The organism is Roseomonas sp. GC11 (assembly GCF_024437745.1).
Taxonomy (GTDB): Bacteria; Pseudomonadota; Alphaproteobacteria; order Acetobacterales; family Acetobacteraceae; genus Pseudoroseomonas.
On the sequence record NZ_JANFNY010000014.1, the window covers coordinates 37582 to 78336 of the forward strand.

Annotated in this window: 36 protein-coding genes; 18 read left to right on the forward strand and 18 right to left on the reverse strand. The window is 71.3% G+C overall.

The window, feature by feature from the left end:
* Positions 1-104 precede the first annotated feature (104 nt).
* Positions 105-833: a bifunctional 2-polyprenyl-6-hydroxyphenol methylase/3-demethylubiquinol 3-O-methyltransferase UbiG gene (gene ubiG / locus NON00_RS06370; protein ID WP_256018674.1), complete on the reverse strand. Its 729-nt coding sequence runs from the start codon at positions 831-833 to the stop codon at positions 105-107.
* Positions 834-966: 133 nt separating this feature from the next.
* On the opposite strand from ubiG, the gene NON00_RS06375 reads away from it, so the two are divergent.
* The 6 genes from NON00_RS06375 (at position 967) to argC (ending at position 7238) form a co-directional block, all read left to right on the forward strand.
* The gene (locus NON00_RS06375) at positions 967-2187 is read left to right on the forward strand and encodes an aspartate kinase (protein WP_256018677.1); all 1221 of its coding nucleotides are present in this window, start codon (positions 967-969) and stop codon (positions 2185-2187) included.
* Positions 2188-2190: 3 nt separating this feature from the next.
* A complete protein-coding gene (locus NON00_RS06380; protein WP_370688681.1) occupies positions 2191-3246 on the forward strand; it encodes an NAD(P)H-dependent flavin oxidoreductase in 1056 nt (351 codons plus the stop codon).
* Positions 3247-3371: 125 nt separating this feature from the next.
* Positions 3372-4004, forward strand: coding sequence for a helix-turn-helix domain-containing protein (locus NON00_RS06385; RefSeq protein WP_256018678.1), 633 nt, complete (start codon positions 3372-3374; stop codon positions 4002-4004).
* 236 nt (positions 4005-4240) lie between these two features.
* The gene (locus NON00_RS06390; protein WP_256018679.1) at positions 4241-4711 is read left to right on the forward strand and encodes a PRC-barrel domain-containing protein; all 471 of its coding nucleotides are present in this window, start codon (positions 4241-4243) and stop codon (positions 4709-4711) included.
* A 4-nt stretch (positions 4712-4715) separates the two neighbouring features.
* Complete coding sequence (locus tag NON00_RS06395) at positions 4716-5945, forward strand: MFS transporter (RefSeq protein ID WP_256018680.1); 1230 nt, start codon at positions 4716-4718, stop codon at positions 5943-5945.
* A 315-nt stretch (positions 5946-6260) separates the two neighbouring features.
* Positions 6261-7238 (forward strand): N-acetyl-gamma-glutamyl-phosphate reductase, encoded by a 978-nt coding sequence (gene argC / locus NON00_RS06400; RefSeq protein ID WP_256018683.1) that lies wholly within the window; start codon positions 6261-6263, stop codon positions 7236-7238.
* Between the two features lie 98 nt (positions 7239-7336).
* On the opposite strand, the gene NON00_RS06405 is transcribed toward argC, so the two are convergent.
* Positions 7337-8272, reverse strand: coding sequence for a ring-cleaving dioxygenase (locus NON00_RS06405; RefSeq protein WP_256018685.1), 936 nt, complete (start codon positions 8270-8272; stop codon positions 7337-7339).
* Positions 8273-8334: 62 nt separating this feature from the next.
* Complete coding sequence (gene wrbA / locus NON00_RS06410; protein WP_256018687.1) at positions 8335-8946, reverse strand: NAD(P)H:quinone oxidoreductase; 612 nt, start codon at positions 8944-8946, stop codon at positions 8335-8337.
* Between the two features lie 105 nt (positions 8947-9051).
* On the opposite strand from wrbA, the gene NON00_RS06415 reads away from it, so the two are divergent.
* Together NON00_RS06415 and NON00_RS06420 are read left to right on the forward strand one after the other, a co-directional pair.
* Positions 9052-9981, forward strand: coding sequence for a LysR family transcriptional regulator (locus NON00_RS06415; RefSeq protein ID WP_256018688.1), 930 nt, complete (start codon positions 9052-9054; stop codon positions 9979-9981).
* Positions 9982-10022: 41 nt separating this feature from the next.
* Positions 10023-10988, forward strand: coding sequence for an alpha/beta hydrolase fold domain-containing protein (locus tag NON00_RS06420; RefSeq protein WP_256018689.1), 966 nt, complete (start codon positions 10023-10025; stop codon positions 10986-10988).
* A 137-nt stretch (positions 10989-11125) separates the two neighbouring features.
* On the opposite strand, the gene NON00_RS06425 is transcribed toward NON00_RS06420, so the two are convergent.
* The 3 genes from NON00_RS06425 to NON00_RS06435 form a co-directional block, all read right to left on the reverse strand.
* The gene (locus NON00_RS06425) at positions 11126-11593 is read right to left on the reverse strand and encodes a nuclear transport factor 2 family protein (protein ID WP_256018690.1); all 468 of its coding nucleotides are present in this window, start codon (positions 11591-11593) and stop codon (positions 11126-11128) included.
* A gap of 29 nt (positions 11594-11622) precedes the next feature.
* Positions 11623-12603, reverse strand: coding sequence for a tripartite tricarboxylate transporter substrate binding protein (locus NON00_RS06430; protein WP_256018691.1), 981 nt, complete (start codon positions 12601-12603; stop codon positions 11623-11625).
* Positions 12604-12707: 104 nt separating this feature from the next.
* Positions 12708-12911 (reverse strand): hypothetical protein, encoded by a 204-nt coding sequence (locus tag NON00_RS06435; RefSeq protein ID WP_256018692.1) that lies wholly within the window; start codon positions 12909-12911, stop codon positions 12708-12710.
* A 364-nt stretch (positions 12912-13275) separates the two neighbouring features.
* Between NON00_RS06435 and NON00_RS06440 the strand changes: the two genes are divergently transcribed.
* On the forward strand, positions 13276-14274 hold the full coding sequence (locus NON00_RS06440) for a P1 family peptidase (RefSeq protein ID WP_256018693.1): 999 nt from the start codon (positions 13276-13278) through the stop codon (positions 14272-14274).
* Positions 14275-14365: 91 nt separating this feature from the next.
* Here NON00_RS06440 and glpD read toward each other — a convergent pair whose 3' ends face one another.
* From glpD to NON00_RS06475, 7 genes are all read right to left on the reverse strand, one after another.
* Positions 14366-15862, reverse strand: coding sequence for a glycerol-3-phosphate dehydrogenase (glpD, locus tag NON00_RS06445; protein ID WP_256018694.1), 1497 nt, complete (start codon positions 15860-15862; stop codon positions 14366-14368).
* Positions 15863-16675, reverse strand: a complete 813-nt coding sequence (phnE, locus tag NON00_RS06450; RefSeq protein WP_256018696.1) for a phosphonate ABC transporter, permease protein PhnE — start codon at positions 16673-16675, stop codon at positions 15863-15865.
* Between the two features lie 5 nt (positions 16676-16680).
* Positions 16681-17475: a phosphonate ABC transporter, permease protein PhnE gene (gene phnE, locus NON00_RS06455; RefSeq protein ID WP_256018698.1), complete on the reverse strand. Its 795-nt coding sequence runs from the start codon at positions 17473-17475 to the stop codon at positions 16681-16683.
* Positions 17472-18281: a phosphonate ABC transporter ATP-binding protein gene (phnC, locus tag NON00_RS06460; protein WP_256018701.1), complete on the reverse strand. Its 810-nt coding sequence runs from the start codon at positions 18279-18281 to the stop codon at positions 17472-17474. Before phnC ends, phnE (NON00_RS06455) begins: the two co-directional genes overlap by 4 nt.
* A 22-nt stretch (positions 18282-18303) precedes the next feature.
* Complete coding sequence (phnD, locus tag NON00_RS06465) at positions 18304-19398, reverse strand: phosphate/phosphite/phosphonate ABC transporter substrate-binding protein (RefSeq protein ID WP_256018704.1); 1095 nt, start codon at positions 19396-19398, stop codon at positions 18304-18306.
* Between the two features lie 8 nt (positions 19399-19406).
* A complete protein-coding gene (locus tag NON00_RS06470) occupies positions 19407-20225 on the reverse strand; it encodes an HAD family hydrolase (RefSeq protein ID WP_256018706.1) in 819 nt (272 codons plus the stop codon).
* A gap of 68 nt (positions 20226-20293) precedes the next feature.
* Entirely contained in the window at positions 20294-21085 is a 792-nt protein-coding gene (locus tag NON00_RS06475) for a DeoR/GlpR family DNA-binding transcription regulator (protein ID WP_256018708.1), read from the reverse strand.
* A 128-nt stretch (positions 21086-21213) separates the two neighbouring features.
* Here NON00_RS06475 and NON00_RS06480 point away from each other — a divergent pair, with 128 nt between their 5' ends.
* Positions 21214-22152, forward strand: a complete 939-nt coding sequence (locus tag NON00_RS06480) for a dihydrodipicolinate synthase family protein (RefSeq protein WP_256018711.1) — start codon at positions 21214-21216, stop codon at positions 22150-22152.
* Between the two features lie 139 nt (positions 22153-22291).
* Here the strand turns inward: NON00_RS06480 and NON00_RS06485 are convergent, their stop codons facing one another.
* The 4 genes from NON00_RS06485 to NON00_RS06500 form a co-directional block, all read right to left on the reverse strand.
* The gene (locus tag NON00_RS06485) at positions 22292-24367 is read right to left on the reverse strand and encodes an HWE histidine kinase domain-containing protein (protein ID WP_256018713.1); all 2076 of its coding nucleotides are present in this window, start codon (positions 24365-24367) and stop codon (positions 22292-22294) included.
* Positions 24368-24549: 182 nt separating this feature from the next.
* Positions 24550-25284, reverse strand: coding sequence for a pyridoxine 5'-phosphate synthase (locus NON00_RS06490; RefSeq protein WP_256018716.1), 735 nt, complete (start codon positions 25282-25284; stop codon positions 24550-24552).
* Positions 25281-26273, reverse strand: coding sequence for a 4-hydroxythreonine-4-phosphate dehydrogenase PdxA (gene pdxA / locus NON00_RS06495; protein WP_256018719.1), 993 nt, complete (start codon positions 26271-26273; stop codon positions 25281-25283). The genes NON00_RS06490 and pdxA overlap by 4 nt, the downstream gene beginning before the upstream one ends.
* A 107-nt stretch (positions 26274-26380) precedes the next feature.
* Complete coding sequence (locus tag NON00_RS06500; RefSeq protein WP_256018721.1) at positions 26381-27205, reverse strand: neutral zinc metallopeptidase; 825 nt, start codon at positions 27203-27205, stop codon at positions 26381-26383.
* Positions 27206-27489: 284 nt separating this feature from the next.
* Between NON00_RS06500 and NON00_RS06505 the strand changes: the two genes are divergently transcribed.
* The 8 genes from NON00_RS06505 to NON00_RS06540 all read left to right on the forward strand — a co-directional run bounded on the left by NON00_RS06505 (position 27490) and on the right by NON00_RS06540 (position 38584).
* On the forward strand, positions 27490-28260 hold the full coding sequence (locus tag NON00_RS06505) for an IclR family transcriptional regulator (RefSeq protein ID WP_256018724.1): 771 nt from the start codon (positions 27490-27492) through the stop codon (positions 28258-28260).
* 17 nt (positions 28261-28277) lie between these two features.
* Positions 28278-32117, forward strand: coding sequence for a hydantoinase B/oxoprolinase family protein (locus tag NON00_RS06510; protein WP_256018726.1), 3840 nt, complete (start codon positions 28278-28280; stop codon positions 32115-32117).
* Positions 32118-32145: 28 nt separating this feature from the next.
* Positions 32146-33708, forward strand: a complete 1563-nt coding sequence (locus NON00_RS06515) for an ABC transporter substrate-binding protein (protein ID WP_256018729.1) — start codon at positions 32146-32148, stop codon at positions 33706-33708.
* A 13-nt stretch (positions 33709-33721) separates the two neighbouring features.
* Positions 33722-34729, forward strand: coding sequence for an ABC transporter permease (locus NON00_RS06520; protein WP_256018732.1), 1008 nt, complete (start codon positions 33722-33724; stop codon positions 34727-34729).
* Entirely contained in the window at positions 34726-35580 is an 855-nt protein-coding gene (locus tag NON00_RS06525) for an ABC transporter permease (protein ID WP_256018735.1), read from the forward strand. The genes NON00_RS06520 and NON00_RS06525 overlap by 4 nt, the downstream gene beginning before the upstream one ends.
* Entirely contained in the window at positions 35580-36599 is a 1020-nt protein-coding gene (locus tag NON00_RS06530) for an ABC transporter ATP-binding protein (RefSeq protein ID WP_256018737.1), read from the forward strand. The genes NON00_RS06525 and NON00_RS06530 overlap by 1 nt, the downstream gene beginning before the upstream one ends.
* Positions 36599-37408: an ATP-binding cassette domain-containing protein gene (locus NON00_RS06535; protein WP_256018740.1), complete on the forward strand. Its 810-nt coding sequence runs from the start codon at positions 36599-36601 to the stop codon at positions 37406-37408. The genes NON00_RS06530 and NON00_RS06535 overlap by 1 nt, the downstream gene beginning before the upstream one ends.
* A 132-nt stretch (positions 37409-37540) precedes the next feature.
* Positions 37541-38584 (forward strand): helix-turn-helix domain-containing protein, encoded by a 1044-nt coding sequence (locus tag NON00_RS06540; RefSeq protein WP_256018743.1) that lies wholly within the window; start codon positions 37541-37543, stop codon positions 38582-38584.
* Between the two features lie 147 nt (positions 38585-38731).
* Here NON00_RS06540 and NON00_RS06545 read toward each other — a convergent pair.
* Positions 38732-40755, reverse strand: a 2024-nt coding sequence (locus NON00_RS06545; RefSeq protein ID WP_256018745.1) for an NHLP bacteriocin export ABC transporter permease/ATPase subunit, incomplete at its 5' end; no start/stop codon positions are given.

Here is a 40755-nt window from a genome sequence, read left to right on the forward strand (position 1 = left end):
GGGGGTCCAGTGTGTGTTTTGGGGGGGCCCCCCCCCCCCCCGGGGGGGGGCGGGCCCCCCCCCCCGGACTTTTTATTGTTTTGGCTTGTTGTTCTGACGGCGCCTCAGTCCCGCCGCGCCGCGACGATATAGTTCACGGCGACATCGCGGCTTTCCCGCCATTCCCGCCCGCCCGCGCGGGCGCTCATCCCGGCGATGTCGGTGACGCGCAGCCCGGCGCGCCGGGCCTCCGCCCCCAGCTCGGCCGGGGTGACGAACATCTTCCAGTCATGCGTCCCGCGCGGCAGCAGCCGCAGCAGGTATTCGGCCCCGAGCTTGGCGAAGAGGAAGGAGCGCGCCGTCCGGTTGAGGGTGGAGAGGAACACCATCCCCCCCGGCTTCACCACGGCGGCGAGGGCGGCGAGGAAGGCGGCGCGGTCGGTGACGTGCTCGATCACCTCCAGCGCCACCACGGCGTCGAAGCGCTCCCCGGCGGCGGCGAGGTCCTCCGGCGTGCCCTGGCGGTAATCGATCTCCAGCCCGCCGGCGGCGGCATGGGCGCGGGCGGCCTCCAGCGCGGTGCCGGCGGCGTCGAGGCCGGTGACGCGGGCGCCGAGGCGGGCCAGGCCCTCGCTCGCCAGCCCGGCGCCGCAGCCCACATCCAGCACGCGCAGCCCCTGGAGGGACTGGCCCATGCGCCCCTCGGCGGCGGCGAGGCGGCTGGCGATCCAGCCGCAGCGCAGCGGGTTCATGCGGTGCAGCGGGGCCATGGGCCCCTGCGGGTCCCACCACTGCGCCGCCAGGGCGTCGAACTTGGCGATCTCGCCGGGCAGGGCGGTGGTCTCGGCGGTCATGCGGGCCTCTCTGGTCTGGCGGCAGCGTGAAGCCGGTTGCGGCGCCGCGCGCTCGCCGTTATCTGTCCCACCCCCGCGCCGGCCGCAACCGCGGACCGGCTTATTCCTCGGACCCCGATCCTTCAGAGCCCGCATGGCACGCATCGTGATGAAGTTCGGCGGCACGTCCGTCGCCGATCTGGACCGTATCCGCAACGTCGCCAACCGGGTGAAACGGGAAGTCGATGCGGGGCATGAGGTGGCCGTGGTGGTCTCCGCCATGTCCGGCGTCACCAACCAGCTGGTGAAGTGGTGCCAGGACCTTTCGCCGCTGCATGACGCGCGCGAATACGATACCGTGGTGGCAACCGGCGAGCAGGTGACGATCGGCCTGCTGGCCATCGCGCTGCAGACCATCGGCGTCGAGGCACGGTCCTGGCAGGGCTGGCAGGTGCCCATCCTCACCGATGGCGCGCATGGCAAGGCCCGTGTCGAGGAGATCCGGGGCGAGGCGCTGATCGAGCGCATGAAGGCCGGCCAGGTGCCGGTGGTGGCGGGCTTCCAGGGCATCGGCCCGGACAACCGCGTCACCACGCTGGGCCGGGGCGGCTCCGACCTCTCGGCGGTGGCGCTGGCCGCCGCGGTGAAGGCGGACCGTTGCGATATTTATACGGATGTGGACGGCATCTACACCACCGACCCGCGCATTGTGCCCAAGGCGCGCAAGCTGCAGGCGGTGGCCTTCGAGGAGATGCTGGAACTGGCCTCGGTCGGCGCCAAGGTGCTGCAGACCCGGTCGGTGGAACTCGCGATGAAGCAGCGTGTGCGGGTCCAGGTGCTGTCGTCCTTCGAGGACAAGCCGGGCTCGATGGTCGTGGATGAGGATGAGATCGTGGAACAGCCGCTGGTGACGGGCGTCGCCTATTCCCGCGACGAGGCGAAGGTGACGCTGCGCCGGGTGCCGGACAAGCCCGGCATCGCCGCCGAGGTGTTCGGGCCGCTTTCGGCCGCGAATGTCAATGTGGACATGATCGTCCAGAACCTGGGCGCCGACGGCACCACGGACATGACCTTCACCGTGGGCAAGACCGACCTGCCGCGCGCCCGCGACGTGCTGGAGAAGGCCCGCCCCACCATCGGCTTCGAGACCCTGCTGGCCGACCCCGAGGTGGCGAAGATCTCCATCGTCGGCATTGGCATGCGCAGCCATGCCGGTGTCGCCGCCACCATGTTCAAGACCCTGGCGGAGAAGGGCATCAACATCCAGGTCATCTCCACCTCGGAGATCAAGACCTCGGTGCTGGTCGGCGCCGAATATACCGAGCTGGCGGTGCGTGCCCTGCACACCGCCTACGGCCTGGACGCGGAAGGCTGAGCCATGGACGCGCCCGTTGACCTGACCATGCCCCCCGGCCTCGACCCCGCCGCCGCGCTGGATGCGCTGATGGCCAGGGGTGCCGCCTTCCTGGGCACGCGCCACGCCATCCTCGGCGGCGCCATGAGCTGGGTCAGCGAGCGCAACCTGGTGGCGGCCCTGTCCAATGCCGGCGCCTTCGGCGTCATCGCCTGCGGGGCGATGATGCCGGAGCGGCTGGCCGAGGAGATCGCCGCCACCCAGGCGCTGACGCAGAAGCCCTTCGGCGTGAACCTGATCACCATGCATCCCCGGCTGATGGAGCTGGTGCAGGTCTGCCTGGAGGCCAAGGTCGGCCATATCGTCTTCGCCGGCGGCATCCCGCCCGGCCCCGCCATCAAGGCGGCCAAGGAAGGCGGGGCGAAGGTGATCTGCTTCGCCCCTGCTTTGGCGCTGGCGAAGAAGCTGGTGCGCTCCGGCGCCGATGCGCTGGTGATCGAGGGCAGCGAGGCCGGCGGCCATATCGGCCCCGTCAGCCTGACCGTGCTCGCCCAGGAAATCCTGCCGCATATCCGGGATGTGCCGGTTTTCGTGGCGGGCGGCATCGGGCGTGGCGAGGCCATCCTCTCCTATCTGGAGATGGGCGCGGCCGGCGTGCAGCTCGGCACCCGCTTCGTCTGCGCCACCGAATGCGTGGCGCACCCCAACTTCAAGCGGGCCTTCATCCGCGGCGCGGCGCGCGACGCCCTGCCCACGGTGCAGCTCGACGAGAATTTCCCGGTCATCCCGGTGCGCGCCCTGCAGAATGAGGGCACCCGCCGCTTCCTGGAGCATCAGGCGGAGATCATCCGCCGCTTCAAGTCGGGCGAGCTGGCCAAGGACGCCGCGCAGCTGGAGATCGAGCATTTCTGGGCCGGCGCCCTGCGCCGCGCCGTGGTCGATGGCGATGTCGAGCAGGGCAGCCTCATGGCCGGGCAGAGCGTCGGCATGGTGACGAAGGAGCAGCCGGCGGCCGAGATCATCGCCGAGCTGCTGGACCAGGCCCGGGCGGCCCTGCTGGCCCGCCGCGCGGGCGCCTGACGCGGGGCCCGGCGGCCTGTGCTTCCGCCGGGCGGCCCGCCCGGAGGGGGCGCCCGCCCGGCGCCGCGCCCCATCACCGTAATTCGGTTTGCCGCGCGCGGCGCGGCGCGATAGGTGTTTCCCGCGTGCCCTACGACCTCAAACGCCTTCCCCGGACCGATAGCCAGCCCGCCGAGGCCGCGCGGGTGGGCGAGGAACTGCGCGAAGCCCGCCTTTCCCTCGGCGTGAGCCTGGAGGATCTGGCGGACCAGCTGCGCATCAACCGCCGCTACCTCGCCGCGCTGGAGGAAGGCCGGGTGCGCGACCTGCCCGGCGTCGCCTATGGCACCGGCTTTGTCCGCAGCTATGCCCAGTCCATGGGGCTGGACGCGCCCGACCTCGTCCGCCGCTTCCGCGAGGGCGCCGGCGCCGCCGCGCGCGGCAAGGACCTCGTCTTCCCCGAGCCGGTGCCGGACCGTGGCGTGCCCGCCGGGGCGGTGATCCTGCTCGGTGCCGTGCTGGCCGTCGGCGCCTATGCCGCGTGGTACCAGTGGAGCGGCTCGGGCGAGCGCAGCGTGGATGCCGTGCCGCCCCTGCCGCCCCGGCTGGAGCAGACGGCGCGCGAAGCCGGCATGCCGCCGCTGCCCGGCGTGCCGCCCCGGGCCGAGTCGCCCGCCGCGGCCCCGGCGCAGCCCGGCGCCGCCCCCGCCACGCCGCCCGCCGCGGGGGGAGAAGGGTTCTTTTTTGTAAAAAAGAACCAAAAAACTTTTTTCAGTTGAGCGTCCCGCCGTGCCGGGAGACGGCGGCAGCCTGGAAAAAGTCTTTTTGCTTCTTTTTCTTCAGAAAAAGAAGGAATTGCAGCGAAGGGCGTTTCTGCGGCCAGGGTGCCCTTCCATCTTTCCTTCACCTTTGCCGTATTCCCTGAGCCAACCCAGGCTGTTCCGTGCCGTTAGAGCCGTGAACCGGCAGCCTGGGGCGTCCGGTGTCTCCGGCCGGCCGTAGGGAAGGAAACGCGATGTTACGACTGCTCTGCCTGCTGCTGGCCCTGGCGCCGGCGGCCCTGGCCCAGGCGCCTCAGACCCCCGAGGCGGCTTCCCCGGTGCCCTCTCCGGTGCCCTCCCTGGCGGCCGAGGCCGACCCCACCCCGCCCCCGGCGGGGCGGGAGATCCTCCCCCGCGCCGGCCTGTTCCGCGTGCTGGGGCAGGATGTGAAGAACGCCGCCGGCATCGTCGTGGCGCAGGTGGTGAATCTGCTGGTGGACGAAGCCGGCCAGCCACGCGCGGCGGTGCTCGACTATGGCGGTTTCCTCGGTGTCGGGCGGCGGCGCATCGCCGTGGCCTGGCCGGCGCTGACCTTCTCGGGCGAGGGCATCCGCCTCGGCCTCACCCGCGACCAGCTGAAGAATTTCCCCGAATACCGCGAGGGGGAGGACATCATCCTCGCCCTGCCTCCCTCCGCCCGGCCGGTGGCCGGGGCGGCGGATTGACGGCATGGCCTCGCGGCGCAGCCATCGCGGCCTCGATGCCCTGAATTTCTTCGTCGCCGATGTGCAGACGGGGTTCGGGCCTTTCGTGGCCGTCTATCTCACCACCCAGGCCTGGACGGAGGTGCAGATCGGCTTCGCCCTCAGCCTGGGCACGCTGACGGCGATGATCAGCCAGGTGCCGGCGGGCGCGCTGGTCGATGCGCTGCGGCACAAGCGGCGGGCGGCCTTCGTGGCGCTGCTGGCCATTGCGCTCTCGGCCCTCTTGCTGGCGCTGTTTCCCTACCCCCTGCCGGTGCTGCTGGCGGAGGTGCTGCATGGCTTCGCCAGCTGCGTGCTGACGCCCTGCATCGCCGCCCTCAGCCTGGCGCTGGTCGGGCGCGTGGCGCTGGGGGAGCGGCTCGGGCGCAATGCGCGCTTCGCCGCGCTGGGGGGGGCCATCGCCGCCGGGGTGATGGGGCTGGTGGGCACCTATGTGGCGCCGGCCGCCGTCTTCTGGCTCACCGCGCTGCTGGCGGTGCCGAGCCTGCTCGCCCTCGCCGCCATCCGGCCGGAGGATCTGACGGCGCGCACCGGCGCCAGCGGCGCCCCGCGCCAGGAGGGGGGCGGGCTGCGGCGCCTGCTGCGCAGCCGGGGCATTCTGGTTTTCGCCGCCTGCTGCTTCCTCTTCACCCTCTCCAACGCGGCGATGCTGCCGCTGGCCGCCGCCGCCGTCACCCGCGTGGCGGGGGAGGAGGCGAATCTCATCATCGCCGCCTGCCTCGTGCTGCCGCAGCTGGTGGTGGCCGGGATCTCGCCCTGGGTGGGGCGCATGGCGGAGCGGCATGGCCGCCGCGCGGTGCTGGTGCTGGGGTTCCTGGCCCTGCCGCTGCGCGGGCTGCTGCTGGCCCTGGTGAACCAGCAGGTGAACCAGCCCTGGGCCCTGGTGCTGGTGCAGGCGCTGGACGGGCTTTCCGCCGCCACGCTCGGGGTCATGCTGCCGCTGATGGCGGCGGATCTGACGCGCGGCAGCAACCGCTTCAATCTCTGCCTGGGGGTGTTCGGGCTGGCGGTGGGGCTGGGCGGGACGCTCAGCACGACGCTGGCCGGGCTGGTCACCGGCTGGATGGGCAGCGCGGTGGCCTTCGCCCTGCTCGGGGTGATCGGGCTGGGCTGCAGCCTGCTGGCCTGGCTGGCCCTGCCGGAGACGCGGCCCAGCGCCCCGCCCCCCGCCGGGGCGCTGAAGGCGGCGCTGTAGGGCCGGGAGGCGCCCGGGATGCGGGCATGACCTCCGCGGTGTGGGAAGGCCGCGGAAAACCCGGGTTGACGCAGGCTCCGGCGGATCCCTAGCATCATGGCGATGTCTGCTTTCCGCCTCCGCACCGCGAACCGACGCCGTCGCTGCTTCTCAGCGGCGGCTTGCGCGGCTGCGTGCAGACAGGCCCCTCCCAGGTGAGAGCCGCCCCCTAGGCGGCGATCCCCGAGGCGGCCCCGGCCCGCTTTCCCCAACCCCCGCAGCCCCTGGCTCCGGGGGTTTTTCTTTGCCCGTCTTCCAAGCATCAGGGACACACCCATGACCATCCGCGTCGGCATTGTCGGTATCAGTGGTTTTGGCGGCGGCGAGGCGATGCGCCTGATCGCCGGCCATCCGTCTTTCGAACTCATCTATGCCGCGGGCGAGGGCAGCGCCGGCAGCCGGCTGGAGGAGCGCTTCCCCGGCGTGCCGGCCAAGCTGGCCGGGCTGGTGATCGAGAAGTGGGATCCCGCCGCCCTGCCCAAGCTCGACGTGCTCTTCGCATCGCTGCCCACGGGCGCCTCGGCCGGGGCGCTGGCGCGCATCCCCCAGGACATCAGGATCGTCGATATCGGCGGCGACCACCGCTACGCTGAGGGGTGGGCCTATGGCCTCGCCGATATCTGGCCGGCCCGGATCAGCGGCCAGACGCGCGTGGCCAATCCCGGCTGCTTCCCGGCGGCGGCGCTGACCGCGCTGGCGCCGCTGCTGGCCAACGGGCTGATCGAACCCGGCGGCATCGTGATCGATGCCAAGACCGGCATTTCCGGCGCCGGCCGGGGTGGCGCCGACAGCCGGTTTGGCTATGCGGAGAGCAACGAGAATCTGGTGCCCTATAGCCCGCTCCAGCACGTCCACATGCCCGAGATGGCGCGGACGATCGAGCAGTTGAGTGGCGGCAGCGCGGCCGGCCTTGTCTTCACGCCGCATCTGGTGCCGATGACCCGCGGTATCCTCACCACGATCTATGCGCGTGGCCGCGCGACCACGGGCGCCTGCCTGGACGCGGCGCGGCGCTTCTATGCCGGGCGGGCCTTCGTCCGGGTGACCGAGAAACCGCCCCAGACCAAATGGGCCACCGGCTCGAACCTCGCCTTTGTCAGCTACGCCGCCGACCCGGAGCGCGATCTGGTGATCGCGATGGGCGTGGTCGATAATCTGGGGAAGGGGGCGGCCGGCCAGGCGGTGCAGAATGCGAACCTGCTCTGTGGCCTGCCGGAGACCGCCGGGCTGGAGGGCGCCCCGGTCTGGCCATGAGCGCGTTCAGCGGCGTTGAGAGGGGCTTCGCCCCTCTCAAACTCTCCCCACCAAAGGCCTGAGGCCTTTGGAAACCCATGTGTGGGTCTCCCCTGGCCTCAGAGCGGCTTCAGCCCGCGCTCGATGGCGGCCCGCTGCGGCTCCAGGAAGGGCGGCAGGGCGAGGCGCTCGCCCAGCGCCTCCTTCGGCTCATCGGCATCGAAGCCCGGGCCGTCGGTCGCGATCTCGCAGAGAATGCCGCCCGGTTCACGCACATAGAGGCTGCGGAAATAGAAGCGGTCCACCGGCCCGCTGGAATGCAGGCCGAGTTCCTGGAAGCGCTCCACCCAATAGGCATATTCCTCATCGCGCACGCGGAAGGCGACGTGGTGGACGCCACCGGCACCGGGGCGCGCGGGGGGCAGGTGCGGCTCGACGCGGACATGCAGCTCCGCCGCCGGCCCGCCCTCGCCCATGGCGAAAACCTGCACCGCCGCCCCGCCGCTCTCGTAGCGCCGCGCCGGGCGCATGTGGAAGACGCGGGTGAGGAAGGCCTCCGTCCGCCGCAGATCCGGCACGCTGATGGTGATGGGGCCAAGGCCGCGGATCTGCATCGCCGCCGGAATGGGGCTGCGCGGCCAGGGATGCGCCTCCCCCGCCCCGCCATCATCGACCAGGGCGAGGCGCTGGCCCTCCGGGTCCTCGAAGGGCAGTTCCAGCCGGCCATCCACCTCGGCGATGGCGCCGGGGGTGACGCCGTGGCGCGGCAGGTGCTCCGCCCACCAGCGCAGCGCCGCCTCCCCGGCCACGCGCAGCGCCGTGCGGGTGATGCTGTGCGTGCCGCGCCGCTCGCGCTCCACCGGCCAGTCGAAGAAGGTGAGGTCGCTGCCCGGGCTCGCCTCGCCATCGGCATAGAAGAGGTGGTAGGCGCTGGTATCGTCCTGGTTGACCGTCTTCTTCACCAGCCGCATGCCGAGCACGCGGGTGTAGAAGTCATGATTGCCGCGCGCATCGGCCGAGACCGCGGTCAGGTGGTGGATGCCGTGCAACTGCATGGGAAGGCCCTGCCAGGAAAGAAGGAAACCGGCGGGGGAGGGGCCTCCCCCGCCGCAGGCACTCAGGCGCGGCCGCGCAGCAGGGCGGCGGTCACCTCGGCCACGTGGCGGCCCTGGCTCTGCGCCATGCCCAGCTCCGCCTCGGACGGCATGCGGGAGCCATCGCCATTGGCGATGGTGGTGGCGCCATAGGGCGAGCCGCCATTCACCGCGCTGTTGTCGAGCTGGCGCTTCTCCGTATAGGGCAGCCCCACCACCGTCATGCCGAAATGCAGCAGGTTGACCAGGGTGGAGATGATCGTCGTCTCCTGCCCGCCATGCTGCGAGGCGGTGGAGGTGAAGACCGAGCCGACCTTGCCCACCAGCTTGTCCTGGAACCACAGCCCGCCGGCCTGGTCGAGGAAGGCCGCCATCTGCGAGGCCATGCGGCCAAAGCGCGTCGGCGTGCCGAAGAGGATGGCGTCATACTCCGCCAGCTCGGCCACCGTGGCGACCGGCGCCGCCTGGTCGAGCTTGAAATGGGCGGCCTTGGCCACCTCCTCCGGCGCCGTCTCCGGCACGCGCTTGATCACCACCTCGGTGCCCGGCACGGCGCGCGCGCCTTCGGCCACCGCCTGGGCCATCGCCTCGATATGGCCATAGGTCGAGTAATAGAGGACCAGGATCTTGCTCATCTCGTGTCTCCTGCCGCTGCGGGGCGTGTGCGGCGGAGAGTTGCGCCCGGCGATGGTTTCCGGCAAGCGTGGCTTCGGAAACTCTCTGTTCGCGGATCACGAACGATGCGGCCGGATATCGAGGCGCTCGCCGCCTTCCTCCAGGTGGTGGACAGCGGCAGCGTCACCCTCGCGGCCAAGCGCATGGCCCTGGCCAAGTCCGTCGTCAGCAAGCGCGTGGCGCAGCTGGAGGCGCAGCTCGGCACCCGCCTGCTCAACCGCGCCGCCCGCGCCGTGACGCCCACCGAGGCCGGGCTGCTGCTCGCCGCCCGCGCCCGCGGCCTGCTGGCGCAGCTCGACACCGTGGCGGATGAGGTGATGGCGCGCTCCGGCGCCCTGTCCGGGCAGTTGCGGCTGGCCGCGCCGCTCAGCTTCGGCACCCGCCACCTGGGGCCGCTGATTGCCGGCTTCATGCGCGACTACCCCGATATCGAGGTGACGCTCGATCTCGATGACCGCCATGTGGATCTGGTCGGTGGTGGCTATGACCTGGGGCTGCGGATCGGCCGGCTGGGCGATTCCACCCTGCGCTCGCGCCGCCTCGGCCTCAGCCGCCGCGCCCTGTGCTGCAGCCCGGATTACGCCGCCCGCCATGGCCTGCCGGAGCGGCTGGAGGCGCTGCCGGCCCATTCCTGCCTCGGCTATGCCAATGCGGCGGCGGGGCATCTCTGGCGCTTCCTGCCCGAGGGCGGCGGCGCGGCGCGCTCCCTCGTGCTGCGCGGCCGGCTGACGGCCAATAATGGCGAGGCGCTGCTGGAAGCGGCGCGCGCCGGCATCGGCCTCGTCGTCCTGCCGCGCTTCCTGGTGGATGCGCCGCTGCGCGCCGGGGCCTTGCGGGAAATCACCCTGCCCGGCTGGGCGCCGGAGCCGGATATCATCCAGCTGGTCTATCCCCCCACCCCGGCCCTGCCGCTCAAGACCCGCACGCTGATCGAGCATCTGGCGGCGCGGCTGCGCGAGCCTTTTCCCTGGGACGCGCCTTTCCCCGGCGGCTGATCGGCGCCACTCTCTGCGCAACCACCACCGGGAGAGATCCGATGGCCCTTGCCCCCCTGCTGCCTGACAGCGAAGTGACCGATGCCCAGGCGCGCCTGCGCGAGGCCGGGATCGCCAATGGCGATGTGCTGGCCCAGCCCATCGCCGAGGCGCGCGCGACCACCCTTCGCTACCAGGCCTTCCTCAATGCCGGCGGCCCCGAGATGGCCGAGACCACGGAACTGGTCCTGGACGGCACCACGCCGCCGCTGCGGCTGCGCCTCTACCGGCCGCGCTCGGCACCGCCGGGGCCGCTGCCGGCCTATCTGCACATCCATGGCGGCGGCATGGCGGTCGGCAGCCTGGAGAGCCTCGACCGCTGGAAGCGCGAACTGGCGGATGAGACGGGCTTCCTCGTCGTCGGGCTGGACTATGCCCTGGCGCCGGAGCACCCCTTTCCCACCGCGCTGCACCAGGTGCTGGCGGCGCTGCGCTGGCTGCGCGCGGCGCCGGGGGGGAATGGCATGGTGGAGGGCACGCGCCTCGCCGTGGGTGGCGATTCCGCCGGCGGCAACCTCGCCCTGAGCGCGCTGCTGCATCTGCGCGCCGCCGGGGAGGCGCTGCCGGCGCTCGGCGTGCTGGTCTATGGCATGTTCTCCGCCCGGAGCGACACGCCCTCCCACCGCGAGCGCGGGGATGGGCGCTTCGGCCTGTCCACGGCGAAGCTGGAATGGTTCTGGTCGCAATACCTGCCGGAGGCGTCGCTGCGGCAGAACCCGGCCGCCGCGCCGCTGCTGGCCGACCTCCAGGGCCTGCCGCCGCTGCTGCTCCAGGCCGCGGCGCTGGACCCGCTGCTGGATGACACGCTGGACCTCGCCCGCCGCCTGCGCGACATCGGCGCCCGGCACAGCCTGACGGTCTATGAAGGCGTGCCGCATGGCTTCATCGGCCAGACGGCGCTGCTCTCCAAGGCCAATGCGGCCCGGCGCGAGGTCGCGGCAGCCTTGAAGGCCGCGTTTGAAGGATAAGAAGAAGAGTTCTTTTTTGTAAAAAAGAACCAAAAAACTTTTTCATTTGGCGTCCCGCTTCTGACCTGAGGCGGGACGCCGGACTGGAAAAGTCTTTTTGCTTCTTTTTCTTCAGAAAAAGAAGATTCTTGATTTAATCAGGTCTTCGACGGCTTGTTGCCGTGCGAGACATCCGGCGTGCCCCGGAACAGCGACATATGCGTGTGCGTCGCGATCCAGGGCGCGCCCACCGCCTCGCGCGCGAAGGAGACGGTGGCCCGCCCGCGCCGGTCGAAGGCCGCACCATCGGGCAGGTATCCGGTCGAATCCCAGATGGCCAGCCCGACGGCGAAGAGCCGGTCGGGCGAGACGAGGGCCTTCACATCCTCCAGCCGCCAGACGAAGCCGTCGATGGTCGGCCACACCTTGCGCCACTGGTTGGCCTCGGCCTTGTCACGGCCATAGACGAAATCGGAGAAGGTGCCGAAGGCCAGGAAGTCCTCGGCGAAGAGATGGCGGGCGGCGGCAAAGTCCACGGCCTGCACATGCTCGGAAAGCTCACGGAACCACGCCTGCACGCCCTCATGGTCGGCGGGGTCGATGGGCGCGGTGGCCTGCACGGTCATGTCGTCATTATCCTGAAGGCGGGGGGGTGTTATTGCGGCTCGAACTTGGCCAGCCGCAGCAGGGCGGCGTTCTGCTCCACCTCGCGGTGGATCAGCGCCTCGACCTCGGGGATGCTCTCTCGCACCGGTTCGAAGCCCTGGCCGGCGAGGCGCTGCACCGTCTCCGGCTCATGCAGGCCGCGCGTGACGGCCTCGTTGAGGCGGGCCGCGATCTCGGCCGGGATGCCGCGCGGGGCCCAGATGCCGTACCAGGAATAGAAGGTGAAGCCGGGCAGCCCCTCTTCGGAGAGGGTGGGCAATTCCGGCGCCAGGGCGGTGCGCTCCGGCGTGGCGATGCCGAGGCCGCGCAGCTGCCCGCCACGGATCATCGGCAGCGTCGCCAGCACCGGGTCGAACATCAGCTGCACATTGCCCGCCGCCACATCCGTCAGCGCCGGGGCGGAGCCGCGATAGGGCACCACCTCGATATCCGTCCCCGCCTGCCGGTTGAACTCGATCGAGGCGAGATGCCCGGCCGAGCCGAGCGAGGAGGTGGCGAAGGACCACTTGCCCGGCGCCGCCTTCGCCGCCGCGATGGTCTCGGCCAGGGTGGCCTGCGGCAGGCGCTTGTCCTGCACCAGCACGCAGGGGCCGCGCGCCGTGCGGGCGATGGGCAGGAAATCCCCCACCGGGTCATAGGGCACGATCTTCATCACGTGCCGCGCCATCGGGTGGATGGAGGCGGAGCCCATCAGCGTGTAGCCATCCGCCGGCGCCTGCAGCACGGCCTGCCCGCCGATGGTGCCATTGGCGCCGCTGCGGTTCTCGACGATGACGGTGACGCCGAGCTGTTCCTGGATCTTCTGCGCGGCGAGGCGCGCCATGGCGTCGGTCGCGGCACCGGGGGTGTAGGGCACGATCAGGCGGATCGGCCGGTTGGGCCAGGTGCCGCCCTGGGCATGCACGGCGGGGGCGGCGAGCGGGGCCAGTGCCACGCCCGTGGCAAGGCGCAGCAGGTCTCTGCGAAGCATGAGCTTTCCTTGAAGGCAAGAACAGTCGAGGACCGGCGTGCATCCATGATGCGCGCCGGCCCCTGGGTCGTCCATGGATTCGTGCCGTGGAACGCGGCGGCGGCTCAGGCCGCGTGGGCTGGCTTCCAGTCCTGCGCGCGCTCCACCACCAGGCGGGCGACGCGCGCGGCCTCGGCGGGGGAGGTGAAGCTGGCGCCATCGATATCATCGACCACCGGGTCGATGGCCTTGAAGAACCAGCCGCTCTGGCTGGAGACGGCCACGCCGACGAAGCGGCCACCGATATCAACAGGACGGGATGCGATCATGGGAATTCTCCTATCCCCTCGCGTGGAGGGGCTGCGACCATCTGGAAAAGCTGGGGATGAAGGGCTGTCCGGCGTTCAGCGCGGACAACACCACATTCGCAGGGCCTTCCCGGCCGCCATCGGGCAGGAGGAGAACCGGCGCTTTAGCGTTTCGTGACGCGGTGCAAGCTGCATCTCAAATCTCCGCGGGGCGGCCATCCGCCCGTGATGGAAGAATACCACCACAGCGCAGCGCGGAAATCAAGAATAACGTCGCAAAAAATCGTTATTCCCGATGCGCGAGCGTGAAAATGGCCCCGCGCTCCCCTCCGGCCGAACCGCGCGGGCGGCTGGACAGCAACGCGGCACCGGGCATCATGGCCGGATGACCGCACCGCTCAACCTGCTCACCGATATCGCCGGCCTCGCCGTGGGCCACGCGACCGACCTCGTCCTGGGCTCCGGCGTCACCGCCATCCTCTTCGACCGGCCGGCGGTGGCAGCCCTCCATCTGGGCGGCGGCGCCCCGGGCGGGCGGGATACCGACCTGCTCCACCCCGCCGCCACGGTGCAGGCGGTGGACGCCATCGTGCTCTCCGGCGGCTCCACCTTCGGCCTCGATGCCGCCGGCGGCGTTCAGGCCATGCTGCGCGAGGCCGGGCGCGGCCAGATCTTCGGCGGCCGGGCCGTGCCGCTGGCGCCCCAGGCCATCCTCTTCGACCTCGCCAATGGCGGGAACAAGGATTGGGGGCGCTTCAGCCCCTACCGGGATCTGGGCTACGCCGCGGCCTGCGCGGCGCGGCCCGGGGCCTTCGCCCTGGGCAGTGTCGGGGCCGGCACCGGCGCGACCACCGCCACGGTGAAAGGCGGCCTCGGCTCCGCCAGCGCCACGGCCAGCACCGGCCACCGCGTCGCCGCCCTCGTCGCCGTCAATGCCGTGGGCTCGCCGCTGATCGGCGAGGGGCCGCATTTCTGGGCCGCGCCCTTCGAGGAAGGCGATGAATTCGGCGGCCTCGGCTGGCCCGCCCGCATCACGGCGGCGGACCGCGCCCTGCGCGTGAAGGGCGGGCGCGGCACGGCCACCACCATCGGGCTCGTCGTCACTGATGCGGTGCTGGCCAAGCCGCAGGTCAACCGCCTCGCCCGCATGGCCGATGACGGGCTGGCCCGCGCCATCTTCCCCGCCCATGCGCCGAATGACGGGGATACCCTCTTCGCGGCGGCGACGGGGGAGAAGGAGGGCGGGAACCTGACGGAGATCGGGCATCTGGCGGCCCTGGTCCTGGCGCGGGCCATCGGGCGCGCGGTCTATGAGGCCACTGCCCTGCCATGGGCGGGGGCGCAGCCGGCGTGGAAGGACCGCTTCAGCGCAAGGAGACAGTAAGAGAGGTTCTTTTTTGGAAAAAAGAACCAAAAAACTTTTTTCTGTGTGGCGCCGCGCTTTCGGGCAGAAGCGCGACGCCCACAGAAAAAAATCAGGCGGCCCGGGCGAGGCGGGGGAAAGCCTCGGCGAAAGCCTCGCGCCCCGCGGCATCCATGTGCAGGCCGCGCTTCGTGCGGCGCCACAGCGCATCCTCGGGCTCGCGCACCCATTCGTGGCGGATCATCCAGTCCAGCTCACGCTCGGTGATGCCACCGCCAAGATCGCGGCCCAGATCGGCGGCGTGCCGCGCCGGGCCCAGCACCGCCTCCAGCTCCCCGCCATAGCAGTGGAACAGGCGGCGCAAAGTCTCGCCGTCGAGGAAGCCGTAGCGCCGCGCGGCCTCGGCCAGGAAAGCCTCCGCCGTCAGGCCGCCCAGGTCACCGCCGGGCAGCGCGGCGCGGTCCGTCCAGGGCTGGCCCGCATGGCCGAGCGCGGCGCAGATCTGCCCCGCCGCATCCTCCGCCAGGCGGCGATAGGTGGTGATCTTGCCGCCAAAGACCGAGAGCAGCGGCGCCCCCTGGCGGTCCATCTTCAGCACATAGTCGCGCGTGACGGCGGAGGGATTCTCAGCGCCGTCATCATGCAGCGGGCGGACGCCGGAATAGCTCCACACGATGTCCTGCGGCACCACGGGGCGGCGGAACTGGCGGGAGACGGCGCGGCAGAGATACTCCGCCTCCTCCGGCGTGCAGTGCGGCGGGCCGGAGGCGGGGTCGTGCGGCACGTCGGTGGTGCCGATCAGCGTGAAGCGGCCCTCATAGGGGATGACGAAAACGACGCGCCGGTCGTCATTCTGCAGGATATAGGCCTGCGGCCCCTCATAGAGCGCGGGGACGATGATGTGGCTGCCGCGCACCAGCCGCACGCGGTCCGGCGCGGCGACGCCGGTGCCCTCCAGCGCCTGCATCACCCAGGGGCCGGCGGCATTGGCGATGGCGCGCGCCCGCACCACCTCGCTCCGCCCATCCTCGCCGGCCAGCGTCACGCTCCAGCCATCGGCATGGCGGGTGGCGGCGGTGAAGCGGGTGCGCACCCGCACATCGGCGCCGCGCGCCGCGGCATCGCGCGCATTCAGCACCACCAGCCGCGCATCCTCGACCCAGGCATCCGAATAGGCGAAGCCGTGCCGCGCCTGCGGCCCCAGCGGCGCGCCCCAGGGATGGCGGCTGAAATCCAGCGCCTCGCTTGCCGGCAGCGTCACCCGCTTGGCCAGGTGGTCATAGAGGAAGAGGCCGGCGCGCAGCATCCAGCGCGGCCGCATCTCCGGCGCGTGCGGCAGCACGAAGCGCATCGGCCAGATGATGTGCGGGGCCAGGCGCAGCAGCACCTCGCGCTCCGCCAGCGCCTCCCGCACCAGCCGGAACTCGTAATGCTCCAGGTAGCGCAGCCCGCCATGAATCAGCTTGGAGGAGGAGGAGGAGGTCGCCCCCCCGAGGTCGCCGCGCTCGGCGAGGAGGACCGAAAGGCCCCGCCCCGCCGCGTCACGCGCGATGCCGGCGCCATTGGCGCCGCCGCCGATCACCAGGAGATCGACCATGTCCTGCGGCATTCAGATCAGCCTCGCCCTGATGCGGGTGACGACGAGTTCCGCCAGCACCACCACCACGAGGATGGCGAGCAGGACGGTGGCCACGCGCTCCCACTGGAAGAAATTGATGGCGTCGTCGAGCACGAGGCCGATGCCTCCGGCACCGACGAGGCCGAGCACGGCGCTCTCGCGCACATTGATGTCCCAGCGGAACAGCGCGATGCCCCAGAAGGCCGGCTGCACCTGCGGCCAGACGCCCTTCAGCATCTCCGCCCCCCAGGAGGCGCCGGCGGCGCGCAGCGCCTCGCGCGGGCCCTGGTTCGTCTCCTCCAGCGCCTCGGCCAGCAGCTTGCCGACGAAGCCCACCGAGCGGAAAGCGATGGCGAAGACGCCCGCCGCCGCGCCAGGGCCGAAGATGGCGACGAAGAGCAGCGCCCAGACCAGCGAATTGACCGAGCGCGAGGCGACGAGGCCAAGCTGCGCCAGCGTGTTCAGCGGCCGGATGGTGCAGATGTTGCGCGCCGCCAGCAGCGCCAGCGGCACCGCCAGGGCGAAGCAGAACACCGTGCCGAGCGTCGCGATATGCAGCGTCTCGATCAGCGCCTCATGCACCGCCGGGTAGTAATGCGCGATGTCGGGCGGCCACATGCGCACCAGCATGTCGCCCATCTGCTGCGGCGCATCGGCCAGGAATTCGGGGATGATGTCGATGCTGCGCAGCGCCCAGAGCACGGCGGCGACGCAGGCCAGCCACACCAGCCAGCGCGCGATGCGCTGCGCCGGGCTGAAGCGCACCCATTCGCGCCGCAGCGGGGCCACGGGGTCTTGTGTCATGCTGTTCATCGCAGGGCGGCCCGGACGCGGCCCGAGAGGATCTCGGCCAGGAAGATGAGGGCGATGATGGCGAGCAGGATGGCCGCCACGAAGTCATAGTCGAAGCGCTTGAAGGCCGCGAACAGCGTGCCGCCGATGCCGCCCGCGCCGACGATGCCGACCAGCGTGGAATTCCGCAGGTTGCTGTCCAGCTGGTAGAGGCAGAAGCCGATGAAGCGCGAGGCCACCTGCGGCAGCACCGCATAGGCCAGCACCTTCATCACCCCCGCGCCCGTCGCGCGGATCGCCTCCACCTGCTTCATCGAGATTTCCTCGATGGCCTCGGCGAAGAGCTTGGCGATGAAGCCGACCGAGGCGACGACCAGCGCCGCCGTGCCCGCCAGCGCGCCGAAGCCGATCGCCTTCACGAAGAGGATGGCGACGATGACATAGTGCAGCGAGCGGCACAGCGCGATGACGCCGCGCACGGGGCCGGAGATCCACCACGGCGCCAGGTTGCGCGCCGCCAGAACGCCGAGCGGCAGCGACAGCCCGATGCCGATGGCCGAGGCCAGCACGGCGATCTGCAGGCTCTCCAGCAGGCCCTCGACCAGCAGTTCCCAGCGGGCGAAATTGGGCGGCACCATGCGGCCGAGCAGCCGCGCGCCCTCGCCCATGCCATGCGCCACGCGCTCCCAGCTCAGCCCGAGCCGGGTGGAGGCCCAGGCGGTGTAGAGGGCCAGCGCCAGCAGCGCGAGCCGCAGCGGCCAGTTGGGCGCGAAGGCCAGCCGGCGCGGGGCGGGGGAGGTGGTGGCGCTCACAGCCAGTCCTCGCCGCCATAGATGGCGCGCAGGTGGTGCGTCTCCAGCTCCTCCGGCGGGCCGTCGAAGATCACATGGCCGCCGGACATGCCGATGATGCGCCGCGCATAGCGCTTCGCCAGATCGACATTGTGGATGTTGATGATGACGGGCACGCCCTCGGCCGCCGTCAGCTTCGTCAGCAGCTCCAGCACCTCGACCGCCGTGCGCGGGTCGAGCGAGGAGGTCGGCTCATCGGCCAGCAGGATCTCGGGGCGCTGCATCAGCGCGCGGGCGATGCCCACGCGCTGGCGCTGGCCACCGGAGAGCGCATCGGCGCGCCGCGTCGCGTGCTCGGGCAGGCCGACGGCATCCAGCAGCATGAAGGCGCGCTCGATATCCGCCTCCGGATACTGGCGCAGCCAGGCGCGCCACAGCGGCACATAGCCGAGCCGGCCGCTCAGCACATTCTCCATCACCGTCAGCCGCTCGACCAGGTTGTATTCCTGGAAGACCATGCCGATGCGCCGCCGCGCCAGCCGCAATTCCCGCCCGCGCAGCGCGGTGAGTTCCGTGCCATGCAGCAGGATCTCGCCGCGCGTCGGCTCCACCAGCCGGTTGATGCAGCGGATCAGCGTCGACTTTCCGGTGCCCGAGGGGCCGATGATGGCGGTGATCCCCTCGGCCGGCACGGCGAGGCTGACGCCCTTCAGCACCGGCTTGCCGGGGGCGTATTCCTTGACGAGGTTGCGAATCTCCAGCGCGGTGCCGGAGGTGGTCGGGGTGGTGGCCATGGCGGGGGTGGCGGTGCTCAGCGGGGCAGACATTGCAGCGGACATGGCGGGACCGTCAGCGCGCCGGCGCCGCGCCCGCGGGCGCGGTGGGGGCGACATGGGTGGGGGCGGCGGGCTGCTGCGCCTGGGCGCGCTTGCGGGCCTCGGCCTCCAGCTCCTTGCGCGCCTCGGCATCGAAGGCGGCGCGGTTATAGGGCGCGTTCACCGCATCGGCCACGGCGCGCACCGGCGCCCACTGCTCGGCATAGGTGGCGGGCCAGAAGCGGTCATTGCCGCCGAGATCCTTCGCCATCGCCTCCGGGAAGCGGTAGTCGAGGAAGCATTGGCGGATCTTCGCCGCCAGTTCCGGCTTCAGGTCATGCGCCAGGGCGAAGCCGCTGGTGGGGAAGGGCTCGCTCTCCCACAGCACGCGGAAATTCTCCCGCTTCACCTGGCCGCGCGCGACCATGCGCGTCCACACATCGGAGGCCACGGGCGCGGCATCATAGTCGCCGGCATTGACGCCCATCACGCTGCGGTCATGCCCGCCGGAATAGACCACCTGATAGTCCTTCTCCGGCGTCAGGCCGAGGCCGGGGAAGAAGGCGCGCGGCGCGAGGTTGCCGGAGTTGGAGGTGGCCGAGGTATGCGCCACCCGCTTGCCGCGCAGGTCGGCCAGCGTCCGGTAGGGGCTGTCCGCCCGCACGATCATGACGACCTTGTAGCTCTCATACCCCTCCGCATTGCCCTTCACGGCGAAGGGCACGGCGCCGGCGAGGTTGACGGCGAAGGCCGTGGGGCCGGTGGAGAAGCCCGCCACATGCAGCCGGCCGGAGCGCATCGCCTCCACCTGCGCGGCGTTCGAGGTCACCTGGAAATACACCGCGCGCTTGCCGGTGCACTGGCCCAGATAATCGAGGAAGGGGCGGAACTGGCTGGCGTAGAGGGCCGGGTCCTCCACCGGGGTATAGGTGAAGACGATGGTGGAGGGGTCGCGCAGCTTCGCCGGGTCGGCCGGGGCATCGGCCACCATGTCGCGGTTGGCGTCGCAATAGGCCTCGTCGAGCGCGCCGCGGAAGGCGCAGGCCGCGCCCTGCTGCGCGGAGGCTGGGGCAGCGGCGAAGCCCAGCGACAGGACGAGCGCGGTGCTGGCCAGAAGGCCATGGGCCATGGCGTGTTTCATGCGGCGTTACCCTCCACGGTGCCGCGCGCCTTCAGCAGCGCGTCGGCGAATTCGGCGAAGCCCGCGCCGCCCTCGGCGCGGGTGATATAGGCCGGCGGCGTCGCCATCCCGGCCAGGAAGGGGGCGACATTGGCCACCCCCACGGAGCAGGCGACGGCGCCGAAGAGCGGCGCGTCATTGGCGCTGTCGCCGGTGAAGGCCACCAGCCCGCGCTGCGCGGCGAAGCCGCCGAAGCGCGCGGCGAACAGCGCCTCGATGCCCGCGCGCTTGTCCCACGACCCGATCCAGGCATTGACGTGGATGGAGGAGACCTTGGCCTCCGCCCCGCCGGCGCGGAAGACGGCGGCGATGCGCTCCGCCGCGTCGAGGCCGAGCGGCCCGGCATCCTCGGCGAAGTCGATGGCGACATCGAAGAGGCGGAAAGGCTGGTCGGCGGCGATGGCGCTGCCCGGCACGGCCGCCAGCGCGGCACGGGCCAGCTCCATCAGCCGGGCGCGGTTGGCCAGGCGCTCCGCCTCCGGCTGGGCCTGCCAGCGCAGCATCCGCCGCGCGCCGCGGTCCAGCGCGTACCACAGCGCGCCATTCTCCCCCACCACGGCGGTGACGGGCCAGTGGCGGGCGATGGCATCGCACCAGCCGGCCGGCCGGCCGGTGACGGGGATGACGGCGATGCCCGCCGCCTCCAGCGCCTCCAGCGCCGCATAGGCGGCGGCGGGCAGGCGGCCGTCGAGGGTCAGCGTGTCATCGATATCGGTCAGCACCCAGCGCAGCCGCGCGAGCTGCGCGGTGGGGGCGGTGGCAAGCGGGCGGGGCATGGCCGTGTCTTGTGTCATATACATGTTGTACTTGCCACTTGAGAGTGTGGCAGGTCAAACAGGATTTTTTACACCTCTGTTGCAACCGTCAGGCGAAGCCCGCCCCGCCCCAGCGCGGCGGCCAGCGGCACCGGCGGGTGCGCCTCGGTCACCAGGTCCGTCACCTGCTCCGGCGGGCAGACCTGCTCCAGGAAGGGGCGGCCGAATTTCGAGGAATCCACCAGCAGCACCCGGCGCGGCGCGCGCTCCAGCATGGCGCGCTTGACCCAGGCGGCGCGGCTTTCCGCCTCGGAGGGGCCTTCCTCCGTCAGGCCGGAGGCGCCGATCACCGCCATGTCCACCGTGAAGCGGCGCAGGAAGGCCGCCGTCTCCGGCCCGTAGAGGCCGCGCTCCACCGCGCTCAGCTCGCCCGGCGCCACCAGCACGCGCAGCGCCTCGCAGGCGCCGGCGGCCAGGGCGGCATCCAGGCTGTTGGTCAGCAGCGTGGCGCGCAGGCCGCGCGCCGCCAGGGCACGGGCGAACTGCGTCGTGGTGCTGCCGGCATCCAGCATCACCACCGCCCCCTCCTCCACCAGCTCCGCCGCGGCGCGGCCGATGCGCGCGCGCTCGGCCACCATCACCTGCTCGCGCTCCGACAGGCGCGGCTGGCTGGCGGGGTGGGAGGCCACGGCGCCGCCATAGGTCCGCCGCACCATGCCGCGCGCCGACAATTCCTCGATGTCGCGCCGCACCGTCTCGGTTGAGACATTGAACTGGTCGGCCAGGGTGCTGATGCGCACCGTCGGGTCGGTCGAAAGCGCCTCCAGGATCGCCGCGTGACGCGCGGCTTTGCCCAGGGCCTGTGTGCTGCGGGGGGCCATGATGTGGAAAGTGCCACATCCGACCCCGATCGCAAGGCTTGTTTCCCGCGCCGCTTTCCGGAGGCGGGCGGGTTGCGCGCGTCCCGCTCTCGGCTAAAGCTGCCGCCGCCGTTCACGAGGAACCCGCCATGCCGCTCGACCACACCGCCAAGGGGGTCTATCCGATCGCCCCCACCCCCTTCCACGCCGATGGCCGGGTGGATTTCGCCTCGATCGACGGGCTGACGGATTTTTATCGGTCGGTCGGCGCCACCGGCCTCACCGTGCTGGGCGTGATGGGCGAGGCGCCGAAGCTCGACGCCGCCGAGAGCCTGGAGATCGCCACCCGCTTCATCCGCCGCGCCGAGGGGCTGCCCGTCATCGTCGGCGTCTCCGCCCCCGGCTTCGCCGCGATGCGCGCCATGGCCCGCAGCGCCATGGAGGCCGGCGCCGCCGGCGTGATGATCGCCCCGCCCAACACCCTGCGCACGGACGACCAGATCGTCACCTATTACCGCCAGGCCTCCGAGGCGATCGGCGAGGACGTGCCCTTCGTCATCCAGGACTTCCCGCAGACCTTTTCCGTCATCATGACGCCGGGCGTCATCCGCCGCATCGTCATGGACAACCCCGCCTGCGTCATGCTCAAGCATGAGGACTGGCCGGGGCTGGAGAAGATCTCCACCCTGCGCGGCTTCCAGGCGGATGGCTCCATGCGGCCCATCTCCATCCTCTGCGGCAATGGCGGCCTTTTCCTCGATTTCGAGGTGGAGCGCGGCGCCGATGGCGCGATGACCGGCTATGCCTTCCCGGACCTGCTCTGCGATGTCGTCCGCCTCCAGGCGGAAGGCCAGCGCGATGCGGCGCATGACCTCTTCGACGCCCACCTGCCGCTGATCCGCTACGAGCAGCAGCAGGGGCCGACGGGGCTGGCCGTGCGCAAATATGTCATGGCGCGGCGCGGACTCATCGCCTCCGATGCCCAGCGCAAGCCCGGCGCGGCGCTGAGCGCCAAGGCCAAGGCCGAGGTGGAATATCTGCTCGCCCGCGTGGCCCGGCGCGATCCGCGCGCGGCGAAGCTGGTTTGAGGGAAGCGGTTCTTTTTTGAAAAAAAGAACCAAAAAACTTTTTCAGTTGGCGTCCCGCTTCGGGCCTGAAGTGGGACGCCAACGGGAAAAGTCCTTTTGTTTCTTTTTCTTCAGAAAAAGAAAATACTGAATAAAACCCTTAACAAGGCTGCCCCTTCAGCGCCACACGGGCGAGGGGCAGGCGGAACTGGCAGGCGAGGCCCTCCATCCGCCAGTCCAGGGTCAGGCTGCCGCCGAGCTGGCGGCGGATGGTGCCTTCCACCACCTTCAGCCCCAGGCCGATCTGCGCGGGCGAGCCGGCGGTGAGGGCAGGGGGCGGGCCGCCCTGCTCGGTCCAGTCCAGCACGAGATCGCCCTTGTCCAGGCGCCATTGCAGGTTGACGCGGCCGCCGGCGGCGGAGAGCGCGCCATGCTGCTGGGCATTGGTGGCCATTTCATGCAGCACCATGGCCAGCGGCTGCACCACGTGCGGGGCGAGGGCGAGGGAAGGGCCGTGGATCGTCACCGCCAGGGCGCCGGGGCCGGTGGGCATGGCCTCGCGCGTGACGCTGCGCAGGTCGCTGCCGCCCCAGCGCTCGCGCGAGAGCAGGGTATGCGCCCGCGCCAGGGCGCCGATGCGGCCGCGCACCGCCTCGACGAAATGCGCCGGGTCGTCGGCGCGGCTCATCCGCAGCAGGGACTGCACGACGGTCAGCACATTGCGGGCGCGGTGGTCCACCTCCGCCGCCAGCAGGCGTTCACGCTCGGCCGAGGCCTGGGCCTCGGTCACGTCCATCACCACGCCGCTGATCTGGGCCGGCCGGCCCTGGGCGTCGCGCGCCAGCACGCCGCCATGGGTGTGCAGCCAGCGGATGCGGCCATCCGGCCAGATGGTGCGGAAGAGGATCTCGTAGCTGCCCGGCCCGTCGGGCTGGTGGACATGTTCCAGCGTCTCCAGGATGCGGGCGCGGTCCTCCGGGTGGGTGGCGGAGAGCAGGGCGGCGGTGCTGCGCAGGCTGCCGGCGGGGCGGCCATAAAGCGCCTCCCGCCCGCGGGAGCCGGTGAAGGTATCGGTCTCCACCTCCCATTCCCAGGTGGCGATGCGCGCGGCGGTCAGGGCGCGGGCCAGCTGGGCCTCGCTCTCGGCCAGGGCCTGGCCACGGCTGCGCAGGGTGATGCTGGCGGCGGCCAGGGCGGCGCCGACATTGTGCAGCTCCCGGATGGCGATGGAGGGGGCCGGCACCTGCTCCCCCTGGCCCAGGCGCCGCGCCGTCTCCGCCAGCGCCTCGACCGAGCTGGCGATGCGCCGGGCGAAGAGCAGCGCCAGCAGCACCGTCATCATGACGAGCCCGATGCTGACGAGGGCGAGGAAGAGGAAGGATTGCCGCGCCGTCGCCTGGGCCAGCCGCAGCGGCACCAGCACGCCCACGCGCCACCCGGCATCGCGGCTGGAGACATGGGCGATGATCAGCGGTTCCTCGCCGAAGGGATAGTTGATCCAGACGCCGCTGCGCGTGCTGGCGCGGCGCTGCGCCTCCTGCGAGATCTGCCCGCCGACCTGGCGTTCCCGCTCATCCGTGCTGGCGATGATGCGGCCCTCGCCATCGACCAGCAGCGCGCTCCAGCCCAGCGGCAGCAGCGGCCCGGCGAAGATCTGGCGCAGCCGTGCCGCCGGCTGGCGCAGGGTGAGAAGGTGGGTCAGCCGCCCCTCGCGCAGCACCGGCACGGTGACCATGACGATGAAGCGCCCGCCCGGCAGGGCGATCAGCCCGGAGCGCACCGGCTGGCGCGTCTCCGCCGCGCGGTCCTCCATGGCGGCGATCTCGGTGGCGCCGGGCGTGTCGGGCTCCGGGGCGGGCAGGGCGCGCCCCGCCTCGGCGTCCCAGTGCTGCAGGGTGATCTCGCCGCCGATCAGCTGGCTCACCGCCTCGGCCTGCAGGCGGAGGGGGGTGATGTCCTGCTGCGACAGGACCGGGCTGGCGGCCAGGACCTGGAGGGCGGAGGTCCAGCCGGCCAGCTCCTCCTCCAGCCGGGTCATGATGCGGTCGGCGCTGTCGAGCGCCTCGCGGCGCAGGGCGTCGTCGCGGTCACGCAGATAGGCGTGGGTGAGGATGCCGGCGAAGAGGATCACCGGCACGAGGAGCACCAGCCCGAGCAGGCCGAGATGCATGGCCAGTGGCAGGCGCCTGCCACGGCGGCCGAAGGGGCGGAGCGGCGCGGGGGTGCGCTTCAGCATGGGCGGCCAGGGCAGTCCTGCCCCGGCGGCCATGGCGGTTGGGCCAGGCTCGGCGTGCGGGCAAAGCGGCGCGGCTGGCGCAAGTCTCTGTCTCCCCGGGGCCGGGGGGGTGGGCAGGTGCCACCCGCGCCGCGGAAGAAGATGGCGGCTCCGTTCCTGCGCCGCAATGGCGGCCTGCGGATCTAGTGCTGGGCGCGGCCGCGGGCGATGGCCTCGCGCATGCGGCGCACCGCCGCCGGCAGCCCCTCGAACACCGCCGCCCCCACCAGGAAATATCCGATGCTGACTTCGGAGATCTGCGGGATGGCGGCGATTCCCTCCACCGTCGTGACGTCCAGCCCATGCCCGGCATGGCAGGCGAGGCCGTGGGCGGCGGCGGCCTCGGCGCCGGCGCGCAGCCGGGCGAGCAAGGCGGGGCGGGCTTGCGGCGCGGCCTCTGCATAGGTGCCGGTGTGCAGTTCCACCGCCTGGGCGCCGAGGCGGGCCGCCGCCGCGATCTGCGCCGCATCCGGCTCGACGAAGACGGAGACTTCGATTCCCGCCCCGGCGAGGCGGCGGATGGCCGCGCCGAGATCCGGCCCGGCGCGCAGCAGGTCCAGCCCGCCTTCCGTCGTCAGCTCCTGCCGCTTCTCCGGCACGAGGCAGCAGGCGGCGGGGCGCAGGCCGAGGGCGATGCCGACCATTTCCTCCGTCGCCGCCATCTCGAAATTCAGGCGCAGCCCCGGCTCGGCGGCCATGCGGGTGGCGTCCGTGTCGCGGATATGGCGGCGATCCTCGCGCAGATGGATGGTGATGCCATCCGCCCCGGCGGCGAGGCAGGCGCGCGCCGCCTCCACCGGGTCAGGGAAGTGGCCGCCGCGCGCGTTGCGCAGCGTCGCGACGTGATCGACATTGACCGACAGGCGCAGCGGCGTCATGCGGCATTCCCCTGGTTCAGGCGGTGGGCGGCGAGGTCTGCGGCGAGGCGCAGGGCGGCGATCAGGCTGCCCGCATCGGCGCGGCCCTGGCCGGCGATGTCGAGCGCGGTGCCATGGTCCGGGCTGGTGCGCACGATGGCGAGGCCGAGGGTGACATTCACGCCCCCCGCCATGTCGAGCGTCTTCACCGGGATCAGCGCCTGGTCGTGATACATGCCGAGCGCCGCGTCATAGCCCGCCCGCGCCGTGGGGGTGAAGAGCGTGTCCGCCGGGAAGGGGCCGCGCGCGTCGATGCCCTCCGCCCGCAGCCGGGCGATGGCGGGGGCGATGATGTCGCGGTCCTCCAGCCCCATGGTGCCATCCTCCCCCGCATGGGGGTTCAGGCCGCAGAGGGCGAGGCGCGGGGCTGTGATGCCGAAATCCCGCCGCAGCCCGGCCGCCGTGGCGCGGGCGATGGCGAGGATGCGCTCTTCCGTCAGGCTTTCGATAGCGCTGCGCAGGGACTGGTGGATGGTCACCGGCACGGCGCGCAGCCCGGCGGCGGCCAGCAGCATGACCGGCGGCCCTTCCCCGGGCGCCAGCTCGGCCAGGAACTCGGTATGCCCCGGGTGGCGGAAGCCGGCGGCGGTGAGGCTGGATTTCTGGATGGGGTTGGTGACGACCGCCGCCGCCGCCCCCTGCCGCACCAGGGCCACGGCGCGCTCGATGGCGGCGATGACGGCGGGGGCGTTGCGCGGGTCGGGCCGCCCTGGCACCGCCGGCACGGCGAGGGGCAGCGGCAGCACCGGCAGCGCCGTGGCGAAGCGCGCCACGGCCTCTCCCGGATGGTGGATGACCGCGACGGGCACCCCCGCCACCAGGGCCGGATCCCCCACCAGGAAGAAGCATGGCCCGCCCTGCCGCAGGGCCTCCCAGGCGCGGGCGGTGATCTCGCCGCCGATGCCGGCCGGCTCGCCCATGGTGAGCGCAAGGGGAAGTGGCGTGTTCATGGCCTGCGATATGGTCCCGCCGCCGCGCGGCGCGCGGCGGCCCTGAAAGAAAAAAGACGGGGGTCCGGGGGAATTCCTTCCCCCGGCCTTTTTCCCCTTCCTCCCGCCTACCGCAACCCGCCGAAGCTGTCGCAGGCGACGTAATCCCCTTTCTCCATCCCGGTGCGGAACCAGGTGGCGCGCTCGGCGATGTCGCCCTGCGCCGCGGCCTCGGTGGCCGCGGTGTAGCCGGTGGGTGGCGGCAGGGGGCGGGCATCGTCGAGGGCGGCGGCGGCCAGGGCGGCCTCGACGGCGCCGGGTGTCGTGGCGGTTTGGGCCTGGCTGGCGCCCCGGGCCCAGAGCCCGGCGAAGCAATCCGCCTGCTCTTCCACGCGGCGCCAGAGGGCGCGCTGTTCCTCGGGATCCTGGCTGCGCTGCTGCAGGCCGCGCACCAGGGCGATGATGCCGAGCTGCTGCTGCACATGGTGCCCGGCGGCGTGGGCGAGCAGGTAGCCGATGGCGAGCATCCCGGCCTCCCCGCCCTGCTGGCGCAGCCGCGCGACGCGGGTGAGATCCACATAGATCCGCGCATCCGCCGGGCACCAGAAGATGCCGGCGGCGGCCGGGGCACGGTCGCAGGCCTCGGGCGGCAGGCTGGTCTGGAGGAGCGGCTCGGAGGGCTGGTAGCTGCGCTTGAGGCGGGCGAACTGCGCGCCCCAGGTGCGGTTCGTCTCCTCCAGGATCTGCGCGACGAGCTGTTCCTCCGCCGGGCCGGGCGGTTGCAGCGGCGCGGCGGCGGGGGCGCGGCCGGGGCTGCCCGCGCCCTCCGGGGCGTGGCGCAGCAGGGTGGCGCCCAGCAGGGCCAGGGGCAGGGCCAGCAGCCCGCCCAGAACGAGGCCGCGCCCTGGCCCTGTCAGCTTGTTCCATTCGCGTCGCAGGCCGTCCAGCCGCATCGGCGCTTCCTTCCGCACGAGGTCCTTCCGCGCGAGTTCTTCCGCGCGAGTCTGGGCGAGGCCCGCTCGCTCCGGGCCATGACGGTGGGGCGCGTGGCGGTCAAGGCCCCTTCGCCTGCCTTTCTGGTGGTCACTTTGCCCCTGGTTCTGCCGCGCCTGCGGGCAGTGACGCGGTGTGCGGCGCGAAAGCGGGCCGGAGGGTGGCGGGAGCATCTTGCGGGGGGAGGCGAAGCGGGCGTAGCGTCTCACTTACAGGAACTATGGTTCCATTTTTCGGAACAGCCATGACGACCCTTTCGACCGCTGGCCAGGTGTTGCGCTGCTTCTCCGCGCGGCGCCAGGAACTGACCGTGACCGAGGTCGCGGAACTGCTCTCCCTGCCGAAGAGCAATGTCTCGCGCCTGCTGCGGGCGATGCGGGAGGCAGGCTTCCTGGAGAGCGTGCCGGACAGCCGCGGCTACCGCCCCGGCATTCTGATGTTCGAGCTGGGCAACACCTATCGCCGTGATTCCGCGCTGGTGGCGCGGGCGCATGCGGCGGTGGGGCGGGTCAGCCGGGATTTCGGCCATACCGGCTATGTCAGCATCCGCGACGGCGCTGACGTGATCGGGCTGACCTTCCACGAGGGCTCGCGCATGCTGCGCGTCGGCACGCCGGTGGGGCAGCGCCTGCCGGCCTTCGCCGCCGCCACGGGGCGCGCCCTGCTCGCCCGCCTGCCGGATGAGGAGGTGGCGCGGCTGCATCCCGGCCCGCTCGCCCCGCCCAGCCCCAACGCGCCGCAGGGCATGGATGAGCTGATGCAGCGGCTGGAGGCGGTGCGCCGCGATGGCTATGCGCTGGCCATCGACGAATCCAACCCTGGCGTCGGCAGCATCGCGGTGGCCGTGGGCAATGCCGCGGGCAGCGAGGATGCCTGCCTGTGCATCGTCTACCCGCTGGCGCTGGTGGATGATGCCGAGCGTGACCGCATGATCGCCGCCCTGCTGGCCGAGGCGCGCGAGATCCATACACGGCCCGGCGCCACGGTGACCGCGCGCAGCGCCGCCGCCGCCTGATACCCCGAGGATACCAGATGAACGCTTCCGCCCCCATGGCCGGCCATCGCTGGCGCATCGGCTTCGATATCGGCGGCACCTTCACCGATTTCATCCTGTATGATTCGGCGGCGGGCAGCGTGCGGCTGCACAAGCGGCTGACGACGCCGCACGACCCTTCCATCGCCGCCCTGCAGGGGCTGGAGGAGCTGGTGGCGATGGCCGGCATCGGCCTCGCCGAGGTGGGCGAGATCATCCATGGCACCACGCTCGTCACCAATGCGGTGATCGAGCGCAAGGGCGCGAAGCTCGGCCTGATCACCACCGAGGGCTTCCGTGACATCCTGGAGATGGGCACGGAGCAGCGCTACGACATCTACGACCTCTTCCTGGGCTTCCCGGCGCCGCTGGTGCCGCGCGACCTGCGGCTGGAGGTGCCGGAGCGCATGGACCGCGATGGCAATGCCGTCACCGCGCTGGATGAGGGCGCGGTGCGCGCCGCGCTGCGCCGGCTGGTGGCGGAGGGGGTGGAGGCTGTCGCCGTCTGCTTCCTCAATGCCTACCGCAACCCGGCGCATGAGAAGCGCGTGGGCGAGATCGCGCGGGGCGAGTTCCCGCAGCTGTCCGTCTCGCTCTCGGCCGAGGTGGTGGCGGAGATGTGGGAGTATCAGCGCAGCGTCACCACCTGCGCCAATGCCTATGTGCAGCCGCTGATGGACCGCTATCTGCGGCGGCTGGAGCGCGAGCTGGCGGGGCGCGGCTTCACCGGCGCGCTGCGGCTGATGCATTCGGCGGGTGGCCTCGTCTCGCCGGCCACGGCGCGGGCCTTTCCCATCCGCCTGCTGGAATCGGGCCCCGCGGGGGGCGGCCTGGCCACCGCGCTGTTCGGCACGCTGGCCGGGCAGAAGGATGTCATTTCCTTCGACATGGGCGGCACCACGGCCAAGGCCTGCATGATCGAGGATGGCCGCGTCGAGATCGCGCCGATGCTGGAGGCGGGCCGCGTGCACCGCTTCAGCAAGGGCTCGGGCCTGCCGATCAAGGCGCCGGTGATCGACATGATCGAGATCGGGGCCGGGGGCGGCTCGATCGCCGCGATCGACGCGGTGGGGCTGCTCAAGGTCGGGCCGCATTCCGCCGGGTCCGATCCTGGCCCCGCCTGCTATGGCATGGGCGGTACGAAGCCGACGGTGACGGACGCCAATCTCGTCCTCGGCTACTACGATCCCGGCTTCTTCCTCGGCGGGCGGATGACGCTCGACCTCGAGGCCGCGCGCCGCGCGGTGGAGAGCGTGGCGGCGCCGCTGAAGCTCGATGTGATGGAGGCCGCCTGGGGCATCCACAAGGTGGTGGTCGAGAGCATGGCCGCCGCCGCCCGCGTGCATCTGGTGGAGAAGGGCAAGGACCCACGCGGCTATGCCATGGTGGGCTTCGGCGGTGCCGGCCCGGCCCATGCCGCCGATGTCGCCCGCGCGCTCGGCGTGCGGGAGGTGATCATTCCGCCGGCCTCGGGCGCGGCCTCGGCGCTCGGCTTCCTCGCCGCGCCGCTCTCCTTCGAATCCGCGCGTTCGCTGCCGGTGGAGTTCTCGCCGGGCTTCGATGCCGTGCTGGTCAATGGCGTGCTCGATGAGCTCGCCGCCGAGGGCCGCGCGCGCCTGCTGGAAGCCGGGGTGAAGCCGGAGGATATCCGCACCGAGCGCAGCGCCGATATGCGCCTTGTCGGCCAGATGCACGACATCGCCGTGCCGCTGCCGGAGGGCGCCATCACCGCCGCGACACTGGACGAAATCCGCGCCGCCTTCGCCCGCGTCTATGCCGCGCGCTACACCTCGCTCTATGAGGGTGCGCGGATCGAGGCGATCAATTTCCGCGTCCGCTGTGTCGGGCCGGAGCCGGTGCTGTCGCTGACCGGCGCGGTGGGCGGCGGTGATGCCAGCGCCAAGGTGAAGGGCACGCGCCGCGCCTGGTTCGAGGGCGGCTGGCAGGAGGCGGTGGTCTATGACCGCTATGCCCTGGTCGCCGGTGACCGGATCCCCGGCCCCGCCATCATCGAGGAGCGCGAATCCACCACCATCGTGCCGCCGGGCGATGTGGTCGCGGTGGATGGCGGGCTGAACCTGCGCATCGCCATCGCCGCCACGGCCCAGGCCGGCGCGCTGGTGACGCCGGAGATGCCGCTGGAAGAAGCCTGCGCCCGCATCGAGGCCGACCCGATCGCGCTCGAGATCATGTGGTCCCGCCTGGTGACGGTGGTGGAGGAGATGTGGCTGACGGTCTGTCGCACCGCCTTCTCGCTCGTCATCTCCGAAAGCCAGGACTTCGCCTGCGAGCTGCTCGATCCGGAAGGCGAGACGCTGGCGCATTCGCCGCGCGCCATGCCGGTCTTCAATCTCTGCCTGCCGCTGGCGGTGAAGGCGCTGCTGGAAAAATATCCCTCCCACACGCTGCAGCCGGGCGATGTGCTGATCACGAATGATCCCTGGCTCTGCGCCGGGCATCTCTTCGACATCGCCATCGTCACCCCGGTCTTCCAGGGCGGCAAGGTGGTCGGTCTGATGGGCACGGTGGGCCATGTCTCCGACATCGGCGGCACCAAGGATTCGCTGCGGGCGCGCGAGATCTTTGAGGAGGGGTTGCAGATCCCGCCGATGAAGCTCTACGAGGCGGGCCGGCCGAGCGAGGCGCTCTTCACCCTGCTGCGCGAGAATGTGCGCAACCCGGAGCAGGTGCTGGGCGATGTCCATTCCTTCGTCGCCGCCAACCGCCTCGGGGCCGAGCGCCTGCTGGCCTTCATGGCCGATTACGGCATGCAGGATCTGCGCGCCCTGGCCACGGTGGTGCAGCGCCGCTCGGAAACCGCGATGCGCGAGGCCATCCGCGCCCTGCCCGATGGCATCTATCGCTCCACCATCAGCAACAATCCGCTGGGGCAGGTGCTGTCCTACCCGCTGAAGCTGACGGTCGAGGGGGATGCGATCGAGCTGGACTTCGATGGCGCCCCGCCGCAGCTGCCGCAGGGCGGCCTGAACAGCACGATGAACTACACGGCGGCGCATGCCACCTATCCGCTGAAATGCATGCTGACGCCTGGCGTGCGCGGCAATGCCGGCTGCTACCGCCCCTTCACGGTGAAGGCGCCGGAAGGCTCGGTGCTGAACGCGAAGCGCCCGGCGGCGGTGAATATGCGCACCCGCACCGGCTGGTATCTGGCGCCCAACATCTTCCGCGCGCTCTCCGGTGCCGCGCCGGACAAGGTGCAGGCCAATACCGGCCTGCCCATGGCCGCCTATGTCTATGGCCAGGATGAGAGCGGCCGCACCTATTCGGACATGCTCTTCATCGGCGGTGGCCAGGGCGCTTCGGCGCATGGCGATGGCAAGTCCGGCCTGCTCTGGCCGACCTCCGCCTCCAACACCTCGATCGAGCTGTTCGAGGCGCGCGTGCCGGTGCTGGTGGTGGAGAAGACCTACCTGCCCGACAGCGGTGGCCCCGGCGCGCATCGTGGTGGCCTCGGCCAGCGCGTGCGGCTGCGCAAGCTGCGCGAGGATGGGCTTGTGAGCTTCGTCTCCGTCTATCCTGAGGGTGTCGGCAACCCGATCCCCGGCCTGTTCGGCGGCGAGGCCGGGCGTGGCGCGCGGGGCCGCGTGCTGGACGGGAGCGGCGCGGTGCTGGAGGATTGCGGCACGGGGCGGCTCGTGCAGGTCACGGGGCCGGGCGAGATCGTCGAGATCTGCATCGCCGGCGGCTCCGGCTATGGCGACCCGGCGCGGCGCGCGCCGGAGGCCGTGGCACGCGATGTGCGTCTGGGCATGGTGACCGAGGAGGGCGCCGCGCGCGACTATGCCGCGGCGATGGAGCAGCAGGCGGAGCCAGCCTGAACCGGCCCGCGAGACAGGAGGCGAGAGCATGACGGAACTGACGAGGCGCGGCATTCTGGCCGGCGGCGCGGCCGCCGTATCGGCCCTGATGCTCGGGGGCGGGGAGGCGGCGGCACAGGGCCGCCGCACCCTGGTGCTGGCCAGCAACCAGGACATCCCGAATTTCGACCCGCATCTGGCCTCCGGCTATTCCACCAGCTGGATGATGCGCAACGTCTATGATTCCCTCGTGCGGGTGGAAGGCAACCCGCCGAAGCCCGTGCCGCATCTCGCCGCCTCCTGGACGATTTCCGAGGATGGCCGCGAATACGTCTTCAGGCTGAACCCGGCGGCGAAGTTCAATGACGGCACGCCGGTCGATGCGGAGGCGGTGCGCTACTCCTTCGAGCGCATCCTGCGCCTCAACCGCGGCAATGTCTGGATGATCGCCGGCATCGTGAAGCCCGGCAGCATCGAGGTGGTGGACGCCCAGACGGTGCGCTTCCGCCTCGCCACGGCCTTCGTGCCCTTCCTGCAGGTCCTGCCCTGGATCTGGATCGTCAACCCGAAGCAGGTCGAGGCCAACAAGGGCGAGGATGACGGGCAGACCTGGCTGCGCGGCAACCTCGCCGGCTCCGGCGCCTTCGCCGTGCGCCGCGCCGAGCCGGGCAATCTCTATGAGCTGGAGCGCGTCGCCGGTCACTGGCGCCAGGGGGGCGGCAATCTCACCGGCGCCATCTGGAAGATCACGCGCGAGACGGCGACGCAGCGCCTGATGGTCCAGCGTGGCGAGGCGCAGATCGCCCTCGACCTCACCAGCGAGGACATGGACACGCTGAAGGGCCGCCCCGGCCTCGATCTGGTGATCGAGCCGGAATACCGCACCTTCCAGATCAAGATGAACACGCGGCACGGCCCGCTGATGGACGCCAATCTGCGCCGCGCCATCTCCTGCGCCTTCAACTATCAGGCGATGCTCGATGTCGCCGGCTATGCCGAGCTGATGAAGGGCCCGCTGCCCGACAGCATCGACGGCTTCGACACAGCGCTTCAGCCCTGGCGGATGGATCTGGCCCGCGCCAAAGACTTCCTGGCGAAGTCGGCGCATCCGAATGGCGGCATCAAGCTGGTCATCACCCATGTGTCGGGGCTGGAGCAGCAGCGCCGCTGGGCGCTCATCCTGCTCGACAGCCTGCGCGCCCTCAACATCGAGCTGGAAATCCGCTCCGCCATCTGGCCGGATCTCGTCGCCTCCTGCCGCTCGCCGGAGACGTTGGCCGATTTCTTCCCCGTCTACCAGACCGCCAATTACGGTGACCCGGACAATCTCGCCTTCGCCGGCTTCCATTCCTCGCGCAACGGCAACTGGCAGAACCCGGTTTATGCGAACCCGAAGGTGGACGCGCTGATCGTCAGCGCCCGCGCCGAGACGGACCCGGAAAAGCGCCGCGCCCTCTATGCCGAGTTCCAGCGCATCGTCATGGACGATGCCTGCGACATCTTCGGCGTTCTGGAGAAGCGCAAGCTGGCCCTGCGGAACAATGTGAAGGGCTTCGTCTTCACCCCCGTCGCGTCCAACGCGCCGGACCTCTTCCCGCTGTCGCTGGGCTGAGCAGGGAGGCCCCATGATCCGTTACATCCTGCGGCGGCTTCTGCTGCTGGTGCCGGTGCTGGTGGGGCTGTCCATGCTGGTCTTCGCCATCGCCCGGCTGCTGCCGGGCGATCCGGTGCGCCTCGCCGCCGGGCCGAATGCCACGGCGGCGGATGTCGCCTCCGTCGCCCGCGAATTCGGCCTCGACCAGCCCTTGCCACTGCAATACTGGCACTATGTCAGCGGCCTGGTGCGGGGCGACTGGGGCGTCTCCATCTTCAGCCGCCGCCCCGTGATCGAGGATCTCGCCACCTATCTGCCGGCGACGCTCGAACTCGTGCTGGCGGCCATGCTGCTCGCCATTTCCATCGGTATCCCGGCGGGGCTGATGGCGGCGGTTTGGCGCGACCGCTGGCCGGATTTCCTCTCGCGCGCTATCTCGCTCGGCGCCATTTCCATGCCGCGCTTCTTCCTTGGCCTGCTCTTCCAGCTGGGCTTCGCCATGTGGCTGGGCTGGCTGCCGCTCTCCGGCCGCTTCCCGCTCACCGAGGACCCGCCCGCCACCATCACCGGCCTGCTGACGCTGGATGCGCTGCTCGGCGGCAATCCGCACGCCTTCGCCATCGCGCTCCAGCACCTCGCGCTTCCGGCCATCGCCATGTCGCTCTCGCCGCTGGCCACCATCACCCGCATGATGCGCGCCTCGACCATCGAGGTGCTGCAACAGGATTACGTCACCACCGAGCGCGCCCTCGGCCTGCCCGCGCGGCTCATCCTGTTCAAATACGTGCTGAAGAACGCCGTCTCCGCCACGCTCACCGTCATCGGGCTTTACTTCGGCTGGCTGCTCGGCGGCACCGTGCTGGTGGAGACCGTGTTCGACTGGCCGGGCCTCGGCCTCTACGCCACCCAGGCGGTGCTGACCCAGGATTTCATGCCGATCATCGGCGTCACGCTCTGCATCGGAACGCTGTTCGTGCTCGTCAATCTGCTGGTGGACCTGATCTATGGTCTGCTCAACCCGCGCGTGCGCCTGCGATGAACGCCGAGCGCTTCCGCCGCGGCCTCTACCGCTTCCGCCGCTCCTGGGTCTCGGTGCTCGGGCTCGGCATCGTGCTGGTGCTGCTGCTGGTGGCGCTGCTCGGCACCGCCATCGTGCCGCACCCGGAGCATGTGGCGGGCCTCGTGCAGACCGGCGCGCGCTTCCAGCCGCCTTCCGCCACCTGGTGGTTCGGCACCAACGAGGTGGGGCAGGATGTCTTCTCCCTCACCCTCGCCGGCACGCGCGTCTCGCTGCTGGCGGGCATGGCGGTGGTGGTGGTGGGCGCCGGCGTCGGCGTGCTGGCGGGGGCCATCGCCGGCTTCTTCGGCGGCTGGATCGATGAACTCCTGATGCGCCTCTCCGACCTGATGCTGACGGTACCGAGCCTCATCCTCGCCATGGCGGTGGCCGCGGCGCTGGGGCCGGGCACGGGCAACATGATCTTCGCCATCGCCCTCTCCTGGTGGCCGGGCTATGCCCGCCTCGTCCGCGGCGAGGTGATGGCGAAGAAGGAGGAACAGTTCGTCACCGCCGCCCGCGCCATGGGCGCCGGTCCCGCGCGGCTGCTGCGCCGGCATATCCTGCCCAACATCGTCTCGCCGGTGATCGTGAAGATGTCGCTCGACATGGGCTTCGCCATCCTCACCGTCGCCTCGCTCGGCTTCGTCGGCATCGGCGTCAAGCCGCCCACGCCGGAATGGGGCTCGCTCCTCTCCGTCGCCCGCGCCAACATGCCGGATTACTGGTGGACGGCCATCTTCCCCGGCCTCGCCATCTTCCTCGCCGTCTTCGGCTTCAACCTGCTGGGCGACGGCCTGCGCGACCTGCTCGACCCCAAGGCCCGCCGCTGATGCCCCTGCTGGAAATCCGCGACCTGCACCTGCACATGCGCTCCTTCGATGGCGAGGCGCATGTGCTCAACGGCATCAACCTCACCGTCGAGCGCGGCGAGATCTGGGGCATCGTCGGCGAGACGGGGTGCGGCAAGTCGCTGACGGGGCTGTCCGTCTCCCGCCTCGTGCCCACGCCGCCCGCCCGCTACGCGCGCGGCGAGATCCTGCTGGAGGGGGAGAACCTCCTGGCGGCCACCGAGGCCCGCATGCGCGCCCTGCGCGGCCGCCGCATCGGCATGATCTTCCAGGACCCCACCACCAACCTGAACCCGGTCTTCCGCATCGGCGAGCAGCTCACCGATGTCGCGCTCCATGCCGGGCGGGGGGAGCCGGCGCTGCTCGGCCTCGCCCCGGGCGCCTCCGGCGGCGCGCTCCGCCGCGCCGCGCGGGAACATGCCCTGGCCATGCTGGAGCATGTCGGCATCCCCAACGCCGCCGCGCGGATGGAGGATTACCCGCACCAGTTCTCTGGCGGCATGCGCCAGCGCGTCCTCATCGCCATGGCGCTGATCGGCCGCCCGCATCTGCTCATCGCGGATGAGCCGACCACGGCGCTCGATGTCTCCGTGCAGGCGCAGATCCTGCGGCTGATCCATGATCTGGTGCGGGAGCACAACCTGGGCGTGCTCTTCATCACCCACAATCTCGGCGTGGTGGCGCAGCTCTGCACCCATGTCGCGGTGATGTATGCCGGCAATGTCGTGGAGGCCGGGCCGGTGCGCGCCGTGCTGAAATCGCCCGTGCATCCCTATACCCGCGCGCTGCTGGAGGCCCTGCCGCGCGCCGGCCTCGCGCGCGGCGCGCTGCGGGGCCTCGCCGGCACCGTGCCGTCGCTGATCGCGCCGCCGCGCGGCTGCCGCTTCGCCTCCCGCTGCACCCGCGCGGAACCGGCCTGCCAGGAAGGCGCGCCGCCCCTCGACGCGGTGGGCGAGGCGCACCGCGTCGCCTGCTTCGTCGCCGCGCGGGAGGCCGCGTGATGCTGAAGGTCGAAGGCGTCAGCAAGGTTTATGGCGGCGAGCGCCGCGGTTTCTTCGGCCGCGCGCCGGAGGTGGCGGCGCTGCGCGATGTCAGCCTCGCCCTCCGCCGCGGCGAGAGCTTCGGCCTGGTGGGGGAGTCCGGCTCCGGCAAGACGACGCTGACGCGCTGCCTGCTGCGCCTCGAAGAGGTCTCCGCCGGGCGCATCCTCTTCGAGGGCGAGGATATCGCCCGCCTCTCCCCCGCCGGGCTGCGCGCCCTGCGGGCACGCGTGCAGATCGTCTTCCAGGACCCCTACGCCTCGCTGAACCCGCGCCTCAGCATCGCCGAGATCGTCACCGAGCCGATGGAAATCCACCGCGCGCGGCTCGGCCTCGATGCCCGCGCGCGGCGCGACCGCGCGGCGGAACTGCTGGAGCGCGTCGGCCTCGGGCCGCAGCATCTCGGCCGCTTCCCGCATGAATTCTCCGGCGGCCAGCGCCAGCGCATCGGCATCGCCCGCGCCCTGGCCACCGCGCCGGACCTGCTCATCCTCGACGAGCCGACCAGCGCCCTCGACGTCTCCGTCCAGGCCCAGGTGCTCAACCTGCTGCACGACCTGCAGCAGCAGATGGGGCTGACCTATTTCTTCATCAGCCACGATCTTGGCGTCATCCGTTATGTCTGTGACCGCGTGGCGCTGATCTATCGCGGCCAGCTGGTCGAGGAGGGCGAGGCCGAGGCCCTCTTCCGCGCCCCGCGCAGCGACTATGCGCGCAGCCTCCTCGCCGCCATGCCGGATCCTGACCCCGATCTTTCTCCATTCCGATAGTGCAACGCATCCCCGTTCGCGCAATACTATGCTGCGCTGCACAGAAAGGGGATGGTTCGCATGGGAGCTTCTCCACCACGTGTGCGGGGCCGCTCTGGCCGCGCGGCTCCGCTGCCGCTAGGTTCGGCCGCGATGTCCGAAGCCGCCTCCGCCCTCGCCGCCGCAGCCATGCGCTTTTCCAACGCCATGGTCGCCTCGCCGGAGGAAGCCTTCTGGGCCTGGCGCAGCATCGCCGGCGTGTTCTTCGATGTCGCCATCGCCCACCCCGAGGCGATGGAACGCTTCCAGGTCGAGGTGGAGAGCCACAATCTCGGCGGCGTGGTGATCGGCCGTGTCGCCGCCAGCGCGCAGGTCTTCCGCCGCTCCTCCTTCACCATCGCGCGCACGGGGATGGACCACTACCTCGTCCAGTTCTACCGCCGCGGCGGCTATCGCGGCGTGGCGGGGGAGCGGCCCATCCTGGTACGGCCGGGCGATATCAGCATCCTCGACATGGCGCAGACCCTGCACACCGAGGCGGAGGATTTCGAGAATATCACGCTGGTCCTGCCGCGCCCCTCGCTCGCCCCGCTGGTGCCGGTGCCGGAGGCGCTGCACGGCGTGGTTGTGGAGGGCGCGACGCCGCTCGGCCGCATGCTCGCCGGCCATCTGGCGCAGTTGCAGGAATGCGGCGGGCAGATGAGCCAGGCCGAGGCCCAGCCGCTGTTGCAGGCCACCGCCATGCTGGTCGCCGCCTGCGTCGCGCCCGTGCTGGCCAGCCGGCAGGATAGCCCGGCGCCGGTGCATACGCCGTCCATCGTGCTGATCCGCCGCTTCATCGAGAGCAATCTGGCCATCCCCGACCTGTCGCCCGAGACGCTGATGCGCCAGTTCGGTGTCTCCCGCCCCACGCTCTACCGCCTGTTCGAGCCCTATGGCGGGGTGGCCTCCTATATCCGCCGCCGCCGGCTGGAACGCTGCTTCCAGGAAATCACCGCCGCCGTGCCGGAGCGCCGCCGCATCGCCGAGATCGCCTATGGCTGGGGCTTTCGCAACGAGGCCGCTTTCAGCCGCAGCTTCCGCGAGGCCTTCGGCATGTCCCCGCGCGAGGCCCGCATGGCCGGCAATCTGCGCCCCGTTCCCGCGCCCGTCCCGGAGGGGGAGCCGGCGACCACGGGATGGATCCGGCGGTTGTAGCTCATAAGAGAATCTTCTTTTTCTAAAGAAAAAGAAGCAAAAAGATTTTTCCAGGCTGCCGCCGTCTCCCGTCCAGGCGGGACGCCACACGGAGAAAAGTTTTTTGGTTCTTTTTTTCAGAAAAGAACGTTTTCTTTTTGATTTTTCTTAAACCAGCTGCCGTTCCGCCAGGCTGCGGAAGAACCCGCCCGCCGCCATCAATTCGGCATAGCGCCCGCTTTCGCTGATGCGCCCCTCGCGCAGCACCAGGATGCGGTCCGCCCGCATGACGGTGCTGAGGCGGTGGGCGATGACGATGCGCGTGGCGCTCAGCCGGTCCAGGCTCTCGGTGACAATGGCCTGGGTGCGGTTGTCGAGGGCGCTGGTGGCTTCGTCGAGCAGCAGGATGCGCGGCCGGGCGATGATGGCGCGCGCCAGCAGGATGCGCTGCACCTGCCCGCCCGAGAGCGCGCCACCCGATTCCGCCACCACGGTGCGCAGCCCCATCGGCAGGGCGCGCAGATCGGCGGCGAGGCCGACGCGCTCCGCTGCCTCCCAGGCCTCGGCCTCGCCCAGATGCAGGCTGGCGCCCAGGATATTGTCCAGCAGGCTGCCCGGCATCAGCCGCCCGCCCTGCAGCACGACGCCGAGTTGCCGGCGCACCGCCTGCGGGTCCAGCCCGCGCAGCTCCTGCCCGTCATAGAGCACGGCGCCGGACTCTGGCTGCTCGAAGCCCAGCAGCAGGCGCAGCAGGGTGGATTTGCCGCCGCCCGAGGGGCCGACCACCGCCACATAGGCCCCGGCCGGCACCTCCAGGCTGAGATCATCGAAGAGCAGCGGCGTATCCGGGCGGTAGCGGAAGCGCAGGTGGCGCAGTTCCACCGCGCCGCTCAGCGGGCCGGGGTCGTGGCGCGGCCCGCCGCTTTCCGGCACCGCCTGGAGGATGGGCGCGGCATGGGCATAGAGCGGCTTCAGCCCCGCCACCTGCACCAGCGCGGCGGAGAGGGCGGCCAGCCCCCCCAGCGCCTGGGTGAAGGCGTTGAGGAAGGCCAGCAGCGCCCCGAGCCCGAGCGCCCCCGCCCCCTCCGCCAGCCCCAGCAGGTGGATGGCGCCGAAGAGAAGCGCGCTGGCGAGCGGCGGGGCGAGGCCCCCCGCCAGTTCGGAGAGGCCCCCGGTCTGCGCCGCCAGGAAGCGCTGGCGCGAGAGCCGCGCCTGCAGCCGCGCCCAGCGCAGGAAGGCGCGCTGCTCGGCCGCCGCCAGCCGCAGCTTGGCGATGCCGCCGGCCAGTTGCAGCAGCAGCCCGGCGGCCTCGGCGCCGAGCGCCACCACCTCCCGCTCCTGCCGGATGCGCCGCCGGCCGAGCAGCAGCACCGCCAGGGCCAGGGCCAGCAGCGGCCCGAGCGCCACCAGCGCCAGCGGCGGCGAATACCAGGCCATCAGCCCGAGCGAGAGCAGCGCCACCCCGCCCTGTAGCAGGCTGCCGATCATCGCCGCGCCGATGGTGCGCTCGATGGCCTGGATGGCCAGGGCGCGGCGGGCCAGGGCGCCGGCGCTGTGGTCACGGAAGAAGCCCACCGGCAGGCGCAGCAGGCGGTCCATCACCGCGGCCTGGAGGCGGGTGCCGGCGCGGCCCTCGATGCGCAGCGCGGCGCGCTGCACCGCCTGCCGCAGCACCAGCCCGGCCAGCGCCAGCACCAGCAGCACCACCGCCAGTTCCAGCAGGCGGGGCCGGTCCTGCGTGGGGATGACGCTGTCCACCAGCACGCCCATCGCCATCGGCACGCCGAGGTTGAGCAGCCCCACCGCGGCCCCCAGGCCAAGCAGGGTGGCGGTATCGCCGCGTGCCCAGCGCAGCAGGTTGCCGCCGATCTCCCACCCCGCCAGCGGGCGCGCGGGCAAAGGCGGGTAGAACTGCCAGGCCTCGCCGCGCAGCGCCGCGGCCGCCGCCGGGGGGAGGGGGGAGAGGCGCTCCTCCACCGGGTCATAGAGCCGCCAGCCGCCGCGCAGCGGGCGGGGCAGCAGGGCGAGGGGCCGGCCATCCCCGGCGCGCAGCAGCAGCAGCGGCCCGGCATCGTGCCGCCACCAGCCGGCCTCCAGCCGCACGGCGCGGGCGCGCAGGCGGTTGGCCTCCAGGATGTCTTCCAGCGTGGGCGGGCGGGCCTCGCCGTGGTCGCGGCGCGGCGGCGGGGGGG

Bases quoted from the DNA above. Each gene is read 5' to 3' on its own strand.
- ubiG (WP_256018674.1), bottom strand. From the start codon at position 833: ATGACCGCCGAGACCACCGCCCTGCCCGGCGAGATCGCCAAGTTCGAC.
- NON00_RS06375 (WP_256018677.1), top strand. From the start codon at position 967: ATGGCACGCATCGTGATGAAGTTCGGCGGCACGTCCGTCGCCGATCTG.
- NON00_RS06380 (WP_370688681.1), top strand. From the start codon at position 2,191: ATGGACGCGCCCGTTGACCTGACCATGCCCCCCGGCCTCGACCCCGCC.
- NON00_RS06390 (WP_256018679.1), top strand. From the start codon at position 4,241: ATGTTACGACTGCTCTGCCTGCTGCTGGCCCTGGCGCCGGCGGCCCTG.
- NON00_RS06395 (WP_256018680.1), top strand. From the start codon at position 4,716: ATGGCCTCGCGGCGCAGCCATCGCGGCCTCGATGCCCTGAATTTCTTC.
- argC (WP_256018683.1), top strand. From the start codon at position 6,261: ATGACCATCCGCGTCGGCATTGTCGGTATCAGTGGTTTTGGCGGCGGC.
- NON00_RS06405 (WP_256018685.1), bottom strand. From the start codon at position 8,272: ATGCAGTTGCACGGCATCCACCACCTGACCGCGGTCTCGGCCGATGCG.
- wrbA (WP_256018687.1), bottom strand. From the start codon at position 8,946: ATGAGCAAGATCCTGGTCCTCTATTACTCGACCTATGGCCATATCGAG.
- NON00_RS06415 (WP_256018688.1), top strand. From the start codon at position 9,052: ATGCGGCCGGATATCGAGGCGCTCGCCGCCTTCCTCCAGGTGGTGGAC.
- NON00_RS06420 (WP_256018689.1), top strand. From the start codon at position 10,023: ATGGCCCTTGCCCCCCTGCTGCCTGACAGCGAAGTGACCGATGCCCAG.
- NON00_RS06425 (WP_256018690.1), bottom strand. From the start codon at position 11,593: ATGACCGTGCAGGCCACCGCGCCCATCGACCCCGCCGACCATGAGGGC.
- NON00_RS06430 (WP_256018691.1), bottom strand. From the start codon at position 12,603: ATGCTTCGCAGAGACCTGCTGCGCCTTGCCACGGGCGTGGCACTGGCC.
- NON00_RS06435 (WP_256018692.1), bottom strand. From the start codon at position 12,911: ATGATCGCATCCCGTCCTGTTGATATCGGTGGCCGCTTCGTCGGCGTG.
- NON00_RS06440 (WP_256018693.1), top strand. From the start codon at position 13,276: ATGACCGCACCGCTCAACCTGCTCACCGATATCGCCGGCCTCGCCGTG.
- glpD (WP_256018694.1), bottom strand. From the start codon at position 15,862: ATGCCGCAGGACATGGTCGATCTCCTGGTGATCGGCGGCGGCGCCAAT.
- phnE (WP_256018696.1), bottom strand. From the start codon at position 16,675: ATGACACAAGACCCCGTGGCCCCGCTGCGGCGCGAATGGGTGCGCTTC.
- phnC (WP_256018701.1), bottom strand. From the start codon at position 18,281: ATGTCTGCCCCGCTGAGCACCGCCACCCCCGCCATGGCCACCACCCCG.
- phnD (WP_256018704.1), bottom strand. From the start codon at position 19,398: ATGGCCCATGGCCTTCTGGCCAGCACCGCGCTCGTCCTGTCGCTGGGC.
- NON00_RS06470 (WP_256018706.1), bottom strand. From the start codon at position 20,225: ATGCCCCGCCCGCTTGCCACCGCCCCCACCGCGCAGCTCGCGCGGCTG.
- NON00_RS06475 (WP_256018708.1), bottom strand. From the start codon at position 21,085: ATGGCCCCCCGCAGCACACAGGCCCTGGGCAAAGCCGCGCGTCACGCG.
- NON00_RS06480 (WP_256018711.1), top strand. From the start codon at position 21,214: ATGCCGCTCGACCACACCGCCAAGGGGGTCTATCCGATCGCCCCCACC.
- NON00_RS06485 (WP_256018713.1), bottom strand. From the start codon at position 24,367: ATGCTGAAGCGCACCCCCGCGCCGCTCCGCCCCTTCGGCCGCCGTGGC.
- NON00_RS06490 (WP_256018716.1), bottom strand. From the start codon at position 25,284: ATGACGCCGCTGCGCCTGTCGGTCAATGTCGATCACGTCGCGACGCTG.
- pdxA (WP_256018719.1), bottom strand. From the start codon at position 26,273: ATGAACACGCCACTTCCCCTTGCGCTCACCATGGGCGAGCCGGCCGGC.
- NON00_RS06500 (WP_256018721.1), bottom strand. From the start codon at position 27,205: ATGCGGCTGGACGGCCTGCGACGCGAATGGAACAAGCTGACAGGGCCA.
- NON00_RS06505 (WP_256018724.1), top strand. From the start codon at position 27,490: ATGACGACCCTTTCGACCGCTGGCCAGGTGTTGCGCTGCTTCTCCGCG.
- NON00_RS06510 (WP_256018726.1), top strand. From the start codon at position 28,278: ATGAACGCTTCCGCCCCCATGGCCGGCCATCGCTGGCGCATCGGCTTC.
- NON00_RS06515 (WP_256018729.1), top strand. From the start codon at position 32,146: ATGACGGAACTGACGAGGCGCGGCATTCTGGCCGGCGGCGCGGCCGCC.
- NON00_RS06520 (WP_256018732.1), top strand. From the start codon at position 33,722: ATGATCCGTTACATCCTGCGGCGGCTTCTGCTGCTGGTGCCGGTGCTG.
- NON00_RS06525 (WP_256018735.1), top strand. From the start codon at position 34,726: ATGAACGCCGAGCGCTTCCGCCGCGGCCTCTACCGCTTCCGCCGCTCC.
- NON00_RS06530 (WP_256018737.1), top strand. From the start codon at position 35,580: ATGCCCCTGCTGGAAATCCGCGACCTGCACCTGCACATGCGCTCCTTC.
- NON00_RS06535 (WP_256018740.1), top strand. From the start codon at position 36,599: ATGCTGAAGGTCGAAGGCGTCAGCAAGGTTTATGGCGGCGAGCGCCGC.
- NON00_RS06540 (WP_256018743.1), top strand. From the start codon at position 37,541: ATGTCCGAAGCCGCCTCCGCCCTCGCCGCCGCAGCCATGCGCTTTTCC.